Origin of the sequence: Vibrio sp. 10N.286.52.F8, assembly GCF_041468745.1 — a bacterium.
GTDB classification, from domain to species: Bacteria; Pseudomonadota; Gammaproteobacteria; order Enterobacterales; family Vibrionaceae; genus Vibrio; species Vibrio crassostreae_C.
In genome coordinates this window covers 175,042-232,712 of the sequence record NZ_JBFRJF010000003.1, presented here as the reverse complement: position 1 = coordinate 232,712, position 57,671 = coordinate 175,042, and the positions used below count along the sequence as shown (strand labels likewise).

At 44.7% G+C, this 57,671-nt stretch carries 46 protein-coding genes, 1 pseudogene and 1 riboswitch (1 of these 48 running past the window's edge); of the genes and pseudogenes, 20 read left to right on the top strand and 27 right to left on the bottom strand.

Features of this window, described 5'->3' with window-relative positions:
- The 3 genes from AB4133_RS01340 to AB4133_RS01330 all read left to right on the top strand — a co-directional run.
- A protein-coding gene (locus AB4133_RS01340) for a type I secretion system permease/ATPase (protein ID WP_372223808.1) crosses the window boundary here: on the top strand, positions 1–1,000 show its 3' portion. It extends 686 nt beyond the left edge of the window; only the last 1,000 of its 1,686 coding nucleotides appear in the window; its start codon lies beyond the left edge, outside the window; its stop codon occupies positions 998–1,000.
- Positions 993–2,333, top strand: coding sequence for an HlyD family type I secretion periplasmic adaptor subunit (locus tag AB4133_RS01335; RefSeq protein WP_372223807.1), 1,341 nt, complete (start codon positions 993–995; stop codon positions 2,331–2,333). Before AB4133_RS01340 ends, AB4133_RS01335 begins: the two co-directional genes overlap by 8 nt.
- A gap of 12 nt (positions 2,334–2,345) precedes the next feature.
- A riboswitch (cyclic di-GMP riboswitch) is annotated at positions 2,346–2,429 on the top strand.
- Between the two features lie 30 nt (positions 2,430–2,459).
- A complete protein-coding gene (locus tag AB4133_RS01330) occupies positions 2,460–5,330 on the top strand; it encodes a hypothetical protein (protein ID WP_372154921.1) in 2,871 nt (956 codons plus the stop codon).
- A gap of 163 nt (positions 5,331–5,493) precedes the next feature.
- Here AB4133_RS01330 and AB4133_RS01325 read toward each other — a convergent pair whose 3' ends face one another.
- The 4 genes from AB4133_RS01325 to AB4133_RS01310 all read right to left on the bottom strand — a co-directional run bounded on the left by AB4133_RS01325 (position 5,494) and on the right by AB4133_RS01310 (position 8,672).
- Positions 5,494–6,171 (bottom strand): ABC transporter permease, encoded by a 678-nt coding sequence (locus AB4133_RS01325; RefSeq protein ID WP_017062123.1) that lies wholly within the window; start codon positions 6,169–6,171, stop codon positions 5,494–5,496.
- Between the two features lie 2 nt (positions 6,172–6,173).
- A complete protein-coding gene (locus AB4133_RS01320) occupies positions 6,174–6,914 on the bottom strand; it encodes an ABC transporter permease (RefSeq protein ID WP_017062124.1) in 741 nt (246 codons plus the stop codon).
- Between the two features lie 79 nt (positions 6,915–6,993).
- Entirely contained in the window at positions 6,994–7,764 is a 771-nt protein-coding gene (locus AB4133_RS01315; protein WP_017062125.1) for an ABC transporter substrate-binding protein, read from the bottom strand.
- Positions 7,765–7,901: 137 nt separating this feature from the next.
- Positions 7,902–8,672: an ABC transporter ATP-binding protein gene (locus AB4133_RS01310; protein ID WP_004736532.1), complete on the bottom strand. Its 771-nt coding sequence runs from the start codon at positions 8,670–8,672 to the stop codon at positions 7,902–7,904.
- A 799-nt stretch (positions 8,673–9,471) separates the two neighbouring features.
- Here AB4133_RS01310 and AB4133_RS01305 point away from each other — a divergent pair.
- The 5 genes from AB4133_RS01305 to AB4133_RS01285 all read left to right on the top strand — a co-directional run bounded on the left by AB4133_RS01305 (position 9,472) and on the right by AB4133_RS01285 (position 16,416).
- A complete protein-coding gene (locus tag AB4133_RS01305) occupies positions 9,472–11,013 on the top strand; it encodes a DUF3360 family protein (protein WP_017062126.1) in 1,542 nt (513 codons plus the stop codon).
- 307 nt (positions 11,014–11,320) lie between these two features.
- Positions 11,321–13,597: a formate C-acetyltransferase gene (gene pflB, locus AB4133_RS01300; protein WP_102427865.1), complete on the top strand. Its 2,277-nt coding sequence runs from the start codon at positions 11,321–11,323 to the stop codon at positions 13,595–13,597.
- Between the two features lie 199 nt (positions 13,598–13,796).
- Positions 13,797–14,786 carry a lipid A deacylase LpxR family protein gene (locus AB4133_RS01295; RefSeq protein WP_102332498.1) on the top strand — a complete coding sequence of 330 codons (990 nt, stop codon included), beginning with the start codon at positions 13,797–13,799 and terminating at the stop codon, positions 14,784–14,786.
- Between the two features lie 164 nt (positions 14,787–14,950).
- Positions 14,951–15,691, top strand: coding sequence for a pyruvate formate lyase 1-activating protein (gene pflA, locus AB4133_RS01290; RefSeq protein WP_010437353.1), 741 nt, complete (start codon positions 14,951–14,953; stop codon positions 15,689–15,691).
- A gap of 224 nt (positions 15,692–15,915) precedes the next feature.
- Positions 15,916–16,416, top strand: coding sequence for a YfbU family protein (locus tag AB4133_RS01285; protein ID WP_017066932.1), 501 nt, complete (start codon positions 15,916–15,918; stop codon positions 16,414–16,416).
- Between the two features lie 108 nt (positions 16,417–16,524).
- Here the strand turns inward: AB4133_RS01285 and AB4133_RS01280 are convergent.
- Positions 16,525–16,665: pseudogene (locus AB4133_RS01280) on the bottom strand (MipA/OmpV family protein); the annotation flags it as partial.
- A 378-nt stretch (positions 16,666–17,043) separates the two neighbouring features.
- Between AB4133_RS01280 and AB4133_RS01275 the strand changes: the two are divergent.
- The 3 genes from AB4133_RS01275 to AB4133_RS01265 all read left to right on the top strand — a co-directional run bounded on the left by AB4133_RS01275 (position 17,044) and on the right by AB4133_RS01265 (position 21,951).
- A complete protein-coding gene (locus AB4133_RS01275; RefSeq protein ID WP_017062132.1) occupies positions 17,044–18,978 on the top strand; it encodes a PrkA family serine protein kinase in 1,935 nt (644 codons plus the stop codon).
- Between the two features lie 127 nt (positions 18,979–19,105).
- Positions 19,106–20,377: a YeaH/YhbH family protein gene (locus AB4133_RS01270; RefSeq protein ID WP_017062133.1), complete on the top strand. Its 1,272-nt coding sequence runs from the start codon at positions 19,106–19,108 to the stop codon at positions 20,375–20,377.
- Positions 20,378–20,388: 11 nt separating this feature from the next.
- Entirely contained in the window at positions 20,389–21,951 is a 1,563-nt protein-coding gene (locus tag AB4133_RS01265; RefSeq protein WP_017062134.1) for a SpoVR family protein, read from the top strand.
- 185 nt (positions 21,952–22,136) lie between these two features.
- On the opposite strand, the gene sohB is transcribed toward AB4133_RS01265, so the two are convergent.
- On the bottom strand, positions 22,137–23,198 hold the full coding sequence (gene sohB / locus AB4133_RS01260) for a protease SohB (protein ID WP_009849001.1): 1,062 nt from the start codon (positions 23,196–23,198) through the stop codon (positions 22,137–22,139).
- A 143-nt stretch (positions 23,199–23,341) separates the two neighbouring features.
- Between sohB and AB4133_RS01255 the strand changes: the two genes are divergently transcribed.
- The 4 genes from AB4133_RS01255 (at position 23,342) to AB4133_RS01240 (ending at position 29,624) form a co-directional block, all read left to right on the top strand.
- Positions 23,342–24,082 (top strand): YciK family oxidoreductase, encoded by a 741-nt coding sequence (locus tag AB4133_RS01255; RefSeq protein ID WP_017062135.1) that lies wholly within the window; start codon positions 23,342–23,344, stop codon positions 24,080–24,082.
- Positions 24,083–24,237: 155 nt separating this feature from the next.
- Positions 24,238–24,945, top strand: a complete 708-nt coding sequence (imuA, locus tag AB4133_RS01250; RefSeq protein WP_372223805.1) for a translesion DNA synthesis-associated protein ImuA — start codon at positions 24,238–24,240, stop codon at positions 24,943–24,945.
- Positions 24,946–24,948: 3 nt separating this feature from the next.
- The gene (locus AB4133_RS01245) at positions 24,949–26,418 is read left to right on the top strand and encodes a DNA polymerase Y family protein (protein WP_372223804.1); all 1,470 of its coding nucleotides are present in this window, start codon (positions 24,949–24,951) and stop codon (positions 26,416–26,418) included.
- 113 nt (positions 26,419–26,531) lie between these two features.
- The gene (locus AB4133_RS01240) at positions 26,532–29,624 is read left to right on the top strand and encodes an error-prone DNA polymerase (protein WP_372223802.1); all 3,093 of its coding nucleotides are present in this window, start codon (positions 26,532–26,534) and stop codon (positions 29,622–29,624) included.
- Positions 29,625–29,957: 333 nt separating this feature from the next.
- Here the strand turns inward: AB4133_RS01240 and AB4133_RS01235 are convergent, their stop codons facing one another.
- Entirely contained in the window at positions 29,958–30,899 is a 942-nt protein-coding gene (locus AB4133_RS01235; protein WP_136973550.1) for a chemotaxis protein CheV, read from the bottom strand.
- A gap of 168 nt (positions 30,900–31,067) precedes the next feature.
- Positions 31,068–32,285: an ROK family protein gene (locus tag AB4133_RS01230; protein ID WP_017062140.1), complete on the bottom strand. Its 1,218-nt coding sequence runs from the start codon at positions 32,283–32,285 to the stop codon at positions 31,068–31,070.
- 319 nt (positions 32,286–32,604) lie between these two features.
- On the opposite strand from AB4133_RS01230, the gene pyk reads away from it, so the two are divergent.
- Complete coding sequence (pyk, locus tag AB4133_RS01225) at positions 32,605–34,053, top strand: pyruvate kinase (RefSeq protein WP_017062141.1); 1,449 nt, start codon at positions 32,605–32,607, stop codon at positions 34,051–34,053.
- A gap of 159 nt (positions 34,054–34,212) precedes the next feature.
- On the opposite strand, the gene AB4133_RS01220 is transcribed toward pyk, so the two are convergent.
- Complete coding sequence (locus AB4133_RS01220; RefSeq protein ID WP_372126093.1) at positions 34,213–35,427, bottom strand: patatin family protein; 1,215 nt, start codon at positions 35,425–35,427, stop codon at positions 34,213–34,215.
- Positions 35,428–35,468: 41 nt separating this feature from the next.
- Positions 35,469–35,558, bottom strand: coding sequence for a YnhF family membrane protein (locus AB4133_RS01215; RefSeq protein ID WP_100214626.1), 90 nt, complete (start codon positions 35,556–35,558; stop codon positions 35,469–35,471).
- A 145-nt stretch (positions 35,559–35,703) separates the two neighbouring features.
- Between AB4133_RS01215 and AB4133_RS01210 the strand changes: the two genes are divergently transcribed.
- Positions 35,704–36,297 carry an outer membrane beta-barrel protein gene (locus AB4133_RS01210; protein WP_017067207.1) on the top strand — a complete coding sequence of 198 codons (594 nt, stop codon included), beginning with the start codon at positions 35,704–35,706 and terminating at the stop codon, positions 36,295–36,297.
- Positions 36,298–36,389: 92 nt separating this feature from the next.
- On the opposite strand, the gene AB4133_RS01205 is transcribed toward AB4133_RS01210, so the two are convergent.
- The 15 genes from AB4133_RS01205 to yceD all read right to left on the bottom strand — a co-directional run bounded on the left by AB4133_RS01205 (position 36,390) and on the right by yceD (position 49,495).
- Complete coding sequence (locus tag AB4133_RS01205) at positions 36,390–36,794, bottom strand: hypothetical protein (RefSeq protein WP_017062144.1); 405 nt, start codon at positions 36,792–36,794, stop codon at positions 36,390–36,392.
- Between the two features lie 229 nt (positions 36,795–37,023).
- Positions 37,024–38,454, bottom strand: coding sequence for a PTS glucose transporter subunit IIBC (gene ptsG / locus AB4133_RS01200; protein ID WP_017062145.1), 1,431 nt, complete (start codon positions 38,452–38,454; stop codon positions 37,024–37,026).
- 445 nt (positions 38,455–38,899) lie between these two features.
- The gene (locus tag AB4133_RS01195; protein WP_136978354.1) at positions 38,900–39,667 is read right to left on the bottom strand and encodes a TatD family hydrolase; all 768 of its coding nucleotides are present in this window, start codon (positions 39,665–39,667) and stop codon (positions 38,900–38,902) included.
- Positions 39,658–40,623, bottom strand: a complete 966-nt coding sequence (locus AB4133_RS01190) for a DNA polymerase III subunit delta' (protein ID WP_017062147.1) — start codon at positions 40,621–40,623, stop codon at positions 39,658–39,660. The genes AB4133_RS01195 and AB4133_RS01190 overlap by 10 nt, the downstream gene beginning before the upstream one ends.
- 6 nt (positions 40,624–40,629) lie before the next feature.
- The gene (gene tmk / locus AB4133_RS01185; RefSeq protein ID WP_372223800.1) at positions 40,630–41,262 is read right to left on the bottom strand and encodes a dTMP kinase; all 633 of its coding nucleotides are present in this window, start codon (positions 41,260–41,262) and stop codon (positions 40,630–40,632) included.
- A gap of 10 nt (positions 41,263–41,272) precedes the next feature.
- Positions 41,273–42,289: an endolytic transglycosylase MltG gene (gene mltG / locus AB4133_RS01180; RefSeq protein WP_017062149.1), complete on the bottom strand. Its 1,017-nt coding sequence runs from the start codon at positions 42,287–42,289 to the stop codon at positions 41,273–41,275.
- Positions 42,286–43,164, bottom strand: a complete 879-nt coding sequence (pabC, locus tag AB4133_RS01175) for an aminodeoxychorismate lyase (RefSeq protein WP_065583975.1) — start codon at positions 43,162–43,164, stop codon at positions 42,286–42,288. Before pabC ends, mltG begins: the two co-directional genes overlap by 4 nt.
- Positions 43,165–43,268: 104 nt before the next feature.
- Positions 43,269–44,513, bottom strand: a complete 1,245-nt coding sequence (fabF, locus tag AB4133_RS01170; protein ID WP_010437291.1) for a beta-ketoacyl-ACP synthase II — start codon at positions 44,511–44,513, stop codon at positions 43,269–43,271.
- Between the two features lie 93 nt (positions 44,514–44,606).
- On the bottom strand, positions 44,607–44,840 hold the full coding sequence (acpP, locus tag AB4133_RS01165) for an acyl carrier protein (protein WP_004737381.1): 234 nt from the start codon (positions 44,838–44,840) through the stop codon (positions 44,607–44,609).
- A 166-nt stretch (positions 44,841–45,006) separates the two neighbouring features.
- Positions 45,007–45,741: a 3-oxoacyl-ACP reductase FabG gene (gene fabG, locus AB4133_RS01160; RefSeq protein WP_029235138.1), complete on the bottom strand. Its 735-nt coding sequence runs from the start codon at positions 45,739–45,741 to the stop codon at positions 45,007–45,009.
- 25 nt (positions 45,742–45,766) lie between these two features.
- A complete protein-coding gene (fabD, locus tag AB4133_RS01155; RefSeq protein ID WP_017063479.1) occupies positions 45,767–46,690 on the bottom strand; it encodes an ACP S-malonyltransferase in 924 nt (307 codons plus the stop codon).
- A gap of 80 nt (positions 46,691–46,770) precedes the next feature.
- On the bottom strand, positions 46,771–47,721 hold the full coding sequence (locus AB4133_RS01150; protein ID WP_017054985.1) for a beta-ketoacyl-ACP synthase III: 951 nt from the start codon (positions 47,719–47,721) through the stop codon (positions 46,771–46,773).
- A 5-nt stretch (positions 47,722–47,726) separates the two neighbouring features.
- Positions 47,727–48,752 carry a phosphate acyltransferase PlsX gene (gene plsX / locus AB4133_RS01145; RefSeq protein WP_017062152.1) on the bottom strand — a complete coding sequence of 342 codons (1,026 nt, stop codon included), beginning with the start codon at positions 48,750–48,752 and terminating at the stop codon, positions 47,727–47,729.
- 9 nt (positions 48,753–48,761) lie between these two features.
- A complete protein-coding gene (gene rpmF / locus AB4133_RS01140) occupies positions 48,762–48,932 on the bottom strand; it encodes a 50S ribosomal protein L32 (protein ID WP_004737376.1) in 171 nt (56 codons plus the stop codon).
- A 35-nt stretch (positions 48,933–48,967) separates the two neighbouring features.
- Positions 48,968–49,495: a 23S rRNA accumulation protein YceD gene (gene yceD / locus AB4133_RS01135; RefSeq protein WP_017062153.1), complete on the bottom strand. Its 528-nt coding sequence runs from the start codon at positions 49,493–49,495 to the stop codon at positions 48,968–48,970.
- A 149-nt stretch (positions 49,496–49,644) separates the two neighbouring features.
- Here yceD and AB4133_RS01130 point away from each other — a divergent pair, with 149 nt between their 5' ends.
- Positions 49,645–50,226: a nucleoside triphosphate pyrophosphatase gene (locus AB4133_RS01130; protein ID WP_372223798.1), complete on the top strand. Its 582-nt coding sequence runs from the start codon at positions 49,645–49,647 to the stop codon at positions 50,224–50,226.
- Positions 50,227–50,492: 266 nt separating this feature from the next.
- Here the strand turns inward: AB4133_RS01130 and rluC are convergent, their stop codons facing one another.
- Positions 50,493–51,437, bottom strand: coding sequence for a 23S rRNA pseudouridine(955/2504/2580) synthase RluC (gene rluC / locus AB4133_RS01125; protein WP_017054981.1), 945 nt, complete (start codon positions 51,435–51,437; stop codon positions 50,493–50,495).
- Between the two features lie 618 nt (positions 51,438–52,055).
- On the opposite strand from rluC, the gene rne reads away from it, so the two are divergent.
- Together rne and AB4133_RS01115 are read left to right on the top strand one after the other, a co-directional pair.
- Complete coding sequence (gene rne / locus AB4133_RS01120) at positions 52,056–55,223, top strand: ribonuclease E (RefSeq protein WP_372223797.1); 3,168 nt, start codon at positions 52,056–52,058, stop codon at positions 55,221–55,223.
- A 258-nt stretch (positions 55,224–55,481) separates the two neighbouring features.
- On the top strand, positions 55,482–57,029 hold the full coding sequence (locus tag AB4133_RS01115) for a SulP family inorganic anion transporter (RefSeq protein WP_017062156.1): 1,548 nt from the start codon (positions 55,482–55,484) through the stop codon (positions 57,027–57,029).
- 112 nt (positions 57,030–57,141) lie between these two features.
- Here AB4133_RS01115 and AB4133_RS01110 read toward each other — a convergent pair whose 3' ends face one another.
- Positions 57,142–57,591: a low molecular weight protein-tyrosine-phosphatase gene (locus AB4133_RS01110; RefSeq protein WP_017062157.1), complete on the bottom strand. Its 450-nt coding sequence runs from the start codon at positions 57,589–57,591 to the stop codon at positions 57,142–57,144.
- Positions 57,592–57,671: the final 80 nt, after the last annotated feature.

Here is a 57,671-nt window from a genome sequence, read left to right as displayed (position 1 = left end):
CTGTTCACTGAGTGCATTTTCTCGTTACATACGTATGGTCCTTCAACTCATCATCATGGCTGTCGGAGCAAGCCTAGTCATTCAAAATGCCATGTCTGCTGGTGGTATGATTGCGGGTTCAATCCTAATGGCGAGAGCACTCCAGCCTATTGAGATGCTCTCTAGTGGTATTCAAGCATGGAAAACTGGTTTGGATGCAAACAAACGCTTAGCTAAGGAATTTGCTTCTCATACTAAACATACCGAGCGAACCGAGTTAGAAATCATTAAAGGTGATCTGGTCATCGACAACGTCACATGGTTCGCCTCTGAAAACCTTAACAAGCCGACTCTTAATGGTTTGAAGCTAAGACTGGAATCAGGAAATCGAGTCGCATTGATAGGCCCTAGCGGGTCAGGTAAGTCTTCCCTCTGCAAAATGATCACTAACGGCATATCGCCCTCAAAAGGTGGCATTTCTATCGATGGACTCAATGTTGAGTTGTGGAATCTGAATCAGTTCAAACACACCGTCGGTTATGTTCCTCAGCACATCGACTTTTTACATGGCACTGTAAAACAAAATATCGCCCGATTTGATTCCAACGTTACGGATAGCCAAATCGTCAGATCCGCTATTCAAGCCGGTGTGCATGACGCTGTTGTCGCCTTACCGAATGGATATGAAACGATTATCGGTTCTTTTGGTCATCAGTTATCTGGTGGACAAGCCCAGAAACTTGCCATCGCAAGAGCATTAGTTTTCTCACCTAAGCTACTCGTGCTTGATGAGCCCGATTCACATCTCGACAAAGAAGGCGAAGAGTTTCTTGTTTCGCTATTACAATTGGCGAAAGAGAAATCCATTTCTGTCGTGATGGTAACGCATAACCCAAGCTTACTCAGACATGTCGATTGGGTTGTTGAATTGAAAAACGGCCAGATAACACAAGCAGGCGAAGCGAGTAAAGTGGTTCGGTCGCTCTTCAATGTCGCTTCTCCGGAGGTGTCGAATGGCTAGTATTCATCATGACGACAAAGGTATTCACTTCGACGATGGTAGAAAACTGATCTTTTCTACATTCAAAATACAGGTGTTCATCTGGTTAGTTCTTGTGACTACTCTAGGAGGCTTTGCCGCTTGGGCATACCTAGCCCCGCTTTCTTCTGCTGCCATCGCGCCTGGCGTGATTATCGTAGAATCAAAGCGAAAACCCATTCAACATTTAGAGGGCGGGATTGTAGAAATCGTCCATGTTTCTGACGGCGATCATGTTCAAAAAGGCGAACTACTCATCACGTTAAGTCACACACAAGCTCAAGCATCGCTTCTAAGGCTAAGAGCTCAGTGGCAAAGTGATTTAGCGCGGCTGAACCGCTTACAATCAGAGTTAGCGAGCCATCAAGAAATTAAATTTGATATGAGATTACTCTCCCTCATGAGCGACCCAAACGTATCAAGCTTACTTGATACGCAGAGTAAGCTTTTCAGCAAAAGACAATCGTTAAAATCAGGTGAATCCGATGTGTTACAGCAAAAAGTCGAGCAATCAAAACTTGATCTGCAAGGCTTCCAACAACGATTCTTAGCCGGAAACCGAAGCCTGAAGTATTTAGAAGAACAGGTACAAATGCACCAAGATTTGCTTGTTTCCGGTAACACATCCAAATCTCGGTTATTGGATTTACAGCGAGAACGCTCTCAATTACAAGGTAACATTGCTGACCTCAAAGCTAGGATTGGCCACGCCAAACGCACCATCGCCGAAGCGAAATTAGAGCTGATTAACGCCGATTATACTTACGCCAAAACGCTCGGCGAAGAGATACAAGATTTAGAAAGAAAGCTGAATGAAACCAGAGAGGCTATGGTCAATGCTCAAGATATTCTTACCCGGGTTGAAATAAGAGCACCTCAAAGTGGTGTGGTGGTTGGACTTAATGTGGTCTCCGAAAATGCCATCGTTCCACCCGGTGAAACCTTGATGGAATTGGTTCCGCAAAATGACGAGTTGATTGTAGAAGCGTTAGTGAAGCCAGAAGACATCGAAGCCTTACGAATTGGCTTGGATACCCAAGTAAGACTGACTGCATACAGTTTCCGTAAAACACCACCGATTCGTGGAAAATTAGTCCATATTTCGGCTGACCGCATTAGCGATCAAGCTACAGGATCTTCTGCTTACTTAGCGAGAGTATCGTTAGATAAGTCTGAGCTAGAAGCATTAGAAAACATCTCATTGTATCCGGGCATGCCCGCAGAAGTGATGATATTACTTGAGCAACAAACACCGCTCGAGTATCTACTCAACCCACTCTCTGTGAGCGCCTATAAGGCAATGAGAGAAATTTAACCAAGCGCACAAAGAAGATAAAGCCAAACTCATCGTGAGGTGAGGACGGAAAGCTCCAGATCTCAGGGATGAAGCCGAGATGGCTGGGCTGCCTCTATGTATCGAATGATATGTGAGGAAAAAACGATGGCAGAAGTAACCAATACAGCAGCAGGACTGAAAAGTAATGGTAGCAATGATACCAATATACTAGTAGATGGTCCTAACCTCCCCACCCCAGAATCTAGAGATGTCAACAATGACCTTTCTAACCTCAGCGGCGATAACCTCGAAGTACGAGCCGGTAAAGGCGACGACATTGTGCATGCCGGCAGCGGCGATGACTTTATCGCTGCTGGACGTGGATCGGACACAATTAAAGCAGGTGCCGGAAACGATGTGGTTGAAGCTTGGAATCATTCGCTCAATGCTGGTGATGAAGCCGGCGTTAACCGCGATTTAAGCGCGGCACGCGATAAAGATTTAGAAGCGCTAGGAGAAGAGTGTGTTGACGACATTGTGGTTGCAGGTGCCGGTGATGATTATGTTGAAGGCGGTGCGAACAATGACATTATTTATGGTGACAGAGGCGCTGGTGCAGAATTTGGCGAAAACCTAATCAGCGATGGTGATTTTGAAGCTTTTGACCTTGGCAATACATGGGGAACAGCGCCAAGCGCCGGTGCATGGAACGCCGAGGTTGGCAGTATCGAGATTCAAGAACAACTGCATGGCGGTGTCCCAGCTGATGGTTACGGGACTGATATCGCCAGTGGTCACTTCCTAGAATTAGACTCGCATGGCGCGAATTCAAATTCAACCGTCTCCCAAACATTTACGGTCGATGACGACGGTATATATCAACTCGATTTTTCCTACGCTTTCCGTAATAAAGGAGGCGATAGCACCACCGCTCCTTTCACAGTCCAAATAATGGCGGGCACCGACGTTGTATTCGAGAAGTCTTTCCAAGACATTGACGGCGTCGATGATGATTGGGATCTGTTTAGCGAAGATGTCGATCTCTCTTCAGGAAATTACTCACTCAATTTTATTGCCGACGGCGCAGAAGACACCTTTGGGGCTCTGATTGATAATGTGTCATTGAAGCAGGTACTGCATAACGATGTGCTCATTGGTGATAACGGGCCAGACGCTGCAAATGAAGGCGCCGCTGGGAACGACTTGATTCGAGGCGGTAAAGGGAATGACGTAATTATCGGCGATAACTTTGAAGCGCTGTCGTTTAACGAAGGAACCGGCGAGTTTGAATTAGCGGAGCCAACGACATCCGTCGACCTATCAGCAAATTCAACCGCCTACAACGCTGATGGATCTGTCGGTACCGTTGATACAGGTAATGCAAGTTCTGGCGGTACAGGTTATGGGGTAGATGGCGCAGCAGAGGCTGGCGTGCTTGCTCAAATTGGCTTCAGCTACGACGGCGGTTCTGGTGAAGGTGCATCAGAGATGTTTTCTGTCAGCTTAGACGAACATACAATGATTGCTAAAGTCGGTATATCCAACCTCTACTTAAATGAAGGCGACAATGGCGTAGATGAGGCTGGCCATTGGGCAGCATATCGAGAAGGTATTCTGGTCGCTGAGGGCGATTTCATTGCGAGCGATTTAGCGGATGGCAATAACAACAGCGGTTATCTAAACATCGGTCCTGATGAGACTGGCTTTAAAGCCTTTGATGAACTTCAGTTTACTGCCGTTGGTCCTGCATTTGACAAAAACGGAGACGCTAATGCCGATTCAAGTGACTACTACGTCACTTCTGTTACCACCGATGGCCTAACGGGTGACGGAACCGATATATTGCGCGGTGGTCGTGGGGACGATGTCATTCTTGGTGGTGACAACGCCAAAGGTGGCATACCTGAACTCGATCCTGAGACGGGTTACTACGATGTAAGTAGCTTCAGAGGGACTATTGACGTCACTATGGAAGGCACCGAAGCGGGCTTCGAAAATTCGTTTGGTTACTTCACAAAAGACAGTGAAGGCAATGTAAACGCTGAAGTCATTTGGGGGAATGTGAAAGATCACCTTCCAAACTCTGAAGCTGGCAACAGCTTTAGTCTCGATTTGGGGCACTGTGATGATTGCGTTGATACGCTCGGGTTCTTCATTATCCCAGATGGCGGGAATGACGGTTTCGTCTCAGGCGAAAGTATCGCAATTGACTTAAACACTCAACAAGCGACCAGCTCTAACAATAGTGACCACCCCTTCTTGCTGGGCGTACAAGATTTAGTCGGTAGTAACGGCAACCTTACCTTAGATGTTAGCGGCATTAACAACTTCAATCCGGGTACAGAACTCGGAAATCAGTTCTGGAATGACAACCCTGGCGGTGATGGTGACTTCGATGATGTGGTAACCACCGTTGAAATCGACGACCAACCAGAGCAATTGTTTGGTGGTAAAGGCGATGATTGGCTTGATGGCGGAGACGGAATCGACCATATCAAAGGCGGTAAAGGCGATGACATCATCATTGGTGGTGGTGGTGCAGACGAAATCCGTGCTGGTAAAGGCAACGATACAGTAGCCTTTGATGCAGAGGATACTCTAATTCATGGTGGTAAAGGGTTCGATGTACTGGTCGCCAATGACCCTGGTGGTGTCGATATCGACATGTCGAAGGGGTCAAACATCAATGGGTTTGAAGCAGTCATAGGGGGAGACTCAGCTAATGACAAACTGACTATTTCTCTAGGTAAAACCTTCAATCAAAACCATGACCTTGATGGTAATAGAGCAAAGAACGACGACCAAGTTGCTGAATTCTTTGCTTTAGGAATTGAAGATATCGACGCAAGTCATCTTCAAGGATTCCAATACCAAACCGCAACATCAGTGACGCTAGACCAAGATATGCAAGATAAACTTGGACTCGATGGAACTGAAACGATTACCGCTTATAGCTTCACCAAAGGAGGCAAAGAAGTCATCATCTACACTGATGCATCCTTTGATGGTGATTTCATTGGCGTTAATGAAGTTTAATTGCTTTTTGAACTAGTAAATCAGAAACAAAGTTAAAGGACTTATTGCTTGTGTAATAAGTCCTTTTTGCTTCAAAGAGCTACTCAACTAATTCCTATACAAACCCTAAATAAGAACGGCGCTCAATGAGCGCCGTTTTGTTAACTGTGTGAATACCGTGCAATTAGCTAAGGGGTCTTAGATAAGCAAGGAAACGCTTCTCTGCGAATTTGAAAATCGCGATGATGATGAACGTTAGTGCCATGTAGAACAGACCTGCCGTTAGGAAAGACTCGAATGGGGCATAGTAACGAGAGTTAACCAAACGAGCTGCACCGGTTAGATCCATAATGGTTACGATACCAGCTACCGCAGAGCCGTGAAGCATGAAGATAACTTCGTTACTGTAAGCCGGTAATGCACGACGTAGAGCACTTGGTAAGATGATACGACGGTAAGTCTTAGGTGTGCTCATGCCGTAAGCTTTTGCTGCTTCCACTTCACCTTTCGGTAAGCCATTAATCGCACCGCGAATGATCTCAGCAGTATAAGCTGACGTGTTAAGAATGAATGCCACCAAAGCACAGAACCACGCGTTTTCCCATAATGTGTCTTTCACTGGGAAGAATTGGTCCATACCGTAGTAAATCAGGTACAGCTGAACCAGTAATGGCGTACCACGGAAGAAATAGATGAATGACCAAGCCGGAGCATTAATCAGCATATTTGGACTGTTACGAGCGATAGCTAGTGGTATGGCGACGAATAAGCCAATGATCAAAGCAACGCAAACCATCCAAGCCGTTGTCCATAAACCACCAAGGTAAATCGGCAGGCTTTCAATTATCAATGAAAAGTCCATAACTACCTCGCGTGGATACTGAATTTACGTTCAACCAGCTTAAGTAAGCCCGTTGAAACACTGGTGAAGAATAAGAAGATAATCGCCACAGTCATGTAGAAAGTGAATGGCATTTTGGTTGAACCCGCCGCCAGTGCACTAACACGTACCATGTCTTCTAGGCCAATAATCGAAACCAGCGCAGTGGTTTTAAGTAATACCAGCCAGTTATTCCCAAAACCCGGTAATGCGTGACGAATCATCTGCGGTAGCAGTATGCGGTGAAACGCCTTTACAGGGCTCATACCATAAGCTTTTGCCGCTTCCATTTCACCGCTGTCGACAGCCATGATGGCACCACGGAACGTTTCTGCCATATAGGCACCGAAAATAAAGCCTATGGTTAAGACACCAGCAACAAATGGGCTGACATCAATATAATCAGGTAAGTAAGCGGTCCATTCGTGGTTAGGATCACTGGATGCAAACCACTCGTTGAGCCACTCGTTGATGGAATACAAACTGTTGTTTAAAAGGATTTGTCCACCAAAGAAAATCAGCATCATCAGTACGAGATCTGGAATGCCTCGAATGACGGTTGTGTAGAGGGTTGCAATAGCACGAGCCCAGCGATAAGGCGCGAGTTTTGCTAAGGCACCTAGCATACCAAGAACCATAGCTAAAATTAGCGACAGCAAGGCAACTTCGATTGTGAGCACCGCCCCTTTCAGGATCGACGCTTCATATCCTTGTAAATCAAACATAATGGATTCCAACAGAACTGCGAAAAAGTTGGTAAGACAGGGAGAGGAGAACCTCTCCCTTAAGAATTGACGCTAAAGATTACTGACCGTATACGTCGTAGTTGAAGTATTTAGCCGCGATATCTTGGTAGATGCCTTTTTCACGTAGTGAAAGGATTGCCGCATCTAATTGCTTAGTCAGATCTTTGTCTTGCTTACGAACAGCAATACCCATACCTTCACCGAACCACTTAGGATCCGTTAGAGAGGGGCCAACAAACTCGTAGTCTTCACCACCAGCTTTGTTCAGCACGCCTTCTTCTAGAGCAGATGCATCACCTAGTACAGCAGCAACACGACCGTTTGCTAGATCAAGGTAAGCTTCGTCGAATGAACCGTAACGAACGATCTCTACTGTATCGCCGTAGTTGTCTGTTAGGTATTTATCGTGAGTTGTTGCACGTTGAACTGCAATCTTTTGACCGCTTAGATCATCAAAGTTAAGGCCTGCACCTTTCTTAGCGATGAACTTGTTTGGGATAAGTGCGTATTTACCAGTGAAGTCGATTTTTTTCTTACGCTCTTCCGTGATAGACATTGCCGCGATGATCGCATCATATTTACGAGCAAGTAGAGAAGGAATGATACCATCCCAGTCTTGTGCAACGATCTTACACTGCACCTGCATTTCAGTACAAAGTGCGTTAGCCATATCGACATCGAAGCCTTTCAGTGACCCGTCAGCTTCTGTCCAGCTAAATGGAGGGTAAGCACCTTCAATACCAAAGCGTACTGTTTTCCATTCTTTTGCTTGAGCTACGCCCGTTGCAGCAGTTGCAGCAAGTGCCGCGACTAATAACCACTTTTTCATATCCCTACTCCTGTGATTTAGGTTTTTATGTTTTGCTAGTTTTAATATTGTGTTTGTTGTTGCTTATTAACTTACTTGTTGTGTTTTATTGTTCACACCGTCGCTGTTTACCGTTGGCAACGGCGTTTCAATTCTGATTAGTAAATCGATGAGATAAATTGTTGTAAACGTTCAGATTCAGGTTCCGTAAACAGTTTAGCTGGATCGCCCTGTTCTTCCACTAGACCTTGGTGCAGGAACATCACATGGTTTGATACGTCACGAGCAAAAGCCATTTCATGTGTTACCACAAGCATGGTTCTTCCTTCTTCTGCTAGATCTCGCATTACACCGAGTACTTCCCCTACTAACTCAGGGTCAAGTGCTGATGTTGGCTCATCAAACAGCATCACTTCCGGATCAACCGCTAACGCTCGAGCAATTGCCGCTCGTTGTTGTTGTCCACCGGATAAATGACCTGGGTAGTAATCTTTGCGCTCATACAAGCCTACTTTTTTAAGTAGTAGTTCTGCATTTTCAATCGCTTGAGCTTTAGGTACACCTAATACGTGAACGGGTGCTTCGATAACATTTTCGAGAACGGTCAGGTGAGACCAAAGATTGAAGCCTTGAAAAACCATCGCTAAGCGTGAACGGATACGCTGTACTTGTTTTTCGTTGGCAGGAACAGATACGCCTTGGCGGTTGTTTTTCATTTGAATTAATTCGCCATTAACCCAAATCTCGCCTGCAGTTGGTGTCTCTAAAAGGTTGATACATCTAAGGAAAGTACTTTTACCCGACCCTGAAGATCCGATAATCGATACAACATCGCCTTTATGCGCAGAAAGTGAAATTCCCTTTAAAACTTCATTTTGACCAAACGTTTTGTGTAGATCCTTTATGTCCAGCGCTGGTACATCTTTCATGCGCTTTCTCTCCCAAGTTTGTGAAAATGCAAGGTACTCCGACCTTTTCATGCGATACAAACTAGCACCACACGAAACAACATGCAACAAATTATTAACCTGATAAATTGGAATAAATAGCGATTCACTCTGACTTATTATGCAAAAGGTAGCGTTTTCGCCTCAATTTAATGAATGAGTTCTATCAATAAGCTGCAATTACACCCCTTACATTGTTTAAATAAAGTTAATCAAAATGAGATTCACGTAGCTTGATGTCTCACAAGAAAAACAAGTTTTGTGAACTTAGATACGCCGAGATCTGCAAAATATAATCTGCACGCTCAACACTACATACACACCGTAAGGCACAATTATTTTAAGGTTATTACATTGTAAGCATTTCACTCGGAACAGTTGGGAAGCAAGTAATAGTGAAATAACTCAGTAAGAATTGAGTATTGAACTCGAGCCATGACGACAAAGGCTCGAAGAAGATAGGTAAACGTCAATTTGTGAAAACTAATTACACGATTCATCAATGGGAAGTTAATGAATCGCTGCGTTTTGTAGCTTTCTTTCACATATACTCATAAAGTGATCAAGATCAATCACCCTAAAGGGTAAGCTTGTTAGACTCCTCAGCAAAGAATAAGGCATTAAAAATGCCAAACATTTCTTTTAACTTAGCTGCATAAAGCACAGCAAAACCGTGCAACATAATGTTAATGAGTTATAACTAAGAAATAACGCAATTACGCAATTACGCGAACTTATAGAATTCAATTTTAGAATTACTAACAAAAAATATGAGGAATCTATGTCAGACGTTGTCAATAATGCGAACTCTGAAGTAGAAGAGAAAAGCTATAAAGAGCTACACCGTCCTGCTTCTGAATTTGAGAGCCGCTCAGATTATCTAGATCACGAACTTCAAATCATGAAGCCTCGCCGCTTCGGTTTAAACCTTCCAGGTCGTGACTTCCGCTTTGAACTTGAAGATCTTGTTCCTGCACTTGCTGGTACTATTGGTATCATTGCGATGTACTCTGCAGTAATGATGTCGTGGGCTGATGGCCTAACTCAAGCTTGGGATCACGTAAACCTAGGTAAAGACTTCGCAATTGAAGTCGCTCGTGTAGAAATGCTTATTCCTGCACTACTGTTTTGTATCCTTGCTTCTGGTTTCTTTAACCCTAAAGCAAACCTTGCCGGCAACCACGGCCCAATGATCCCTCTTATCGGTACCATCGCTCTCGCTGGTGCTCACCCTCTTGCATTGGCCATCCTGATCGGTGTGTTCGGTCTCATCCTAAGTTTCCTAAAAGGCGGATCTAAACTTGTTAACCTAACTTCTGAAGGTACAGCAGGTGGCTTGCTCATATTCTTAGGCTTAACCGGTACCATGAGCCAAATCAACTCAATTCAAGCATGGGCGGTTGGTCTTCAATCTTCTACTGTTGAAGCGGGTAGCATGGGTTACGTGGGTCTTATCGTTCTTGCTATTACTATTGCTATCTACGCTTTCTTAGCAAAAGTGAACAAGCGTTGGTTAGCTATTCCAGTTTGTGCGTTTACAGGCCTTGCTATTGCATTAGCATTAGGCGCTGGTTTCGATATCGTGTTCGAAACTGAAATGGGCATTCCAAACCTAAACCCAGTTTACTGGTGGGGTTCGACTTCTGAAGGTTGGATGCTTGGCTTGCCAAACGTTGAGCACTTCATCGCTTCGCTACCGTTCGCTATTCTTGCAGTAGCAATGTGGTCACCAGACTTCCTAGGTCACCGTATCTTCCAAGAGCTGAACTACCCTAAACGTTCTGAAAAAGTTCTGATGGACGTAGATGACACAATGACGATGTGTTCTGTTCGTCAAATGGTCGGTACTGCAGTAGGTGGTGGTAACATCACATCTTCTTGGGGTACTTACATGATCCCAGCAGCAATCGCGAAACGTCCAATCCCTGGCGGCGCTATCTTGCTTGGTTCTCTGTGTATTATTGTTGCGATTCTTGGTTTCCCGATGGACGTAGCAGTATGGCCACCAGTGATGCGTGTTGCGCTACTTGTAGGTGTATCTCTACCTCTACTTGAAGCAGGTATGCAAATGGTTAAGGATTCAAAAGATTCTCAAGCGGCTGGTATCTGTATCTTTGGTTCAGCGGTTGTTAACCCAGTATTAGCATGGGCACTAACTATGCTTCTTGATAATAATGGTCTAATTGGTGATAAAGAGCGTGCAAAGCGTCTATCATTTGTAGATAAGATTGTTATCCCTGTTGGCGTTTTAGTTATCTGTCTAGTGGCAATGCTTGCAGTTGGTATGCTAGAAGGTCAGTATGGTCTAAAAGCTTGGCTATAATAGTCCTTACTACACAAAAGTAGTATTAGGATTAAAAAAAAGTTTGGGTGGCAACCCCTGCCACTCAAATTTTTTCAACTTTTTTTGGCATTTATTGATTTAGTTTAAGGTTTGCAGAAATTTTTTAGCGTAGTCTTGAATACATAGAGTAAAGACAACATATAAAAGGTAGTGACAATATATATAACCATATGATGCTTATATGCTCATATATATTGTTATTAATAAGAGTGTACTACCCTTACGAGGGGCGCTGGCTCAACAGTGTTAATGTACGTATTTTTTCTACTAAAAAGGTAGGTATGTCATGGCAGAGCAATTTGCTAAAGCTTGGGAAGATTTTGCTGCAGGTGAGTGGCAAAGCGAAGTAAACGTTCGTGATTTCATTCAAAAGAACTACACGCCGTATGAAGGCGACGAGTCTTTCCTAGTTTCTGAGGGTACTGAAGCAACTAACAAGCTTTGGTCTTCGGTAATGGAAGGTATCAAACAGGAAAACGCAACTAAAGCACCTGTAGATTTCGATACTTCTGTTATCTCTACCATTACTGCTCACGATGCAGGTTACATTGAGAAAGATCTTGAGACTATCGTTGGTCTACAAACTGAGAAGCCACTAAAACGTGCAATCATCCCTAACGGTGGTGTGCGTATGGTTGAAGGTTCTTGTAAAGCATACGGTGAAACTCTTGACCCAATGGTTTCAAAAATCTACTCAGAATACCGCAAAACACACAATGCTGGCGTTTTCGATATCTACACTCCTGATATCCTAAAATGTCGTAAGTCTGGTGTTCTGACTGGTCTTCCTGATGCTTACGGCCGTGGTCGTATCATTGGTGACTACCGTCGTGTTGCACTTTACGGTATTGATTTCCTAATGAAAGACAAAGCGGCTCAATTCGCTTCTCTACAAGAGCGTTTCGAGAACGGCGAAGATCTTTCTGCAACAATGCAACTGCGTGAAGAGATCTCTGAGCAACATCGTGCTCTAGGTCAAATCAAGCAAATGGCTGAGAAATACGGTTTCGATATCTCTGAGCCAGCTCAAACAGCTCAAGAAGCTATCCAGTGGACTTACTTCGGCTACCTAGCTGCTGTTAAATCTCAAAACGGTGCTGCAATGTCTCTAGGTCGTACTTCGACTTTCCTAGACATCTACATCGAGCGTGATATCGCTGCTGGCAAGATCACTGAAGAACAAGCACAAGAAATGATCGACCACTTCGTAATGAAACTGCGTATGGTTCGTTTCCTACGTACTCCTGAGTACGATGAGCTGTTCTCTGGCGACCCAATCTGGGCAACAGAGTCTATGGGTGGTATGGGTATCGACGGTCGTACGCTAGTAACGCGTTCGAACTTCCGTTTCCTAAACTCTCTATACACTATGGGTCCTTCTCCAGAGCCAAACATCACTGTTCTTTGGTCTGAGCAACTACCTGACGGCTTCAAGCGTTTCTGTGCGAAGGTATCTATCGATACTTCTTCTATCCAGTACGAAAATGATGACCTAATGCGTCCTGACCTAGAGTCTGATGATTACGCTATCGCTTGTTGTGTATCTCCAATGATCGTTGGTAAGCAAATGCAGTTCTTCGGTGCTCGTGCTAACCTTGCGAAAACAATGCTTTACGCAATCAACGGCGGTGTGGACGAGAAACTTAAGATGCAAGTTGGTCCTGTTTCAGACAAGATCACTGACGAAGTTCTTAACTACGATGACGTAATGGGTCGCCTAGACACATTCATGGACTGGTTAGCGAAGCAATACGTGACTGCACTAAACAGCATTCACTACATGCACGACAAGTACAGCTACGAAGCGTCTCTAATGGCTCTTCATGACCGTGACGTTCGTCGTACTATGGCTTGTGGTATCGCTGGTCTATCTGTTGCAGCTGACTCACTATCTGCAATCAAGTTCGCGACTGTTAAACCAATCCGTGACGAAGATGGCATCGCAACTGACTTCGAAATCGAAGGCGATTACCCTAAATACGGTAACAACGACTCTCGTGTAGATGATATTGCTTGTGAACTAGTTTCTACGTTCATGAACAAGATCCGTAAGCTTAAGACTTACCGTAACTCTATCCCTACACAGTCAGTTCTTACTATCACGTCTAACGTTGTATACGGTAAGAAAACTGGTAACACTCCAGACGGTCGTCGTGCTGGCGCTCCTTTCGCTCCTGGTGCAAACCCAATGCACGGTCGTGATGAGAAAGGTGCTGTAGCATCACTAACGTCTGTAGGTAAACTACCATTTGCTGACGCACAAGATGGTATCTCTTACACGTTCTCTATCGTGCCAAACGCACTAGGTAAAGAACAAGACAGCCAACGTGCTAACCTTGCAGGCCTAATGGATGGTTACTTCCACCACGAAGCTGGCATTGAAGGTGGTCAACACCTTAACGTTAACGTTCTTAACCGCGAAACTCTTGAAGACGCAGTTAAGCACCCTGAGAAATACCCTCAGCTAACAATCCGTGTATCTGGTTACGCTGTTCGCTTTAACTCTCTAACTGCAGAGCAACAAGCTGACGTAATCGCACGTACATTTACTGAGTCTCTATAAGCTCACGCTCAATAGACAGTAAATAATATTAGCCTCGCCAATGTGCGGGGCTTTTTTATATCTGAAATAAATCGCACTACACTCACCTATCCCGCGAAATGTTAGGTTGAGCAAAAAAGCACCCTGCCATTCACTTTTTTCCACAAATTCTGTCAAATTACGGTAATATCGCGGTTCATAATTTAAGAGTAACTGCTCCATGAAATACCTGCGTTGTTTACCCCTGATTCTTCTCTCTTTCTCATCTTTAGCCTCTGAGCGTTCTACGTTAACTTTTGCTTTAGATAATGATGGTATTTTTGGTGTCGACCAAGACTATACCAACGGCTTATTTCTGGGTTACACATCATCAAGTATTACGCCATATAACTGGGTAAAACCATTGAGTCTTTCCTACTGGGGCGCAAGCTCTCTAGACAAGTGGGAAATCACCATTGGCCACAAGATGTATACGCCTTCTGACATTGAGTTAGAAACGCCATCGCCTAATGATCGCCCATACGCAGGTTACCTTCACACTGAATTCAATTACATCAGCTTAAACCCACAGCAAGCCCAGCGTTTTAATATCACGTTTGGTACTACGGGCGAACGTGCACTGTCTGAAGATGCTCAAAAGCTGGTTCACTCGATCACAAAATCAGATGAGCCGATGGGTTGGGAATACCAAGTTGATGATGAGTGGGCGGGAAGCGTTGGTTACCTAAGCCATTTCAACCTAATGCGTAATCAAGCTCTTGCGAATACTGACTACGAAATCTCTAACGTTTCTGAAATCAACGTCGGTAACTTTAGAAGTGATATCTCGACTGGTTTTATGTTCCGTTGGGGTACGGACTTAGGCGGTAACTTTGGTGCAGCTAACATCACCACAGAAAACCCATTCAAACCTGGCATGATCGGCGCATCAAACGCTGGTTGGTTTACCTATGCAGGCCTCGAAGGTCGCTACCGATTCAACGACCTGACTATCGAAGGCGATCGTTCTGAAATCGAAGATAATTGGCCGAATCCAGAACAATACGATGTGACTTTAGAGAACATTCAGGCTACTGCTGTGCTTGGTGTGGCTTGGTATAACCAATACGTTGGTGCATCTTTCGCGCTAACAGCAAAAACACCGGATTACGAAGAAGCGAAAGAGTCAGTGTACACCACTGGCGGTATCACAATGTTTGCTTTCTTCTAGCCACCAGTAAGGGCTTTCGTCCTTTACTTTTCAAGTTTAATAAAGGCAATCATCTTCACAGGTGGTTGCCTTTATTTTTAAAGGTCTCGTTACCATTTGACCCTATTTTATGTACCGATTTTGTAATAAAATAAACGGTATAAATTCCTCTACGAGAATAGCTCATGTCTACAACTGGTCGCATTCACTCATTCGAATCTTGTGGTACTGTCGATGGTCCTGGTATCCGCTTTATTGTGTTTCTTCAAGGCTGCTTAATGCGTTGTATGTACTGTCATAACCGTGATACATGGGATCTTCATGACGGAAAGGAAGTAACGGTCGAAGAGATCATCAACGAAGCAAAATCATACCGTCATTTCATGAAAGCTTCGGGCGGTGGTATCACCTGTTCTGGTGGTGAAGCGATGCTACAACCTGAGTTTGTTCGTGATTTTTTCCGCGCAGCTCAAGCTGAAGGCATCCACACTTGTCTTGATACTAATGGCTACATTCGTAAGCACACTGAAGTGGTTGACGAAGTACTAGAAGCCTCTGATCTAGTGATGCTCGATCTTAAGCACATGCGAGATGAGATTCACCACGATTTCATTGGTGTATCAAACAGACGTACTCTGGATTTTGCGCGCTACCTACACAAAATCGGTAAGAAGACGTGGATTCGTTATGTGATTGTCCCTGGCTACACGGACACGCCTGAAGATGCTCATCTGCTAGGTGAATTCATCAAAGACATGGATAACATCGAGAAAGTAGAGCTGCTTCCATACCATAAGCTGGGTGCACATAAGTGGGAAGCACTTGGTTTTGACTACCCTCTTGAAGGTACAAATCCGCCAAGCAAAGAGAAAATGGATGAGATTGTTGCTGTTCTTAGCCAGTATCATTCAAACGTAAAATACTAATACTGCAGACGATGCTCAACCTCTATTTTAAACGCCTCAATTTCGATTGGGGCGTTTTCTTTTCTAGCGCTAACAATCCTTTCACTTTTCTTTACAACTTTTGTTTATCAATTCAAAAAATCATATTAAATCCGTGTTGAGATCATGTTTCCACTCGTAGGAATGCTGTTACTCTTACTGCAACAAAAGAATACAACATTTAGTTTTTTAGTGAGGCTCCTCCCATGGAAATGACCAATGCTCAGCGTCTAATTCTATCAAATCAATACTACCTAATGTCTCAAATGGATCCTGAGAACTCCGCTAAATACCAACGTCTACAAACGATTGTAGAACGTGGTTACGAACTCCAAATGCGTGAGCTTAACAAAGAGTTTGGTTGTTTGACTGAAGCAGAATGTCGCGAAATTATCGACATCATGGAGATGTACCATGCAATGCAAGAGTCGAACAAAATGCTTGCAGAGCAAGAGCGTGCTGAAGTAGACCAACGTCGCCTGCAGTTCTTAGGTTTTGATATCGCTTCTGAAGCGCAGATCGTACACTACGTGCGTTTCCTTGTTGATTCTGAAGGTCTTTACCCTCAATTCGACAAAGCCGATCACCACTTCAATAGCCAGATGCCAATGCTAGAGAAGTACCGTCGCATGCTAACAACATGGCGCAACTGCCCTCGTCAGTACCACCTATGTGCGACAGAGCTATCTCAAATCTTTAGCGCTTAATTCGTTAATAGATCAGCGATAACTTTTAAAAAGTTTCAAGAAAAAGGGTTACTCATCATGAGTAACCCTTTTTTTAATGTTCGCACACAAAGAGAAAAACCAAAGCAACTAGAAAACGTAAGCAACACCAACGTTCGCGGCCATGTTGATACCACTTTCAAGTATTGGGCTATTCTCTATATCACCTTCAAGGTTGGTATAACGAACGCCACCAGTTACTCGAACATTTGGCGTAACATGCAGATAGCCACTATTTTGAACCCATTATTCTTCACTACATCTACCTATTTATTGAGCAATTTTTGATAACTTCGCGCATTATATGGTACTCCATTCCAAAAATCAATAGAGCCCAGTTATACATCTAATGCACATAAATCCATTGTGAGTATTGTTAAGCGACCTAAAATCTCAAAACAAACGGCCAGATCCCCTCGAATGTAAAATAATTTGATTCTACGCGCCTCAAGTTGCCTATTGCGCTCGCCACGTTTTTCACACGCAAAATTGTAAATAAATACATAATTGTTAAGCAAAATTGTGGAAGCGGTCTAACCTTAAAATGTAGGGAGAGCCTATTTTTCAATCGCTCGTCAGTTTTGACTGGTTAACAAGGGGAATGTGACTATGAGTATCTTTGACCACTATCAATCACGTTATGAAGCAGCCAAGGAAGAAGAGCTGACATTGCAGGAGTTCTTAGGGCTGTGTAAAGACGATAAAAGTGCTTACGCTAATGCTGCCGAGCGCTTATTACTAGCCATTGGCGAACCAGAGGTTATTGACACTGCTCAAGACCCTCAACTGAGTCGTATTTTCTCGAACCGTGTCATCTCACGCTACAGCGAATTTAAAGATTTCTACGGTATGGAAGATGCGATTGAACAGATTGTTTCTTACTTAAAACATGCTGCGCAAGGTTTAGAAGAACGTAAACAAATCCTTTACCTACTTGGCCCTGTGGGCGGTGGTAAATCTTCTCTCGCTGAAAAACTCAAAGCCCTGATGCAGAAACTACCAATCTATGTATTGTCTGCTGACGGTGAACGAAGCCCAGTAAACGATCACCCATTCTGTCTATTCGACGTTAACGAAGACGGCGACTTATTGAAGAACGAATATGGCATTGAGAAACGCTATCTTCGCTCAATTATGTCTCCGTGGGCAGCGAAACGTCTGCACGATTTTGGCGGTGATATTTCCAAATTCAAAGTCATCAAACTGCGCCCTTCTATTCTCGATCAAGTTGCGATCGCGAAAACGGAGCCAGGTGATGAAAACAACCAAGATATCTCGTCTCTGGTTGGTAAAGTTGATATTCGTAAACTTGAACACTTCTCTCAAGATGATCCTGATGCCTACAGCTACTCTGGTGCGCTTTGTAAAGCCAACCAAGGTGTGATGGAATTCGTGGAGATGTTCAAAGCGCCAATCAAAGTATTACACCCTCTACTTACGGCAACACAAGAAGGTAACTTCAACGGTACCGAAGGGCTTTCTGCACTGCCATTTGACGGTATGATTCTCGCTCACTCGAACGAATCTGAGTGGCAGACCTTCCGTAACAACAAAAACAACGAAGCATTCCTCGACCGTGTGTACATTGTAAAAGTCCCTTACTGTCTGCGTGTGTCTGAAGAAGTTAAGATCTACAAGAAACTGCTTGAGCACAGTGAGCTATCCCAAGCGCCTTGCTCACCAAGCACACTCGATCTGCTATCGCAATTCAGCATTCTTTCGAGACTAAAAGAGCCTGAAAACTCATCTCTATTCTCTAAGATGCGTGTTTACGATGGTGAGACTCTAAAAGACACCGATCCAAAAGCGAAGAGCTACCAAGAGTACCGAGATTATGCTGGCGTTGACGAAGGCATGTCTGGGCTATCAACGCGTTTCGCCTTTAAGATCCTGTCTCGTGTGTTTAACTTCGACCAAGCCGAAGTGGCCGCGAACCCAGTGCACCTGTTCTACGTTATTGAGCAGCAAATCGAACGGGAGCAGTTCCCTCAAGAGACCGCCGAGAAGTACCTAGAGTTCTTGAAAGGATACCTAGTGCCACGCTACGTAGAGTTCATCGGTAAAGAAATTCAAACCGCTTATCTAGAGTCTTACTCTGAGTACGGTCAGAATATCTTCGACCGCTATGTCACCTACGCAGATTTCTGGATTCAAGACCAAGAGTACCGCGACCCAGAAACAGGCCAACTATTTGACCGTGCTTCTCTGAATGGTGAACTAGAGAAAATCGAGAAGACAGCCGGTATCAGTAACCCTAAAGACTTCCGAAATGAGATTGTGAACTTTGTGCTTCGTGCCAAAGCCAACAATAACGGTCAAAACCCAGTGTGGACGAGCTACGAGAAACTGCGCACTGTGATTGAGAAGAAAATGTTCTCTAACACAGAAGAGCTACTTCCTGTTATTTCGTTCAATGCTAAGACCTCAACGGATGATCAGAAAAAACATGACGACTTCGTTGCTCGTATGATGGAAAAAGGCTACACCGAGAAGCAAGTGAGACTGCTATCTGAGTGGTACCTAAGAGTTCGTAAATCCTCATAACTAAACGGTATTGAGCTGCTCAACTGAGCAGCTCGTATAAACCAATAACTTTTATACCTTAGTAAATCAATAACTCTTATACCCGAATAAAAAGTAGGATCGCGACATCAGCTGAGAGGGAGTTCTTATGGCACAATTTATCGATCGGAGGCTCAATGGCAAAAATAAGAGTGCTGTGAATAGACAGCGTTTCTTACGACGCCATAAAGAGCAAATCAAAGAATCTGTGGCCGATGCAGTTAACCGACGCTCAATCACCAATACAGAAACAGGTGAAGACGTCACTATTCCCCATAAAGACATCAAAGAGCCGAACTTTCACCAAGGTCAAGGCGGCGTAAGAGAGCGCGTTCACCCAGGTAATGATCAGTTCATCACTGGCGATAAAATCGAACGCCCTAAAGGTGGTGGTCAAGGTGGTGGCTCAGGCCAAGGCGACGCAAGCCCTGATGGCGAAGGCCAAGATGAATTTACCTTCCAAATTTCAAAAGATGAGTATCTTGATATTCTCTTTGAAGATTTAGCTCTACCTAATCTAGAGAAAAATCAGGTCAACAAAATCACCGAATGGAAAACTCACCGCTCTGGTTACCAAAGCGCGGGGATTCCATCCAACATCGCTATCGTTCGTTCACTACAGCAATCTCTGGCTCGTAGAACCGCGATGACAGCAGGTAAAAAGCGCGAGCTTAACCTACTGATGGAACAGCTTGACCAAGTTAAAATGACGGAGCCGGCACAACCTTTCGAGGAAGGTCGCCTCAAAGAAGAGATTGCCGAGTTACGTAAAAAGATTGAAAGCGTGCCGTTCATTGACACCTTCGACTTACGTTTTAAAAACTACGAGAAGCGCCCTATTCCATCTAGCCAAGCCGTGATGTTCTGTCTAATGGATGTATCGGGCTCTATGGATCAGGCCACAAAAGATATTGCGAAGCGCTTTTATGTTCTTCTGTATCTGTTCTTAAATCGCACCTACGAAAACGTCGATGTTGTGTTTATTCGTCACCATACTCAGGCTAAAGAGGTCGACGAACATGAGTTTTTCTACTCACAAGAAACGGGTGGCACCATTGTTTCGAGCGCACTGAAACTGATGAAGGAAATTGTCGCAGACCGCTACCCTGCTAATGAGTGGAACATCTATGCAGCACAAGCCTCTGATGGCGATAACTGGGCTGATGACTCTCCTCGCTGTAAAGAGTTACTGGTCAATACGCTTCTGCCAACTTGCCAATATTACTCTTACATCGAAATAACACGCCGCTCTCATCAAACACTTTGGCACGAATACGAAAAACTCGAGAGTAGCTTTGACAACTTCGCCATGAAAAACATTAAAACGGTGGATGATATTTTTCCTGTGTTTAGAGAACTGTTCCAGAAAGAGACAGCGTAAGGGAGTTTGCCATGACAGCGAAATCAAACGTTGCAGAGAAAAACAAAGCTGCAAAAAAGAAAAACGACAAGATGCTGCCTGATGGTCCAGATTGGACGTTCAACCTCTTGGAGAAATACCACGTAGAAATCAAACGTGTTGCGCAGCATTACCGTTTAGATACTTACCCAAACCAGATTGAAGTGATTACTTCAGAACAGATGATGGATGCCTACTCGAGCATTGGTATGCCTATCAATTACAACCACTGGTCTTTTGGTAAGAAATTCATTCAAACCGAGCAAAACTACAAGCATGGCCAAATGGGCTTGGCATACGAAATCGTAATCAACTCCGATCCTTGTATCGCTTACCTGATGGAAGAGAACACGGTCACAATGCAGGCGCTGGTAATGGCTCACGCTTGTTATGGCCACAACTCTTTCTTTAAAGGCAACTACCTGTTCCAAACATGGACCGATGCCAGTTCCATCATCGATTACTTGTTGTTTGCTAAGAAGTACATCAGTGGTTGTGAAGAGAAATATGGTGTTGCTGAAGTCGAGCAGCTCCTTGATTCTTGTCACGCACTGATGAATTACGGCGTAGACCGATACAAACGCCCTGAGAAGATTTCCATTGCAGAAGAGACAGCAAGACAAGAAGAACGCGAAGCTTATCTGCAATCTCAAGTGAATGAGCTATGGCGAACCGTTCCTCAAAATAAAAGTAAGGAAGAAGAGACCAAGATCCGCTTTCCTAGCGAGCCTCAAGAAAACATTCTCTACTTTATCGAGAAGAACGCACCACTGCTTGAACCTTGGCAACGAGAGTGTGTTCGCATCGTTCGCAAAGTGAGCCAATACTTCTACCCTCAAAAACAAACTCAAGTGATGAACGAAGGCTGGGCAACCTTCTGGCATTACACCATTCTTAACCACCTTTACGACGAAGGCTTGGTGAGTGATAAGTTCATCTTAGAATTCCTACACAGCCATACCAGTGTCGTCGCACAACCCGCCTACAACAGCCCTTATTTCAGCGGAATAAACCCTTATGCGCTTGGCTTTGCGATGTTTAGAGACATCCGACGCATCTGTGAAGAGCCAACCGATGAAGATAGAGAGTGGTTCCCTGAGTTAGCCGGAAGTGATTGGTTAGAAGCGGTGCACTTTGCGATGCACAACTTCAAAGATGAAAGTTTCATCAGCCAATACCTTTCTCCAAAAATCATTCGAGACTTTAAGCTGTTCTCTGTACTCGACGACGACCGTAAAAATACCATTGAGGTGAGTGCTATTCATGATGATCCGGGCTATCGCCTGATTCGTGAGAAGCTTGCGGCGCAATACAACCTAAGTAACCTTGAACCAAACATTCAGGTGTTTAATGTCGATGTTCGTGGTGACCGCTCAATGACACTGCAATATGTGCCTCACGACCGCATCCCGCTTGATAAAGGCTACGACGAAGTGATGAAGCATCTCTATCGCTTGTGGGGCTTTGATGTGATTTTGGAAGAGCTCAAAGATACGGGTCATAGAGAGATTCTGACTACTTGTCCAAAACGTAATGATTATGGAGCCAAGATTTAATATCAATCACAGTAAGTCAGTGTTTGGTATAAAACTCCGCTCCCCCTACAACATAGTGGTCACCCGCTCGGAAGTGGAGCAATAAAAAAACGCATAAGTCTGATGACTTATGCGCTTTCTTTTTAAGGCTCAAACGTCTGTAAATGAACGTAAGGCACCAAGCCTAGAACTAGAACTCAATAAGCTTAAACAATCGGCTTTTGACCGCGTTCAATCAGCTTCATCAACACGCTGTCTGCAGATTTACCTGCCACGCCCGCTAGTTTGTCTGAAAGCTTTTTCTTCTGTACGTAGTGGATCGCTAGAACCGTTTTGTCCTTACATGCCGCTACGACTAAGTCATCAGAAGTGCTGATCTCATCCACCAGTCCAAGTTCATGTGCTTGTGTACCAAACCAGTGTTCACCCGTTGCTACTTTTTCAAGATCTAACGCAGGACGATGGTCACGGATGAAGTCTTTGAATAGGCCATGTGTCTCTTCTAGCTCTTCTTTAAACTTCTCACGTGCTTTATCGCTGTTCTCACCAAACATAGTAAGCGTGCGTTTGTACTCACCCGCCGTTAGCTGCTCGAACTCAATATCGTGCTTTTTAAGTAGTTTGTTGAAGTTTGGCAGTTGAGCGATAACACCAATAGAGCCAACAATAGCAAACGGTGCAGATACAATTTTGTCTGCGATACATGCCATCATGTAACCGCCGCTTGCCGCCACTTTGTCTACCGAGATAGTCAGAGGCAAACCTGCCGCTTTGATACGATCAAGTTGAGAAGACGCTAAACCATAGCCGTGAACCATGCCACCGCCAGACTCAAGTTTCAGCAATACTTCATCACCTTCACGAGCCACAGCCAGAACCGCCGTTACCTCTTCACGTAATGAAGCCACTTCTTTCGCATCAATGCTGCCGTTAAAATCAAGAACGAATAGATGTGGTTCACGCTTACTATCAAGCTCACCCTCTTTCGCTGCTTTCTTCACTTCTTTACCGCGTGATTTTACTTTCTCTTTTTCCGCTTTCTTTTCTGCTTTATCACGGGCTTTGATGAAAGCATCATCATGTAGATGGTGCTCTAGTTGTTCAATCGTCTGTTTATGATGTTCAGATAGGTTCGTGATTTCCAGCTCACCTTTAATCGCGCTTGATTTCCCACCCACAGATTTAGCAATCACTAAAATTGCGATGATGGCGATTACAACGGTCGCAATCTTGGCTAAAAACAAGCCGTAGTCCAACAAAAATTCCAATGTCATATCCCCTATTGTATGAATTAGTGTATTGTAACCATCTTGTCACGATTACCAAGAATTTCTCATCATTCCTGCGGTTATCTGTGTGATTAAACATCAATGGAATGACGAACATAATAAAAGAAAGAAGGATAAGCACAGTGGATTACCCAATCTCTACAGATGCCCTCAAAGATAAAGTAATTTTGGTTACAGGTGCCGGTGCTGGCATTGGTCGCCAAGCAGCACTAAGCTTCGCTCAACATGGTGCAACTGTCATTCTGTTAGGCCGCAATGTTAAAAACCTTGAATTCATTTACGATGAAATCGAAAGCGCTGGTTACCCACAACCTGCGATTATCCCATTGGATTTAAAAGGTGCGACAAAGCAGAACTACGTTGATATGGCTGAAACCATTCAATCACAGTTCGGTCGTTTAGACGGTCTACTTCATAATGCTGGCGTTCTTGGCACTCTGAGCCCGTTTGAGCAGATTGATGAAGAAACCTTTGATGATGTTATGCAGATCAATGTGAAGTCTGAGTTCTTGATGACTCAAGCTCTGCTACCTGCACTTAAAAAAGCAGAAGCAGGTCGTATCGTATTTACCTCTTCAACGGTTGGTCACTCTGGCCGTGCATTCTGGGGCACTTACGCAATTTCTAAGTTTGCTACCGAAGGTATGATGCAGATCCTAGCGGACGAGCTTGAAGACACGAACATCCGTGTTAACGCAATCAATCCAGGCGGCACTCAAACACGTATGCGTGCAAAAGCGTACCCAGGAGAAGATGCGAATAAGCTAAAAACGCCACTCGACATCATCCCACTGTACCTACACTTAATGAACCCAAGTGTGACAGACATTAATGGCCAATGTATCGATGCTCAACCTAAGTAACTGATATCATTAACCAACAGTAAAAAGTCGCTTCCATAGCGGCTTTTTTTGTATCTAAATCAACCATCTAATACTTACTGCCGCTAATTTTCATCATTTCTCTTTGCATCTTTTTCATTGTTAAATATACTGTATAGATATACAGGTATTTAATTATGCATGAACTAATAAAAAACTTACAAGACCGCCAGCTAATCTGGAAAGGGTTACAATCAACAACGCAAGGAATTACCACTTCAACAGGCTATCCTCAACTGGATAAACAGCTTGATGGCGGCTTCCCGACGCACGGCGTTATTGAAGTTGAATCACAACAAGGGATCGGCGAGCTTCGCCTCCTTACGCCCTATTTATCTCAACAAAACTCGCAAAAACTGGCCATATTCATTAATCCGCCAGGGAAGATCTGTGCCGAGTTTTTTAGCGGCCAAGGCATTGAATTAGAGAATATTCTTGTTATCCAGCCTCAACGCGATCTCGATGCGTTGTGGGCGGCTGAGCAGTGCCTCAAAAGCGGTGCTTGTCACTCTGTATTGCTATGGGGAGCCGATCTAGAAATACACCAAACCAAGCGCTTACAAGCAGCAAGCGAAACCGGTAAGTGCCTGCAGTTTCACTTTAAAGCCACCAGCCATAATCAACTATCCCTACCCGTTTCTTTAAGCATGAAGCTGTCTTCTCACGCCCAAGGATTGAAGGTAGAGGTAACAAAAAGAAAAGGCAGTTGGTCGTATGGCGGCTTTATTCTAGACATGACACACAACTGGCCGTTACTCACAGAGAACGTCATTCATGAAGACAATTTAGATCGTGCTTTGTCAGGTAACACTGTGCTGGCTTTTCCTATTGCGAAGCAAGGCTAGCGTATGTTGTGGCTTTATCTGCACTTTCCGTCCCTGCAGTTGGATACCTTGTTTAACTCTAATGAATTGGGTTCGAGCGAAGACTCACGCGAACAACCCATTATCATCGTGGATGAAAAAGATCACCGAGTACTGCAAGCAAACCCAGTTGCGTTGCAATCGGGAATTTCACTTGGTACGGGCTTAGGATCTGCGGCGGCGCTGTGTCACAACTTACACGTCCACCCTTACAGTATTGAACTGGAGAAAAGTAAGCTCAAAGAGATCGCTCAATGGGCGTATTTGGTCACTTCCGACATGGCGTTATTGCCACCTAATGGTTTGTTGATTAAAGCCTCTAACATGCTGTCACTTTACGACGGGCTAGATAACTACTGGCATGAGCTCAAAAGCCACTTAGAAACGCTCAATATCCAGTTCAGCTTCGCTACGGGTTATTCGCCGCTTTCTGCGATCCTTTTGGGTAAGCAAGCGATCAACCAAGCAACAAACAATATTGAGCAGATGAAAACTTGGGTCAATCAACAAGCATTGAATTCCAGTGAGCTACCGACCAAGCAAGTTGAACGCCTGAACCGTGTCGGTATCAACATCGTTGAAGATCTATTAAAGCTGCCTTTGCAAGAGGTCGCACGCCGCTTTGATATCGACTTGGTCAATTATGTCGGTCGCCTAAACGGCCAGTTCAAGCACCCAATTGATTTCTATCACCCACCAGAGAATTTCCAGCAATATTTGGAGCTGTTGTTTGATATTGAAAACATCCTATTTATCGAAAAGCCGTTGCTGAAATTACTGAATCAACTCGAGTGTTTTTTGAAGCTACGTGACAGAGTCGCGTTTGAGCTAACACTGACTCTGCACCTTAGAGATAAAGACGATCACCCGGTCTCTTTTTATTCGGCACAAGGTGATTACCTTGCAGAAAAATGGGCGAACCTTACTCATCTCACCTTAGAGTCACTCAAGCTCACAGCACCGGTTCAAGGGCTGACCCTCAGCTTGGTTCGTCATGGAGAACCCCAAATGGCCTACCATGATCTTTTTGATGGTAATACCGGAACACTTGCCGCGTTAGATTTGCTCTCATTACTGCAAGCAAAGCTTGGGCAGGCCTGTATTAAAACACCGAAAATACAGCACGACCCAAGGCCAGAAAAGGCCAATCAGTATTCGCTCCCAACACTGAGTAAATCTGTGGCAAAAAGGCAAACGCCCCCAGAGAGCGAGCAACAAACCATAGCTCTTAGCGTCGATCAACAACGACTCCGGCCCAGTATTTTACTGCCAGAGCCCGAAGCCTTAACCGAAAGCGTCACCTTATCTCAAGGCCCAGAGCGCATTGTGTCTGGCTGGTGGGACGGAGAGAAGGTCATTCGTGACTACTTTATTGCTCACAGCGAAAACGGTCGGTGGCTCTGGATATTTAAAACGCCAGATAAACAGTGGTTTTTGCACGGCTTATTTAGCTAGTCGGTAAGAACGTAAGTCAGCAAGAAACTTTGTTAGCTCCTCCGTTCTACTTATTCAATTTCAGCGTCCCTTTTCAATCATGTTCACTCGCAATGGTTAAGTGAGATTACGTTATGTCTCAGCAATACTCAGAGCTATTTTGCCAAAGCAATTACTCCTTCCTTGAGGGAGCCTCACACGCAGAGGAGCTTGTTTTACAGGCCGATTTCTTGCGTTACAAAGCACTCGCGGTTACTGATGAGTGCTCAGTCGCGGGCATCGTTAAGGTTCACTCTGCGATCAAGCAACATAAACTATCACTCAAGCAAATTGTCGGGAGCATGTTTTGGCTAAATGAAGAGTGCCAAGTGGTCTTGATATGCCCAAACAGACAAGCCTACGCCGAGCTGTGCCGTATTATTACCAACGCGAGACGTCGTAGCAGCAAGGGACATTATCAGCTCTCTGAGTGGGACATCATGTCAGCTAAGCACTGCTTTATTCTTTGGCTTCCTCAACAGAAAAATGAAGACGCACACTGGGGGCAATGGCTCTCCCAGCATCATTCAGGTCGGTTGTGGATCGGCTTACAAAGACACCTAAAGCAAACCGACCAGCAGTACACAGATTACTGCGTTGAGCTGTCACAACATCATCAACTGCCGATAACAGCTTGTGGTGGCGTGCTAATGCACAATGCTAACCGCTTACCCTTACAGCACTCACTCACTGCGATAAAGTACCAAAAGCCCATTACCGAAGTGGGCAGTCACTTACTCGCTAATGCCGAGCGCTGTTTACGGAGTATCAATAAGCTCTCTCATATCTTCAAAGCGGAGTGGCTAGAAGAGAGCAACCGCATCGCTGAGTTGTGTGAATTTGATTTAGATAGCTTACGATACGAATATCCCAGTGAACTGATTCCTCAAAGTGAGACACCCATGAGTTATCTGCGCATGTTGGTCGAAAAGGGAAAACGAACTCGCTTCCCACAAGGTGTACCTGACGACATCCAACAAATCATAGATAAAGAATTGGGATTAATTGACGAGCTTGACTACCCTTTCTTTTTTCTCACCATTCACGACATCGTGATGTTTGCCAAAAGCCAAGGCATTCTTTACCAAGGTCGAGGTTCAGCGGCCAATTCCGTGGTCTGTTACTGCTTAGAAATCACCTCTGTCGACCCAAGACAGATCTCGGTGCTGTTTGAGCGTTTCATCAGTAAAGAGCGCGATGAGCCGCCTGATATTGATGTCGATTTTGAACACGAACGTCGTGAAGAAGTCATCCAATACATCTATAAAAAATACGGTAGAGAACGGGCTGCACTTGCTGCAACAGTCATCTCTTATCGCTTCAAAAGTGCGGTGAGAGATGTGGGGAAAGCATTAGGGCTACAAGAAACTCAGCTCGACTACTTCATCAAGAACACCAATCGCAGGGACAAAAGCTTAGGTTGGCAGGCTCAGCTCACTCAATTAGGGCTACAACCTGATTCTTTGAAGGGGCAGCAGTTTATCCACTTGGTTAATGAGATTATCGGCTTCCCACGTCACTTATCTCAACATGTCGGTGGCTTTGTCATATCCTCAGGGCCTTTGTATGAGCTGGTTCCCGTCGAAAATGCAGCGATGCACGATCGAACCATTATCCAATGGGATAAGGATGATCTAGAAACCTTAGGCTTGCTGAAAGTTGATGTGCTCGCGTTGGGTATGCTCTCTGCGATTCGTAAATGTTTCGACCTGATCAAACGTATTCACGGGCGATCACTGACCATTGCTGAGATCACTCGCCTTAAGGACGATCCTCAGGTTTACGGCATGATTCAGCGAGCAGACACAGTCGGGATATTCCAAATTGAGTCACGCGCACAAATGAGCATGCTGCCAAGGCTTAAACCGAAGACTTATTACGACTTGGTGATTCAAATCGCTATCGTACGCCCAGGCCCTATTCAGGGTGATATGGTGCATCCGTTTCTCAAGCGTCGAGATGGCATTGAGCTAATCAGTTATCCATCTAAAGACGTGGAATCAGTACTGTCGCGCACCTTAGGTGTACCGATATTCCAAGAGCAAGTGATCAAACTCGCGATGGTCGCTGCAGGGTTCACAGGCGGAGAAGCAGATCAACTCAGACGGGCAATGGCCGCTTGGAAGAAAAATGGCAACGTCTTTAAGTTTAAAAACAAACTCATCGAAGGAATGCAAAAGCGCGGCTATGAGACAGAGTTTGCTGAGCAGATCTTTAAACAGATATGCGGCTTTGGCGAGTACGGTTTTCCTGAAAGCCACTCCGCTTCGTTTGCGGTGTTAGCGTATTGCTCCGCTTGGTTGAAATGCTACTACCCAGAGTGCTTCTACGCTTCTCTGTTGAATAGCCAACCGATGGGGTTTTATAGCCCTTCACAGTTGGTACAAGACGCACAACGACACAATGTGGTGATACTTCCGGTATGTGTGAACGCTTCTCAAAACGACCACACGGTTGCCCCTCATCAGAATGGTCTAGCGATTCGCTTAGGGCTGCGACAAATCAAAGGATTCAGCGAGCATGGAATTCAAAGCGTGCTCGCCAATCGTCCACCATCCGGTTATCGCCACCCTAGTCAGGTGAAACAGTTATCGATGAATAAGAAAGATATCGAGCTACTGGCATCGGCTAATGCGCTACATAACGTTTCTGGAGACCGCTTCCAGACTCGCTGGGCGATCATGGACTCGGCGTCGGATTTACCTCTGTTTAGCCAAGCCTATGACGATGCTGAGGCAGGACATGACGAACATGTACTGCACAAGCCCAATGAGATGCAAGATCTACTCGAAGACTTCACCAGTGTCGGAATTTCATTGAACAAGCACCCCATCACTTTGCTCGAAGAAGCAGGACGATTAGGTCGATTCACACACATGAAAGATTTAATACAGCAAAGACACAAATCTATGGTCACCGTTGTCGGATTAGTCACAGGTAAACAATCTCCCGGCACCGCGGCAGGTGTCACCTTTGTTACGCTGGAAGATAGCACTGGCAATATTAATGTCGTGGTATGGGGAGCAACCGCACGCGCTCAACAGCAAGCTTATCTCACAGCCAAGGCGTTAAAAGTACAAGGGATATTAGAAAAAGAAGGTGAAGTCGTGCATGTTATCGCGGGAAAACTTATCGATATTACCGATGAAATTGTTGGCTTGAAAACCAAATCTCGGGATTTTCATTAGCGAAGTACCAACTGTTCTCAATCGATCATTGGCTAAAGAAAAGAGAGAAAGAAAAACGAAAAAGGGAAGCATCCGCTTCCCTTCAATTCCAGTTGTTGAGTTATGACTCAACTTCAGCTTCCGTACGTCTTTTCTTAAATTCCCTATACAGTAATAAGCTCAAAGTCATGACGACTTTAGACGTTAACCATATCATTAAGAGGAACTACCTTAGATTGTGTGTGAAAAATCACGCTAGTAGTTGAGCATATTTCGTTAAGAAAAATATGCTGCGTGAATATTAGCAAGCGTTTTCTATAAGGTCACTCAAAACAAACCGTACAGCAGCATTAATTATAAAATCTGACGCATTCGCTCTTGAGTCACTTCAACCAAGAGGTCTGGCTGGAACTTAGAAATAAAGCGGTTACACCCTACTTTCTCAACCATAGCTTCATTAAAACTTCCACTTAATGAAGTATTTAGCGTGATGAATAGGTCATGCATTCTTGGGTCAGTACGTACTTCGTGTGTCAGCTTGTAGCCGTCCATTTCAGGCATTTCAGCATCGGTGATCATCAACAATATTTCTTGATTGATGTCTTTGCCTTCATCACACCAGCCTTTAAGTAAGGTCAGTGCTTCTAAGCCATCACAACACTCAATAATGTTCAAACCCAACTGCGACAAGGTGCCTTTGATCTGGTTACGCGCTGTTGAAGAGTCATCAACGATAAGCACATTGCGTCCTATCATCTCCTGAGCTAATTGTTCATCTAAAACGCCTTCAGAGATCGAGACATCGTAATCAATGATCTCAGCCAACACTTTCTCAACATCGATGATCTCGACGATCTTGTTCTGCTCTTCTTCTTGAATATGCGTGATAGCGGTTAGGTAATTTGCACGGCCTGTTGTCTTTGGCGGCGGCTGGATTTCTGTCCATGTCGTGTTCACGATATTACGAACTTGCCCAACCAAGAAACCTTGTACGGTTCGGTTGTATTCCGTAATAATCAGGTTGCTCTCTTGAGACTCCGCACGAGATGGCGGAAAGCCAATGGCACTGCGTAAATCGATAACAGGCACCGATTCACCACGTAAAGACGCAACACCCGTAATATGATGATGAGAGCCCGGTAAGCGAGTGAGTACTGGCACTTTGAGGACTTCTTTCACTTTAAATACGTTAATCGCAAATAGTTGACGACTATTTAAGCTGAATAACAAGAGTTCCAGACGGTTTTCACCGACCAGTTTGGTTCTCTGATCAACCGAATTTAAAACGCCAGACATACAACACCTTAGTGACAAATAATAACTGTGGCTACAATAGCCTACTTCAATAGGTTAAAGCAAAGCGCCAATGCACAGAATGCTTAAACTAAGTACAACAAATGATGTTATACAAAGCTTAAGTACATGGAAAGGTTCAAGGTAAGGCTACAAGACGAGAAAAAGGGGTTAACCTTCAATAACTTTCATTAACAGTTGGCCATCGTATAAGGCCTGCTTGATGAGCGCAGCACCTGGCATGGTTGCCTGCTTATAAAAACGAGATTCCACCAGCTCTAAGTCTTTATGGTAAACCGATAGACTCTGCTCTTCGATACACTTTTGAATCGCCGGGTATAACACGCTCTTCGCCTGATTGATAACACCACCCACCAAGATTTTCTCTGGGTTGAACAGGTTAATCACAATCGCAATCGCAGAACCTAGATAACGGCCTAACTGTTCAATCACTTCGACAGCCAGCGGATCCCCATTAGCAGCGGCAGCACAGATCTGTTCAATAGTGACGTCTTCAAACACCGTTAGCGTTGATTCTTCACCATTTACCAATCGCTCTTTGACTTGCTCACGGATTGCCTGAGAACTCGCCACCGTTTCTAAACAGCCTCGATTACCACAGTGGCAAAGCTTGCCTTCCTTGTCGATCTGGATATGCCCCAACTCACCGATGTTACCGTGACGTCCTTGCAGAACGCGACCATCAAGAATGATCCCGGCACCTAAACCGTGGTGAATCGAGATAAGAACAGAGTTGTCGTTGTCTTGTGAGTTACCAAACAGCTTTTCTGCTAATGCCCACGCTCGGGTATCATTGGCAATAAAAACTGGCAAACCGGTTTCTTTGTAGATCTCCGGCCCCAACGCTAAGTTTTCAACGTTATAGTGCGGCATCTGCAACACAATACCTTGCTCTGAATTCACCAGACCTGGCAGTGTGATAGCGATACTCGTCACCCTGTCGAGTTGCTCGGCATAGGTTTGGAAGAACTCATCGATTTCATGGAGAAGACGCGCAAGCACATCGTCTTGATCACGTTCATGGATATCAATCTTGGTATCGATAAGCACGTCGCCGCCCAATTCATGGAGCGCGATCGTCAAGTATCCGCGACCAAGACGCATCGACAAAAATTGCCAACCTTCGTTATTGGTTTGCAGACCGACAGCAGGACGCCCACGAGTCGTGGCTTCTTGAACCGTCGTTTCGTGAATAAGGTGAGCTTCAATGAGTTCACGGGTAATTTTAGTAATACTCGCCGGAGCCAACTCACTTTGCTTGGACAGATCGATACGAGAAATAGGACCTTTAAGGTCAATTAGTTTATATACACGACCAGCATTGACCTGTTTGATATGATCAATATGGCCCGGTTGAGCCATGTACATTTTACGCTCCAGAAATCATCAACGAGGTAATTTTTTTACTTTGCGAAGTAATTGTGAAGTCACTTGGTATATCGCCGTGACCAGTATCACGTATATACATGAATCTTTGTGTATCGAGTCAAATAGTTCGAGGAAAATTAACACCCACATCGATAATTTGCGACTTAATTTTCAGAATAAAACATCGCATTTGAGCCCTGAATTCAATAATTAAAGGCAAATCAAGAAATATCCTCCTAGCTCCCAATAAATTATCAATTAATGCATATACTTAATTCAGTCTTTTAAAAGATTACTTGGCCTCACTCTAGGAGTATTCATGACAGCCGAATTAAGAAAAACGAAAATCGTCACAACGCTAGGCCCTTCTACTGATAAAGGTAACGTGCTTGAAGAGATCATCAAAGCCGGTGCCAATATTGTTCGTATGAACTTCTCTCACGGCACCAGCGACGACCATATACAACGCGCAGAAAAAGTCAGAGCAATAGCAAAAAGACACGGTACTCAAATCGCCATTCTCGGAGACTTACAAGGTCCCAAGATTCGTGTGTCGACATTCAAAGATGGCAAAATCCAACTTGCCGTAGGCGACCTGTTCACTCTCGATAGCAGCCTAGGTTTAGGTGAAGGCAATCAAGAAGCCGTTGGCCTTGATTACAAAGAACTGCCTAACGACGTATCCGCCGGCGATATACTGTTGCTTGACGATGGTCGTGTTCAACTCAAAGTAACCAAAGTGGAAGGCTGTCGCGTTCATACCGAAGTCATCATTGGCGGCCCACTCTCAAATAACAAAGGCATCAACAAAAAAGGGGGTGGCCTTTCCGCAGAAGCGCTAACAGAAAAAGACAAGCGCGACATCGTCACCGCCGCACAAATCAAAGTGGATTACCTAGCGGTGTCTTTCCCTCGTAATGGTGAAGACATGCACTATGCTCGTCAGCTTGCACGAGAAGCCGGCTTAGAAGCTCACCTCGTCGCAAAAGTGGAGCGAGCAGAGACAGTAGCTACAGTTGAGAACATGGATGACATCATAATGGCCTCAGATGTGGTCATGGTGGCTCGTGGTGACCTCGGAGTGGAAATTGGCGACCCTGAGTTAGTCGGAGTACAAAAACAGCTTATACGCCGTGCCAGAGCGCTTAACCGAACTGTCATCACCGCAACTCAGATGATGGAATCAATGATTTCTGCGCCAATGCCAACCCGTGCCGAAGTTATGGATGTTGCCAACGCCGTACTCGATGGCACCGATGCTGTGATGCTGTCTGGTGAAACTGCAGCTGGTGACTACCCAGTCGAGACCGTAAAATCGATGGCTGAAGTCTGTATTGGTGCGGAAAAAATGGCAGGCATTAATAACCAATCCAATTACCGTATTGACCGCACCTTTGTTACTGCCGAAGAAACCGTTTCGATGGCGACCATCTACTCTGCAAACCATATGGAAGGCATTAAAGGCGTTGTCACTCTCACCGAGTCAGGCCGCACCGCACTGATGATGTCTCGCCTGAGTGCCGACATGCCGATCTACGCGCTGTCTCGTAACGAAGGAACGCTTAATCGCTGTACCTTATACCGAGGTGTGACACCAATCTACTTCGAGACAGAAGCCGAAGACAGCTTTGACATTGCACTATCTACACTCACTTGCTTGAAAGAGAAAGGACACCTTAAGTTTGGTGACCTAGTGATCGTCACTCAAGGCGACATTATGGATGTAGCAGGGTCAACCAACTGTATGAGAATCTTGCCTGTCACCTAATATTTGACCTTAAGGCGAAACGATTCGCCTAATCTCAAAAACTTAAAAGGGTTATCGAACCAAGTTCAATAACCCTTTTTCATTTCAGAACACGACTCACTAAAATCTGCTTAAACAGCATAACGAGCTCACAGCATGCTAGCTCATCAACTTCGGGAATTAGTTACCCGCAGCAATGGTGGCTAACTGTGGCATATGCGAGTTGCGAGCGTTTTCCGTTGAGGTATAGGTCTCCACAAATCGGTAACCGGCTTCTAAACCCAATTCGTAATCATGCAGTAAATCATCTTTATGACTCATTAATGAGCTCGATTTAAGCGTTTGACTAGGTGCTATCTGAACCACAAACGCGTCGTCTGGTGGCGAATTCAAAAAATCCTGAGTCAATGAGTAGGTCTGATAATGCACCATCAGCATGTCAGCCAAGCCTGAATCAAACTTATCGCCAATCAAATGACTTAAGCGATAAATATCATCTGCACCAAATAGCCAGCGACCACCGTTCAGCAGGTCTAAATGCCCACGGTCACGCTTCTGCTCTTTTGAGCGCATAATTTGTTGTTGGAAGAAAGAGGTCCAATCGGTTTTCCACTGCTCCACTTTCTGTTGCCAATGACCTTGAACACTGTCGAAAGATTCGCGAAACCACTCCAGTTCTTCGGCAGAGATTGGTTTAGGCGCTTTGACTGAAGATCCCTTAACTGGTGCTTCAACCAATTGGGTATTACCTTCCTCAACCACTGGCTCAGTACGAATCACTACAATAGAACGGGCTTGTCTTCGCCACGCTTCCTGAACTGGGATACACGCCGATACACCACCGTCCACATAAGCACTGTCACCAATAAAGACTTCATCATTGTACAAACGAGGAATGGCGCAGGTCGCAATCATCACCTTGTACCAATCTTCACCCAATAATGGGAAGTAGTGGTCTCGTAAGTCTTTGGAATCCGTTACAGCCGCATAGAAGTGGCGATCGCCTAGCGTTTGCCGCCCTAAATCCAGATCGAGCTTATATGGGTAAGCCATAATTTGTTCTAGTGCCCATTCTAATCCTAGGTTCTTTCTGTGTCGTATATAGGAAAAGAGATTGAAGAACTCTGGTGAGGTTGTGAGGTCGAGAACAAAAGAACGGCCAAGGCCTTTATCACGGCACAGATAAGCGCATAAGTTGAGAGCACCTGCTGAGGTACCAAAAAATTCGTCGAAGGGGTCAAAATTTGAGAGAAGAAAGGCATCCAGCACTCCAGAAGTAAAAATACTTCTCTGTCCGCCACCTTGAGCGACCAGTGCTGTTTTTCCAGCAATAAACTTAGCGTAGTAATCCAAGTCTATTGCTGTATCAATATTGGTTATAATCCCACTATTCATTATTCCCTGAGTATAAAAACTCAGCCTCGCAATCGATGGTATTAACTACCAATCGCAATAAAGCCAAATGAAAGAATGATCATGTAGATAAACACGGTAATTTGTAGGGCATTTTTCAGATTATGGTCCATAGACACCTCTGGCTTATTATTAATTTGTCGAGTCTCTATTTAAGTACTATCAGGTGTGTGAAGTATCTTCAAGAATCGTCGAAATTAGTCGCACAATATTGATGTAACCATCACAATTAGTATGTGTATGGATAAGGATATACTCATGAATAACAAAGCAAATATGATGGCACTGATTACGCTTCTCTCCGTTTCAAGCGCGTATGCTTCGCCGGAGATCATCATTACACCTATGGTAGGTTATACCGGCGGTGGCAGTGTCGAAGACCAGGACGGTAAAACCTATGACATGAAAGGCTCTGAAAATTACACCTTTGCCATTGAAACGCCACTTGAAAAAGGACGCATCGGCTTCTTCTACTCCAATCAGAGCTCGGAATTAGAAACGCTTAACCTAAGCTCCTCCATCCAATACCTACACCTTCAAAGCAGCATCTACTACCCTGCTTCGCCTGTGTTGTCGGGTTATCTAGGGCTAGGCCTGGGTGCTTCTTACGTCGATGTAGACTGGGCAAAAGATAAGTATGGATTCTCAACTTCTATCTTTGGTGGCTTAGAGTACAAATTTAGTGACCGACTAGCGTTGAACACACAAGTACGTTGGTTAGGCACGGTTGTCGACAACGATACCTCCGGTGTTTGTAATATCCCAAATAACGGGCAAGAGTGCATCATTCGCTTTGATACCGACTGGATGAACCAATTCCAAGCCAATGTCGGACTGAGTTTTACTTTCTAAGCGGCTCAATGAAGCAAAAATATAAGATCGGCCCAAACTAAAAAACCAGCTAAATGCTGGTTTTTTCATTATTAAAACGGTTTTAGTTCAGGTTAGAACTTATAGGTAACACCTAAAGCGCCGCCCACTTGCAACTCAACACCTTTATACATATCGAGTTCAGGGTGAACTTGAGCGTAAGCATTCCAACCTTCGTAGAAATTCACTTTCACGCCTAACGGCAAGCGTAAGCCAAAGTCGTCATTCCATTCAGCCCAAGCACCAGCACCGACGTACCAGCTCAACGGAGCTTCAGTCTCGAACTGACCACGCTTCAAAATGTAATCAAAGGCAGCGCCGTCATTGCCAATCGTAGCACGGTATTTCTGATCAAATTCCACAACGACACTCAGGTCTTGGTCAATGGCGAGTCCAACTTCCAAAGCTGGAGCTTCAGAAGCTTGAGCAAACGAGGCTCCGCTGCAGCACATAAGGCCGATCAAGTAACGATGTTTCATAATATTCTCAGACTGTACTTAAAAAACGGAAGTCTACTGGAATCTCAGCAAAAGGTGTCATCGCTAGGTAAAAGATAAAAGACACGAAAAATTTAAGAGCAACCATCAACTGATCGAGTTGAATGATAAGTATCTGAGTTAATGGAGATTAAGCACAATAGATCTTTCATAGAGCAGAAAACAAAAAAGGAGGCCTTTCGGCCTCCTTTCAATTTATTGAATCAGAGAATTAACCGTTGTTACGGATCCACTCATCCATGTCTGTCTTAAGGTTGTCAGACTTAGTACCGAAGATAGCTTGTACGCCACCCGCTACTACTACAACACCTGCAGCGCCTAGTTTCTTCAGCTTGTCTTGGTCAACAAGAGCTGTATCAGCTACTGCAACACGTAGACGAGTAATACAAGCGTCAAGACCAGTGATGTTCGCTTTGCCACCGAATGCAGCAACTAGCTCACCAGCAAGTTCAGAACCAGTCGCAACTGACTCTTCTTCAGTCTCGTCTTCACGGCCTGGAGTTTTAAGGTCTAGAGCTTTAATCACAGTGCGGAATACGATGTAGTAAATTGCAGCGTAAGCAATACCACATACAACCATTAGGCCCATCTTAGACGCGTTGCCAGATAGAACTAGGAAGTCGATTAGACCGTGTGAGAAAGATGTACCGTGTACAAAACCTAGAGTGTTCGCAAGAACGTATGCAGAACCAGCTAGTAGAGCGTGGATTGCGTACAGTACTGGAGCAACGAATAGGAAAGAGAATTCGATTGGTTCAGTGATACCCGTTAGGAATGAAGTCAACGCAGCAGAAGCCATGATGCCCATTACTTTAGCGCGGTTTTCAGGCTTAGCTGAGTGTGCAATCGCGATTGCAGCAGCAGGTAGACCGAACATCTTGAACATGTAACCACCAGCTAGCTGACCGAAGCCATTGCCCGCTGCACGAGATGCGTCATCAGCAACTAAGTAACAAGTAAGAACACCGTTTTGAGTTTCGCCAGCAGCGTTTACACAAGTACCAGCTTCAAAGAAGAAAGGTACGTTCCAAACGTGGTGAAGACCAAATGGAATTAGAGAACGCTCAACGATACCGTAGATACCAAACGCCACTTGTGGGTTTTGGTGAGCAGCCCAATCAGAGAACGCAGAGATAGCGCCGCCAACTGGTGGCCATACTACAGATAGTAGGATTGCTAGACCAATCGCAGAGAAACCTGTGATGATTGGCACAGCACGCTTACCAGCGAAGAAGCCAAGGTACTCTGGTAGTTGAATACGGAAGAAACGGTTGAATGCCCAAGCAGCAACACCACCGACTAGGATACCACCTAGTACACCAGTATCGATTTTATCAACGCCCATTACACCAGCCATTACGCCAAGTGTAGCAGTCATGATGCCATAACCAACGATAGCAGCTAGACCCGCTACACCATCGTTGTTAGTAAAGCCAAGTGCAACACCTACTGCGAACAGTAGTGCCATTTGACCGAATACTGAACCACCAGCTTGTTCCATTAAGTTTGAAACGATTTCTGGAATGAAAGGAAGATCTGCTGCACCGACACCTAGCAAAATACCCGCAACTGGTAAAACTGATACTGGAAGCATCAGAGACTTACCAACTTTCTGCAGGCTAGCAAAAAGGTTCTTAAACATGTTTATGCTCCTGATAAAGATAAAATAATTATATTGGGTTCTAACGGCACACCCCCGTAGCCTATATGTTAGCACCCTGCGAAAATGTAACCATGTATTGCATTATATTTTCTGCCGCTAAATATATATTGATGGGGAACTAACTTTCTAGTCACTTACGAAATTTAGTTCCAAAACACGTCTTGGATCACATGTCAAATCTAGAAATGCAATGCTTTACAAGTGTTTAATGCATTGAAATATATAAGTATTTTTCAAGAGCCCTATTATTTTACTGGGTAAATAAAATAGGAGCGAATGTTATTTTTAGTAACAAAATTACAAATGTTATAATTAGCGCTCTCAAGTTCAACATAATTCGTAAACATTAAAAAAAAACGTATTTTTGGTGATCAAAAACACAAAAAGGGAGCTTTTGCTCCCTTTTATTTGTTTAGTTAGTTTTTTATCGCAAAAAAAGTTTTCGGTAATTTTTGGTTGTTTGTTCAGCAACCTCTTTCATTGACAGCCCTTTCAGCTGCGCGATATAAGCCGCCACTTCGACTACATATGCAGGCTGATTCTGTTTACCTCGATATGGAATCGGAGCCAAGTATGGCGAATCCGTCTCGATCAGCAACCTGTCTAGGGGTAGGTTTTTCACAACATCTTTAAGTTCTGTGGCTTGTTTAAAGGTCACAATACCTGAGATCGAGATATAAAAACCTAACTCCATTGCCGCTTCGGCGAACGCTTGATCTTCAGTAAAGCAATGAATCACACCACCGCACTTCTCTGCTCCACCATCGCGTAAAATAGCTAACGTATCTTCACGCGCGTTACGCGTGTGGATGATCAAAGGTTTATTAAGCTCAACAGCCAACTCAACGTGCTGCTTGAACCTGATCTGTTGTAGTTCTGCCGTCTCTGGTTGGTAGTGATAATCTAAACCTGTCTCTCCAATCGCCACAACCTTAGGGTTGCTCGCGTATTCACGCATTGTCTCTAGGCTGAAATCACTTTCAACATCGAGAGGGTGAACGCCACAAGAGGCTTTAACGTTATCAAACGGCGAGATCATCTCGAGCATATTTTCAAACGAATCGAGTGTCACACCGACAGAAAGCAATTGGTCTACATTAGCAGCCTTCGCCTTGTTAACCACATCTTCTACGCTGGTGTGTAAATCTTGGTAATCCAGTTTGTCTAAATGACAGTGGGAATCTACGAACATGTTTCCTCGCAAGTGGCTATCAGCCAATTCATTATGAGTAGCTCCGTATTGAGCCCAGGGTGTTGCTTTAACTGCTCAATCAATGTCAGCAGTTTATTCGATGCTGCATAAGCACTTTGATAAGACATCGCCTCACACAGTGCTTTCGCACTCGGAGTGAAAGCCTGATTCGCCAAACCAAAATGCAGCTTCTGTACATCTGACAATAGATGCCAAAGCCAGCCAAGTTGAATCAAAGGGTCTTTGCTAAGCTCTGTAGAGAACTTTAGCATGTCAGGTTGAGTGCCTTTTATCACATTCACAAAGCCATCGAGCGCTTTTGTTGAAGCTTCAACGCCACCTTGCTCAAACATCGCTTTTGCTTTTAAAGGCGCGTTGTCATTGAGTGCTAAAATATACTGCGGTACCGCTTTGCCCACTTCACCATCTAACCACGCTGATGCTGTCTCTAACTGCGGACTAACCACATTGAATTGCTGACAACGGCTAATAATAGTCGGCATTAAGCGATTACTGTTACGAGTAGACAGAATGAAGATGCACTTGCTTGATGGCTCTTCCAGAGTTTTCAATAGTGCGTTGGAAGCCGATTCGTTCATTGCTTCAGCAGGGTTAAGCAAAATAACGCGCAAACCACCTAACTGAGAAGACTCTTGAGCCCAGCGGTTACTGGCACGCACTTGATCAACCGTGATCGACTTACCTTCTTTCTCGGGTGAGATCACATGAAAATCAGGATGACTGCCCGACTTCATTAACTCACAGCTGTGGCAAAACCCGCACGACTCGCTTTCATAGTTCGTGCACATCAATGCGTCGGTAAGTTGGCTAATCAAAGCATCAACGCCGAGCCCTTCCGGTGCATTAACAATCACAGAGTTAGGAAAACGCTCCGCATCGAGACTTTTTTTCCACTCACTCCATACCGGTGTGAGCCAAGAATACACTTCAGCCATGACTACCTACTGTTTGTCGAGCCAAGCAGTTAGCGCGAGTTTAATATCAGCGGCTACTTGCTCAATTTCTTGCTGCGCGTTAATCACAAGTACAGAATCATCTTGTTCTGCAATTTCTAGATAGCGCTCACGCGTGCGGTCGAAAAATGAGATGTCCATCTTTTCAATTCTATCAAGCTCACCACGGCCTCTAGCACGCTCTAGCCCTACTCTAGGGTCTAGGTCCAAATATAGCGTTAGATCGGGTTTAAAGCCGCCTAGCGTGGTTGCTTTCAGTGATTCCATAGTCGTGCGCGCGATCTGGCGACCACCACCTTGGTATGCCTGTGAAGACATATCATGACGATCACCCAATACCCATTGACCATTGGCGAGTGCCGGCTTGATGACGTTCTCGACTAATTGAACACGTGCTGCATACATCAACAGCAATTCAGTCATGTCTTGAAGCTTCTCGCCTTCGTGCTCTTCTTTAACCAATGAACGCATCTTTTCAGCTAAGACAGTACCACCCGGCTCGCGAGTATTAACAATATCTTCAACACCCGATGCTTTTAATGTCTCAACGATGGCATTGATTGCTGTGCTTTTGCCAGCGCCTTCAAGGCCTTCAACCACGATAAATTTCGACTGATTCATAATTATTTCTTTATCTGTTTTTTCTTAATTGCTTTAAGTAAGCTCGCACTGCACGGTTATGCTCAGTCAAACTCTTTGAAAATACGTGCCCACCTGTTCCACTCGCAACGAAATACAAGTAGTTGCTCTTCTCTGGATTCAACGCCGCGTTGATAGACGCTTTGCCTGCCATAGCGATAGGTGTCGGTGGCAAGCCACTCATTGTATAGGTGTTGTAAGGCGTTGGCGTGCGTAAGTCTTTCTTACGGATGTTGCCATCGTAGCTGTCACCCATGCCATAGATAACCGTTGGGTCAGTTTGCAAACGCATACGCTTGTTTAGACGGTTAACAAACACAGAAGAAACACGCTCACGTTCTGACGCAACAGCGGTCTCTTTCTCAATGATAGATGCAAGAATTAACGCTTCGTATGGCGATTTAAGAGGCAGCTTATCCGCTCGATTTTCCCACTCTTCATTCACCACGCTCATTAGGTCTCGATGCGCGCGCTTCAACAAATCTAAATCAGTGGTGCCGTAGGTGTAGTGATACGTTTCTGCTAAGAAGAGACCTTCTAGCTTTTCGTTTTCAATACCCAACTTTTCAGCGATCTCTTTTTCAGAAACGCCATCCAATGTCTGTTGAATGAATTCGTTGTCTTTTAGCTGAACAAGCCATTCGTCAAAACGACTGCCTTCAACAAAGGTAATAGTAAACTGGTGTTCTTTCCCTTCTACAAGCACCTGTAGCGCTTGCTCTAAGGTTAAACCCGGTTCAAGCAGGAAAGTACCCGCTTTTACGTCTACAAGCTCAGGATGTAACTTACGGATTAATTTCTCGTAAGGAGAAGCCTCAAACAGCCCCTCGTTAATCAACTGGGCTAGAACGCGGTTAAAGCTGCTACCTGAAGCAACAGTCACGACTTGTGGTTTTTCTAATTGAATAACTTGTTTCAGGTTATCTTGCGCTTGGTTGTAAACATAAAAACCAGCAGCACCGGCTGCAATTAAGCACAAGATAATAAAAATAAATAACTTTTTGATCACGAGTTTAGTTGTCCTTGAAGGCTACGAGTAACGGTTCCAATGTTAAATTGGGTATCACTAATACGGGTAACTGGGGCAACCCCTAAAATGGAGTTTGTCATGAAAACCTCATCAGCTTGCATGAGTTGAGATAAGCAGTAGTCACTAATTGTAACGGAAAGTTCAGCCTGATTCAGCGCGGTTAACACTTGCTTACGCATAACCCCCGCGACACCACTTTGAGTGAGTTGAGGTGTGTATATCGACTGACCTTTGCGCCAGAACAGATTGGCCATGGTGGTTTCAATCACATTGCCCGATATATCAAGAACCACACCATCCACTTCATTAGCTTGATCCATTTCATCTTTCATCAAAATCTGCTCAAGGCGATTATTGTGCTTATGGCCAGCCAGTAGTGGGCTCAAACCTAGCGCTTGATGGCAGATACCGAGTTCAACACCGGAGTCTTGCCACGCTGAATAATGGCTTGGGTAATCAAAGGTACTGATGGTGATTGTCGGCTTGGCGATATTCTTGGTACTGTAGCCACGCCCACCCGCTCCACGACTAACGTGCAGCTTGATCCCTGCTTTTTGATTATGAGGCTTGTTGGCGTTATGGAGCTTCTTTGAACCATCAAGGCTCTTTGTGCCATGAAGAGCGTTATGTTGGATGTGTTGAAGCGCAGTATCGAGCCAAAGACTAACAACATCCCAATCAAGAGCAGAAATGCGTAGTGCTTTAAGGCACTCGTCGACACGGTGCTGATGATCGTGAAGATGTTGTATCTCACCATCACTCACGAGCATTGTCGTAAAACAGCCGTCTCCGTACTGAAACGAGCGATCCAAAATATCGATAGTTTGCTGGCTTTCTCCATCAACCCAAAACATGTTTTTCCCCATAAAAAGAAACGGCTCAATGCTAAAGCATCAAGCCGTTTAAAAACAAGTCTAATTGTGACTATCTACGAGTGTTTACGTCTTTAATAAGATGATTAAATCTTTTTGAAGATCAAACAGCCGTTTGTACCACCGAAACCGAATGAGTTACATGCAGCATATTCCATGTTGCTAACTTCACGCGCAGTGTGAGGTACTAAGTCAATATCTAAGCCTTCTTCAGGATCATCTAGGTTGATTGTTGGTGGAACAATTTGGTCAACCAGAGACATAGCCGTGATGATAGCTTCAGCAGAACCAGCAGCACCTAGAAGGTGGCCTGTCATTGATTTCGTAGAAGAAACCAATACTTGCTTGCTGCCTGCTTCGCCAAGAGCACGCTTGATGCCCTTAACTTCCGCTACGTCACCTGCAGGAGTCGAAGTACCGTGTGCGTTTACATAACCGATTTGTTCACCAGTAATGCCAGCATCACGCATAGCCGCTTCCATTGCTAGTGCGCCACCTGAGCCATCTTCACTTGGAGATGTCATGTGGTAAGCGTCACCCGACATACCGAAGCCAACTAGCTCACAGTAAATCTTAGCGCCACGAGCTTTCGCATGTTCGTACTCTTCAAGAACCATCATACCTGCACCGTCGCCAAGAACGAAGCCATCACGGCCTTTGTCCCATGGACGAGAAGCTTTTTGAGGCTCATCGTTACGAGTAGAAAGTGCTTTAGCCGCACCAAAACCGCCCATACCTAGTGGAGTTGATGCTTTTTCAGCACCACCCGCTAGCATTGCGTCTGCATCGCCGTATGCAATCATACGAGCCGCGTGACCAATGTTATGTAGGCCAGTCGTACATGCAGTAGAAATCGCGATGTTTGGACCGCGTAGGCCACGCATGATAGACATGTGACCAGCAATCATATTCACGATCGTCGACGGTACGAAGAACGGGCTGATCTTACGAGGGCCTTTTTCAGTTAGAGCTTGGTGACCGGCTTCGATCAAACCAAGACCACCAATACCAGAACCGATAGCAACACCCACACGTGGAGCGTTTTCTTCAGTAATAGTTAGGGCTGAATCATCTAAAGCTTGAATACCTGCTGCGACGCCGTACTGGATGAACAAGTCCATCTTACGAGCATCTTTTTTAGTCATATACTCTTCGCAGTTAAAGTCTTTAACTAGACCTGCAAAACGAGTTGAGAAATTGGTTGCATCAAAATGATCGATATTAACGATACCACTTTGACCAGCTAGCAGGGCTTTCCAAGAAGATTCTACAGTGTTGCCTACCGGTGACAACATACCCATGCCAGTGACAACTACACGACGCTTGGACACGATTTTACACTCCGGGGATTGAGGTGATTTAAGATGAGGATAGATGAGTTAGATAAAACACAGGCGGTCGAGGTGACCGCCTGGGAGAGATTATTACTGAGCGCTAGTTACGTAATCGATAGCTGCTTGAACAGTAGTAATTTTCTCAGCTTCTTCATCTGGGATTTCAGTGTCAAATTCTTCTTCTAGAGCCATTACTAGCTCTACTGTGTCTAGAGAATCTGCACCTAGGTCATCAACGAAAGAAGCTTCGTTTTTAACTTCAGCTTCGTCTACACCTAGCTGTTCAACAATGATTTTCTTTACGCGTTCTTCGAGGTTGCTCATTTTTTCTTTTCCTTTACAGAGTTCGCTTTATGCGATGTTTTCCGTAGTTTATTCAATCTATTGAAAGTTGCAAGGTCAACTTTTCTGGTCAAACCACAATTTTCACGATTTTAACCGAAATTACGTATGATCTTGACTTAAATCATGCACAAATGTTGCACATAATTTACACCATGTACATACCGCCATTGACGTGAAGTGTTTCACCTGTGATATAAGCTGCCGCAGGTGACGCCAAAAATACCACAGCTTCAGCGATTTCGCGAGGGTCACCTAGTCGACCTGCTGGTACATTCGCCAAAGTTGCTGCACGTTGGTCATCATTTAGCGCTTTAGTCATGTCAGTTTCGATGAAACCAGGAGCTACAGTGTTCACTGTAACGCCACGAGACGCAACTTCACGAGCCATTGATTTAGTAAAACCAATTACGCCTGCTTTTGCAGCTGCGTAGTTAGCTTGACCAGCGTTACCCATTGTACCTACTACAGAACCAACGTTTACTATACGACCTTGACGCTTCTTCATCATGCCACGCAATACAGCTTTAGACATGCGGAAGATAGGAGTTAGGTTAGTATCGATGATGTCATTCCATTCGTCGTCTTTCATACGCATCAGTAGGTTATCACGAGTGATACCTGCGTTGTTAACTAGAATGTCAATCGCACCGAATTCATCGTTGATGGTTTTCAGTGTAGCAGCAATTGAGTCAGTATCCGTTACATTAAGAGCAAGACCTTTACCGTTCTCACCAAGGTACTCGCTGATTGCAGCTGCGCCGCCTTCAGATGTCGCAGTACCGATAACTTTAGCACCACGCTCAACTAAAAGTTCAGCGATTGCACGACCGATGCCACGGCTTGCGCCTGTAACTAGTGCAACTTTGCCTTCTAAATTCATCATAACTTCTCTATTAAGTGGTTATTTACTTAGCAGCTTCTAGTGATGCAGTATCATTAACTGCAGCAGCTGTCATAGTTTTTACGATTCGTTTTGTTAGACCAGTAAGAACTTTACCAGGGCCTAATTCAAGTAGCTTCTCAACGCCTTGCTCATTCATCGCTTGTACACCTTCAGTCCAACGAACTGGGCTGTATAGCTGACGAACAAGTGCGTCTTTAATTTTTGCAGGGTCTGTTTCAGCAATAACATCAACGTTATTGATAACAGGCAATGCTGGCGTGTTGAACTCTAGAGCTTCTAGAGCCACTGCTAGCTTATCTGCTGCTGGCTTCATCAGTGCACAGTGAGACGGCACAGAAACAGGTAACGGAAGTGCACGCTTAGCGCCCGCTTCTTTACAAAGTGCACCAGCACGCTCTACTGCAGCTTTGTTACCCGCGATAACAACTTGGCCAGGAGAGTTAAAGTTAACTGGAGACACAACTTCGTCTTGCGCAGCTTCTTCACACGCTTTAGCAATCGCTTCATCGTCTAGACCGATGATTGCGTACATTGCACCAACACCTGCAGGAACCGCTTCTTGCATCAGTTGACCACGTAGTTCAACCAGCTTGATCGCTTCTTTAAAGTCGATAACGCCGGCACATACAAGAGCAGAATATTCACCTAGGCTGTGACCTGCTAGATTTACAGGTTGCTCTAGGCCAAGCTCTTGCCATACACGCCAAATTGCAACAGACGCTGTTAATAGAGCCGGTTGAGTGCGAAAAGTTTCATTTAGATTTTCTACAGGACCATCTTGAACCAATGCCCATAGATCGTAACCAAGTGCTTCTGAAGCTTCAGCAAATGTCTTTTTAACAACATCATACTGTTCGCCTAGGTCAGCAAGCATACCGATAGCTTGAGAGCCTTGGCCTGGGAATACGATAGCAAATTTGCTCATTGTAATTTTCCTTTAAGCAAAGCAAAAAATTGAATAAGGCACATAAGTTATGTGCCTTGTTTGTTGATTATCGCTTAGGGTTAGAATTTAACTAACGCAGAACCCCAAGTGAAGCCGCCGCCAAATGCTTCAAGTAGAAGCGTTTGACCACGTTTAATTCGCCCGTCGCGAACAGCCTCATCTAGGGCCGTTGGTACGGTAGCTGCTGACGTGTTGCCGTGCTTATCAAGAGTAATCACTACTTGATCAAGCGACATCGTCAGCTTTTTAGCGGTTGCCGAGATAATACGGTAGTTCGCTTGGTGTGGAACTAACCAATCAAGCTCTGACTTATCCATATTGTTCGCCGCTAAGGTGTCTTTAACTAGCTTAGAAAGCTGAGTTACCGCCACTTTAAATACTTCGTTGCCCGCCATGTGCAGCCATTTGTCTGCATCACCGCCGCGCTCTGGTACTTCTAGGCTTAGAAGCTCACCGTATTTACCATCAGAGTAAATATGAGTAGACAAAATACCTGGCTCTTCGCTTGCGCCTACAACCACCGCGCCTGCTGCATCACCAAATAGGATGATAGTAGAGCGGTCAGTCGGATCACAGGTTTTTGACAGTGCATCAGCACCAATTACCAAAACGTTCTTACACATGCCAGTCTTGATGTGTTGATCAGCAACAGACAGTGCGTAGACAAAACCAGAACACGCTGCAGCCAAATCAAACGCAGGGCAGCCTTTGATACCAAGCTTGCCTTGTACCTGACATGCCGAAGACGGGAATGTGTGGCTACTGCTGGTTGTCGCAACGATGATTAAATCAATCTCTTCTTTGTCGATACCTGCCATTTCAATGGCATTTTCAGCAGCGTAAAACGCCATATCAGCAACGGTTTCGTTTTCCGCTGAAATACGACGCTCTTTAATACCCGTTCTAGCAACGATCCACTCATCGCTAGTCTCTACCATTTTCTCTAAGTCTGCGTTAGTACGCACCTGAGATGGCAAGTAGCTGCCAGTACCTAAAATTTTGCTATACATGAAGACTAATAATGCCTCTCGAGTAAAACCGCTTCCAAACGATCGCTAATGCGGCTGGGGACTTGTCGTTTGACCTCGTGTACTGCTTCACCAATCGCGTTGACGACTGCAGACACATCAGCACTTCCATGACTTTTAATGACAATGCCGCGCAATCCTAACAAACTTGCGCCGTTATACTGGTCGGGGTTCAAGGTTTTTAATTCAGTAAATAGCTCAGAAAACAGCATTCTGGCTATCCAACCCTTTATTGTTGAAGCCATCATGCGCGTTTTTAGCTTATCAATAAAGAGCTGAGCCGTACCTTCGCACGTTTTTAAGCAGACATTGCCCACAAAACCATCACATACGACGACATCAGCAGCATCTTGAAGTAATTGATTACCTTCAATATAGCCTATGAAGTTCACAGACTGGGTATTAGACAACATTTCAGCGCATCGTTTTACAAGGTCATTGCCTTTAATTTCTTCTGCACCGATATTCAAGATAGCGACACGTGGTGCGCGACCTAAATGTTGTTCTGCTAATGCACTGCCCATGACAGCAAACTGAAAGAGTGAATCTGCGTCACTAGAAACGTTCGCCCCTAAATCAAGCATCCATGTGCGATTTCCGGATGCAGTAGGCAAAGCTGAAACCAATGCAGGCCTATCAATACCGGGAAGAAGCTTGAGTCTGAAACGGGATAAAGCCATCAGTGCGCCAGTGTTACCACCACTCACACAAGCATCAGCCTGTGATTCGGCAACCAGATCGATAGCGGCACGCATAGAGCTACCCTGACTATTACGTAAGGCTAGTGAAGGTTTTTCAGAATTGGAAATGACTCGATCACAATGCTGGATACTCAAACGAGAATCAGGCATTCGACCTAATGAAGATAATTGAGATGTGATCGCGTTTCGATCACCTATTAGAATGACTTTTAGCTCTGGGAAATACGACAGTGCCTGCACGGCGGCAGGCACTGTTACACGAGGACCGAAGTCCCCGCCCATTGCATCAAGCGCAACGGTTAGATTTTGCAAAGGTCAACCTTACTTGTTGATAACCTTTTTGCCGCGGTAGAAACCTTCGGCAGTCACGTTGTGACGTAGGTGAGTTTCACCTGAAGTTGCGTCTACAGAAAGTGCAGCTGTAGTTAGCGCATCGTGTGAACGACGCATGCCACGCATTGAACGTGATTTCTTGCTCTTTTGTACGGCCATTGACCCTACTCCTATGTAAATTCTTAAAGAAGCAATTACTTCTTTAAGCTTTTTAAAACATCAAATGGATTCGGCTTTTTGTCTTCCTCAATTTCTTCAGGAAGTTCACCAAACACCAAGTTATTTGAGTTAACGCTACATTTCGCATCGTCGTGCATTGCTATTTGTGGCAATCCAAGGATGAACTCGTCTTCAACTAATTGAATCAGGTCTAACTCACCGTACTCGTTCAGATCTACCAAATCGTACTCTTCCGGTGCTTCCTCTTCACTTTTCTCACTGTAAACAGGAGTATAAGTAAATTGGACATCGCACTCATGTGCGAAAACCTCATTACAACGTTGACACTCTAAATCGACTTCGACGTTAGCTTTACCAGAGATAACGACTAATCGTTGTTCATCAAGCCCAAATGACATTGAGACTTGCGCGTCACGTTTTACGCCTTCAGTTGCTTCAGTTAAACGCTTCAAAAGACTGACCTGGATGATACCATCCATATCGAGTCGTTTTTGAGCCGTTCTTGCCGGATCAACTGTACGCGGTATTTTTTCCTTTTGCATAGGGCGCGAATCTTATCTTCCAAATCGTGTTTAGTCAAAGGAAATGGCAAAAAAAATGTACTTTCCTGCCTTTCCTATTCAGAGCATTATGAATAGCAGGACAAGTTACGTTATCCTGAGATAAATGCTTCCTTGAATTGTAAATTAAAATGAGAAATTACCAACTAGTTTTAGCCTCTACATCACCATTTAGGCAAGAGATCCTCAAAAAACTACAGTTAAGCTTCATTACAGCCAAGCCAGACTGCGATGAAACGCCGCTTCCAGAAGAGACACCACAACAGTTAGTGATGCGTCTTGCTGAGACCAAAGCTAAGTCTTGTGTTGTGGAGCAACCTAGCTTAGTCATCGGTTCTGATCAGGTTTGTGTGATTGATGGAGAGATCATAGGTAAGCCTCACGCTCGAGAAAAAGCGATCGAGCAGTTATCTCGTCAAAGCGGCAAGAGCATTACTTTTTATACTGGGCTTTCGGTTTGGAACAACGAAACCAATGAAGCTGACACACGTCTCGACACCTTTGTAGTGCATTTCCGCGATTTAACTAAGCAACAGATCATTAGTTATGTTGAAAAAGAGCAGCCTTATTACTGCGCAGGTAGCTTTATGTGTGAAGGGTTAGGCATCGCGTTGTTTAAACAGATGGAAGGGAAAGACCCAAATACTTTGATCGGCTTACCGCTGATCGATCTAGTCGATATGTTAGAAGCGCAAGGAATGGGTGTACTATAACGGATACGCTCTCTTTGTTAGAGATTCCCTACTCCTTCCTTCGTCAGTCTAGGGAATGGCGGAACACGCAATTTTATCTAACCAACTAATGATATAGAGCGTGATTTTAAAAAGTCGTCATCCTCAAGAGCGAGGAACGAGCGACTTGGGGATCTTCTACAACAGATGAAAACAAAAAAGGTTGACGATATTCGTCAACCTTTCTCATTTATGGATACTGAAGAACAAATTTAGAGGCACTCTATACCTTCGTATCTCGTATCTTCTTAAAGCTTACGTAAACCAGTTAGGGCTTTCTCTAGCCTTCTTTCCATTGGCGCCGAGATATCCATCTTCTCTTCACTACCTGGGTGTGTGAACTTGATGTTTGCTGCATGTAGGAACAGACGATCAAGACCAACCTTACCCGTGTAAGCGTCAAAACGACGATCACCGTAGCGATCATCCCAAGCAATTGGGTGACCAGTATACTGAGCGTGCACACGAATTTGGTGTGTTCGGCCTGTAATTGGGCTTGCTTGAATCAACGTCGCCTCTTGGAATTTTTCTAAAACCTTAAAACGGGTTTCAGAAGCTTTACCATTCGGGTTAACTCGAACAATGCTGTTCACTTCATTTTTCAACAAAGGTGCGTTGACGACTTTGCAGCTGTTCTTCCATTCGCCCATAACTAAAGCGAAGTAGTATTTTTGAACCGTTTTTTCACGGAACTGTGCTTGAAGGTGTCTTAGCGCCGAGCGCTTCTTAGCAACAAGCAAAATGCCAGACGTATCTCTATCGATACGGTGCACTAATTCAAGAAAACGAGCATCAGGGCGAAGAGCACGTAATGCTTCAATCGCGCCAAATTTTAATCCGCTACCACCATGAACAGCAGTGCCAGACGGTTTGTTAAGAATTAGCATGTGATCATCTTCATAAATGATGCACTGTTCTAATTCTGAAACCTTGTTGAGTTTCGTGCTCGGCACGTTCTCTTCTGTTTTCTCTTCAATAGTAACCGGAGGGATACGAACTAAATCGCCAGCTTTTAGTTTGTACTCAGCCTTGATGCGTTTTTTATTTACGCGGACTTCGCCTTTACGCACGATTCGGTAAATCATGCTTTTCGGGATGTTTTTTAATTGGTTGCGTAAGAAGTTATCAATACGCTGACCAGCCATATCTTCGTCAATGTCGACGAATTGGACTTGGGTTCTAATTTCGCTCATTGCGCTATTATATCACTGTCACTTTTGATAATTGAGATTTTCTTAGCCCTATTCCGAACTTATTTATCCCTAATCCTTACCGATCTATCCCAAAATGGTCATTGAAGTTCTATATTTCTTTGATTCTTCGAACAAAAAAGCATCAAGATTCCTGCAAATTAAAATATCAATTGATAAATTATTTATAGACAGTGAGTTAGAGCTATCAAAACCCAAACAAAAACTGTTTTTTTTACAGCATTCCGACAAAGCAGATTGCTGTGTTTACCGACCGCTGCTATAGTTCACAGCTGCTATCAATGGTTTGACTATTATTTAAACAGCTAACCATTCATAAGCAAGTAAATGAGTAGATAACTCAGATTAGACAGTGCTGCAATCGGCGTAAGACACGGTCAACTGAGTTCCTTATCGCTCTACTCACGTACACTCATGTTGAGTATTCACCGCCACATCGCGGATCATAGGCTAAATCCCTATGATGACTGACGTGCCCCAGAGCATCCCTCTCCAGCCGGGAGGCTGCACCGATAAAGCCATGGGATCTGGCACCATGAGAAACGAAATAAAGCGATAAGAACAATGATGAAAATAAGAAAAGACAATGAGAACTTCTAAATGAAAAGAATGTTAATTAACGCAACTCAAAAAGAAGAGTTGCGTGTCGCTTTGGTTGATGGCCAACGACTGTTCGATCTAGATATCGAAAGTCCAGGTCACGAGTCAAAGAAAGCGAATATCTACAAAGGACGTATTACCCGTATTGAACCAAGCCTAGAAGCGGCATTCGTTGATTACGGCGCAGAACGTCACGGTTTCCTCCCTCTTAAAGAAATTGCCCGCGAATACTTCCCTGAAGGTTATACATACCAAGGCCGTCCTAGCATTAAAGAAGTGCTAAAAGAAGGCCAAGAAGTAATCGTACAAGTAGAGAAAGAAGAACGTGGTAGCAAAGGTGCTGCACTGACAACTTTCATCTCTTTGGCTGGTAGTTACTTAGTTCTTATGCCTAATAACCCTCGTGCTGGCGGTATTTCTCGTCGTATCGAAGGTGATGAACGCACTCAACTGAAAGCAGCATTAAGCACTCTTGAGCTTCCTCAAGGTATGGGCTTAATCGTGCGTACAGCGGGTGTTGGCAAAAGCGCAGAAGAGCTAGAGTGGGACCTGAATGTTCTATTGAACCATTGGGGCGCTATCAAGCAAGCTTCTGATTCAAATGCAGCTCCTTTCCTAATTCACCAAGAGAGTAACGTTATTGTTCGCGCAATTCGTGACTACCTACGTCGTGATATTGGCGAGATTCTAATCGACAGCAATACTATTTTTGAACGTGCACAAGCGCACATTCAATTAATACGCCCAGATTTCATGAATCGCGTTAAGAAATACGATGGTGAAGTGCCACTATTCAGCCATTACCAGATTGAAAGCCAGATCGAATCTGCTTTCCAACGTGAAGTTCGTCTTCCATCTGGTGGTTCTATCGTAATCGACCCAACAGAAGCACTGACTTCTATCGATATCAACTCTGCTCGTGCAACAAAGGGCGGCGATATTGAAGAAACAGCACTTAACACTAACCTAGAAGCTGCCGATGAAATTGCACGTCAATTACGTCTACGTGACCTAGGTGGTCTTGTTGTAATCGACTTTATCGATATGACCCCGGTTCGCCACCAACGCGAAGTAGAAAGCCGTCTACGTGATGCCGTTCGTTTAGATCGCGCACGTGTTCAGATTGGTCGTATTTCTCGCTTTGGTCTTCTAGAGATGTCTCGTCAACGTTTGAGCCCATCACTAGCAGAAGCAAGCCACCACATTTGTCCTCGTTGTACAGGTACTGGTGTTGTTCGTGATAACGAATCTCTAGCACTTTCTGTTCTACGTTTGATTGAAGAAGAAGCTCTAAAAGACAACACAGCACAAGTACTTGCTGTTGTGCCTGTTCCAATCGCTTCTTACCTTCTGAACGAAAAACGTCGCTCAGTAAACCACATCGAGAAGAACCAAGAAGTTAAGATCACTGTTGTTCCTAACTCAGACATGGAAACGCCGCATTTTGAGGTTATCCGTGTTCGTGAAGGTGAAGAGTTCGATCTACTATCTTACTTGCTGCCTAACAAGCTAGAAGCTCTAAAAGAAGCGGAAAGCAAAGAGCCTGCTGAACAGACTATTCGTCCTAAGAAGATCGAAGAACCTGCTCTGAAAGGCTTCGCAGCTCCTGCTCAATCAGCACCAACTCCTGCTCCAGCACCTAAAGCTGTAGAAGAGAAGAAAGCTGAACCAGCAGCGACTCAAGAACCAGGCCTAATTGGTCGTTTCTTCAAAGCTATCGGTAGCTTCTTATTTGGCTCTTCAACTCAAGAAGAGAAAAAAGAAGAAGAGAAGAAAGAAGAAGAAAAACCTAAAAACAATCGTAACAACGGCAACCGTCAACGCCGTGATCGTAACGATAACCGTCGTCGTAACCAACGTGGTGAGCGTGGCGAACAGCGTAACGACCGTGGTGAACGTGGTGACAATCGTAACGAAAACCGTGACAACAAACGCCGCCGTAAGCCAGCTCGTGATGAGAAGCCTGAAGAGCAAAAAGAAGCAGCTCCACAGCAAACTCGTCAGCCTCGCAAGCCTAAGCAAGACCGTCGCAACAAGCCACGTGATGAGCAGAAGCAACGCGAAGAGCAAGCACCATCTAAATTAGCAGAAGAAGGTCTACAGCTAGCAGCAGAAGCACAAGCTGGTAAACCGGAAGCGCCTAAGGCTAAACCTGAAGCGAAAGCAGCTAAGATTAAAGAGCGTCGTCAGCGTCGTAAACTGAACAAGCAAGTTCGTGTTAAAGACCAACAAGCTCAAGCTGAAGATAACGCTTCAAAAGAGCAGGTTGCTGCTAAAGAACTATCTGTTTCAAAAGAACAGTCAGTAGCTCAAGAGCAAAAAGTTGCGGAACAAGTAGAAGCAACTCAAGCGAATGCAGAGCAAACTGAACAGGAAGAGCCGAAACAACGTCGTAACCGTCGTTCTCCACGTCACCTACGTGCAAGTGGTCAACGTCGTCGTCGCGGTCGTGATCGTCGCCCTAACCCATTCCGCCTACGTAAAGGTGGTGTAGCTTCTCCAGAGATGGCTATGGGTAAAGTGATGCCTCGCTTCATTCCAAAACCTCACCACAAGCAGGCAAAGCCTGAAGTGGCTGAAGTTCAAGTAGCAGCTGAAGCTCAAACATCTGTTCAAGAGCAGAATGTTGCTCTAGAGACGGCACCACAAAGCAACGTATCAATGACTGGCGGCTTCGCATGTCCAGAGCTTGCAATGGGTAAAGTTATCATCCGTCGTGAAGATGCTGCTGTTGAAGCTCAAGTAGCTGAGACTCCTGCTGTAGTTGAAGCTCCTGCAGTCGTTGAAGAAGCACCAGTGGTTGTTGAAACCGCGAAAGTTGAAGCTCCAGTGATTGCAGAAGCGACGAAAGTTGAAGCGCCTGTTGTAGCAGAAGCTGTGCAAGCAGAAGCAACACCAGTTGTTGAAGCTGAAGCGCCTAAAACTGAAAGTGCAAAAGTTGAAGAAGCACCTGTTGTTAAAGCAGAAGCTCCTAAAGCGGCACCAAAGGCAGCTGTTGCTAAGAAGCAAGCCGGTTCACCAATGACTAAAGCTCCTGGTCCTCAAGAGATCAAAGAGATTGAAGTGATTGCAGCTCCGTTCCGCACTGAACGTTTTGTATCGAAAGGTGCAGGCAGTCAGGCAGCGTCGAACAAAGCTGGCGCGGCGATGACTAAGCCAAACTACTAGTGATTACTGATAGGTAATCGCGAGTAAATAGAATCAAAGGCTGCTTATTAAAGCAGCCTTTTTCATATCTACTAATCGAATAAAAATTAACAGATATATTACTCAAAGTTAGGTTCAACCTTGAACTTAATCACATTTTTGGGTAGCATTCGCGCACTTATCTTTTCGACACTTCGCTATTGCCGCTCTTTTCCATCACTGTTTGGCTACGCAATACACCCGTGTCGGTAAATCCATCTTAAGCATAGCTGAGCAAACATGTTCGAATTCCCACAATTTTCAAAGCACTCTGTAAAGAATGACGTGCTTTCAGGTCTTACAGTAGCCCTGGCTCTGGTACCTGAAGCTGTAGCATTCGCCTTTGTTGCTGGCGTTGACCCAATGGTTGGTCTTTATGCAGCATTCATCGTAGGTTTAATCACTTCTGTCTTTGGCGGCCGTCCAGGTATGATTTCTGGCGCAACCGGCGCAATGGCCGTTGTAATGGTGAGCCTAGTGGCAACCCATGGTGTTCAATACCTATTCGCAGCCGTTATGCTGGCTGGCCTTCTGCAAATTGCAGCAGGTGTATTTAAACTAGGTAAATTTATCCGTATCGTTCCACACCCAGTAATGATTGGTTTCGTGAACGGTTTGGCCATTGTTATCTTCCTAGCTCAGCTTGGTCAATTTAAAGCGCCAGACGTAACAGGTGCGTTGACTTGGCTACCAAGCGGTCAAATGACACTAATGCTAGGTCTAGTAGCCCTTACAATGGCTATCATCCACTTCCTACCTAAGCTAACAACAGCTGTACCATCTTCATTGGTTGCTATTGTTACAGTAACGGCTTTGGTTGTGGGTCTTGACCTTGAAACTCGCACTGTTGTCGACTTCCTGCGTACAATGTCTGGTGACGAAGCTGCTACGCTAGCGGGCTCTCTACCAACATTCTCTATTCCTGCTGTTCCGTTTTCTTTAGATACACTACAGATCATCCTGCCTTACGCAATTATCCTTGCGGCTATCGGCCTGATTGAATCTCTGCTGACACTGACAGTACTAGACGAAATGACAAACACTCGTGGTCAATCTAACCGTGAATGTGTTGGTCAAGGTATGGCTAACGTAACGTGTTCTGTATTCGGTGCGATGGGTGGTTGTGCGATGATCGGTCAATCGATGATCAACGTAAACTCAGGTGGTCGTGGTCGTCTTTCAGGTATCGTCGCCGCAGTTGCACTACTGATGTTCATCCTGTTCGGTTCTGCACTGATTGAAATGATTCCTCTAGCAGCACTTGTGGGCGTAATGTTCATGGTTGTTATCGGCACATTTGAATGGGCAACCTTCAAGCTTGCGCGTCGCGTTCCTAAACAAGACTTCTTCGTTATCGTTCTTGTTACCGTAGTAACAGTACTGACTGATCTTGCTGTGGCAGTAGGTGTTGGTGTTGTCGCTTCTGCGCTAATGTTTGCTTGGCAACATGCTAAACACATCTACGCAGATACATCAGTAAACGCTGAAGGCTCAAAAGAGTACAAAGTTAACGGCCCAATCTTCTTTGGTTCAACGGCTAACTTCCTAGAGTTGTTTGACGCATACAACGATCCACAAGATGTAATCGTTGATTTCGCAAACTCACGCGTGACTGACCACTCTGCAATTGAAGCGATCGACACGATTGCTGACCGTTACGCGGCGCTAGGTAAAACACTTCACCTTCGCCACCTAAGCCAAGACTGTGTTGCTATGCTGCACAAAGCAGGTAGCTTAGTTGAAGCGAACGTTGCAGAAGACCCAATCTACAAAGTAATGTCTAAGTAATCTTAGCTGTAGCTTTAAGTTAGATTTAGAGAGGCCGACATTCAATGTCGGCCTTTTATACCTATCGGTCAGCCCTTACGCTGATAACAAAACGACGTACATTGTTCCTACACTACATCGAACGCAGTATCGCTTCGCTAGACTCTTCGATTAAATCCAACACCAATTCAAAACCATTTCCCTCACCATAATACGGATCGGGGATCTCTTGATATTGTGACTCTCCAAAGCTCAAAAATAATGCGAGCTTGTATTGGAGGTGAACTGGGCATTGGCTCATTAAGTCGTCTAAATTCGCCCTATCGGCCGCGAGTATCAGGTCAAATTCTTCGAAGTCATTATCTACCACTTTACGAGAAGTAATCCCCTTAAAGCCGTAGCCTCGCTTCTCTCCTGCAGATTTGGATCGCGAGTCTGGCGGGTTGCCTTGATGAAAACCAATCGTCCCCGCAGAGTCGACCACAACATCAATATCCAGCTGTTGCGCTTTCTTCCTTAGCACCGCTTCACCTGTTGGCGAGCGGCAAATATTCCCCATACAAACTACGAGTATCTTTTTCATCCCTAATCACCTGTTCTTCCGATGGTTTTTGCTATCGTTAAGTTAGGCTATGATAGACGCAATCACAACTTAAAAGGATT

Coding starts and splice junctions, on each gene's coding strand:
- AB4133_RS01335 (WP_372223807.1), top strand. CDS start 993: ATGGCTAGTATTCATCATGACGACAAAGGTATTCACTTCGACGATGGT.
- AB4133_RS01330 (WP_372154921.1), top strand. CDS start 2,460: ATGGCAGAAGTAACCAATACAGCAGCAGGACTGAAAAGTAATGGTAGC.
- AB4133_RS01325 (WP_017062123.1), bottom strand. CDS start 6,171: ATGGACTTTTCATTGATAATTGAAAGCCTGCCGATTTACCTTGGTGGT.
- AB4133_RS01320 (WP_017062124.1), bottom strand. CDS start 6,914: ATGTTTGATTTACAAGGATATGAAGCGTCGATCCTGAAAGGGGCGGTG.
- AB4133_RS01315 (WP_017062125.1), bottom strand. CDS start 7,764: ATGAAAAAGTGGTTATTAGTCGCGGCACTTGCTGCAACTGCTGCAACG.
- AB4133_RS01310 (WP_004736532.1), bottom strand. CDS start 8,672: ATGAAAGATGTACCAGCGCTGGACATAAAGGATCTACACAAAACGTTT.
- AB4133_RS01305 (WP_017062126.1), top strand. CDS start 9,472: ATGTCAGACGTTGTCAATAATGCGAACTCTGAAGTAGAAGAGAAAAGC.
- pflB (WP_102427865.1), top strand. CDS start 11,321: ATGGCAGAGCAATTTGCTAAAGCTTGGGAAGATTTTGCTGCAGGTGAG.
- AB4133_RS01295 (WP_102332498.1), top strand. CDS start 13,797: ATGAAATACCTGCGTTGTTTACCCCTGATTCTTCTCTCTTTCTCATCT.
- pflA (WP_010437353.1), top strand. CDS start 14,951: ATGTCTACAACTGGTCGCATTCACTCATTCGAATCTTGTGGTACTGTC.
- AB4133_RS01285 (WP_017066932.1), top strand. CDS start 15,916: ATGGAAATGACCAATGCTCAGCGTCTAATTCTATCAAATCAATACTAC.
- AB4133_RS01275 (WP_017062132.1), top strand. CDS start 17,044: ATGAGTATCTTTGACCACTATCAATCACGTTATGAAGCAGCCAAGGAA.
- AB4133_RS01270 (WP_017062133.1), top strand. CDS start 19,106: ATGGCACAATTTATCGATCGGAGGCTCAATGGCAAAAATAAGAGTGCT.
- AB4133_RS01265 (WP_017062134.1), top strand. CDS start 20,389: ATGACAGCGAAATCAAACGTTGCAGAGAAAAACAAAGCTGCAAAAAAG.
- imuA (WP_372223805.1), top strand. CDS start 24,238: ATGCATGAACTAATAAAAAACTTACAAGACCGCCAGCTAATCTGGAAA.
- AB4133_RS01245 (WP_372223804.1), top strand. CDS start 24,949: ATGTTGTGGCTTTATCTGCACTTTCCGTCCCTGCAGTTGGATACCTTG.
- AB4133_RS01240 (WP_372223802.1), top strand. CDS start 26,532: ATGTCTCAGCAATACTCAGAGCTATTTTGCCAAAGCAATTACTCCTTC.
- AB4133_RS01235 (WP_136973550.1), bottom strand. CDS start 30,899: ATGTCTGGCGTTTTAAATTCGGTTGATCAGAGAACCAAACTGGTCGGT.
- AB4133_RS01230 (WP_017062140.1), bottom strand. CDS start 32,285: ATGTACATGGCTCAACCGGGCCATATTGATCATATCAAACAGGTCAAT.
- pyk (WP_017062141.1), top strand. CDS start 32,605: ATGACAGCCGAATTAAGAAAAACGAAAATCGTCACAACGCTAGGCCCT.
- AB4133_RS01220 (WP_372126093.1), bottom strand. CDS start 35,427: ATGAATAGTGGGATTATAACCAATATTGATACAGCAATAGACTTGGAT.
- AB4133_RS01215 (WP_100214626.1), bottom strand. CDS start 35,558: ATGGACCATAATCTGAAAAATGCCCTACAAATTACCGTGTTTATCTAC.
- AB4133_RS01210 (WP_017067207.1), top strand. CDS start 35,704: ATGAATAACAAAGCAAATATGATGGCACTGATTACGCTTCTCTCCGTT.
- AB4133_RS01205 (WP_017062144.1), bottom strand. CDS start 36,794: ATGAAACATCGTTACTTGATCGGCCTTATGTGCTGCAGCGGAGCCTCG.
- ptsG (WP_017062145.1), bottom strand. CDS start 38,454: ATGTTTAAGAACCTTTTTGCTAGCCTGCAGAAAGTTGGTAAGTCTCTG.
- AB4133_RS01195 (WP_136978354.1), bottom strand. CDS start 39,667: ATGTTCGTAGATTCCCACTGTCATTTAGACAAACTGGATTACCAAGAT.
- AB4133_RS01190 (WP_017062147.1), bottom strand. CDS start 40,623: ATGGCTGAAGTGTATTCTTGGCTCACACCGGTATGGAGTGAGTGGAAA.
- tmk (WP_372223800.1), bottom strand. CDS start 41,262: ATGAATCAGTCGAAATTTATCGTGGTTGAAGGCCTTGAAGGCGCTGGC.
- pabC (WP_065583975.1), bottom strand. CDS start 43,164: ATGTTTTGGGTTGATGGAGAAAGCCAGCAAACTATCGATATTTTGGAT.
- acpP (WP_004737381.1), bottom strand. CDS start 44,840: ATGAGCAACCTCGAAGAACGCGTAAAGAAAATCATTGTTGAACAGCTA.
- fabG (WP_029235138.1), bottom strand. CDS start 45,741: ATGAATTTAGAAGGCAAAGTTGCACTAGTTACAGGCGCAAGCCGTGGC.
- fabD (WP_017063479.1), bottom strand. CDS start 46,690: ATGAGCAAATTTGCTATCGTATTCCCAGGCCAAGGCTCTCAAGCTATC.
- AB4133_RS01150 (WP_017054985.1), bottom strand. CDS start 47,721: ATGTATAGCAAAATTTTAGGTACTGGCAGCTACTTGCCATCTCAGGTG.
- rpmF (WP_004737376.1), bottom strand. CDS start 48,932: ATGGCCGTACAAAAGAGCAAGAAATCACGTTCAATGCGTGGCATGCGT.
- yceD (WP_017062153.1), bottom strand. CDS start 49,495: ATGCAAAAGGAAAAAATACCGCGTACAGTTGATCCGGCAAGAACGGCT.
- AB4133_RS01130 (WP_372223798.1), top strand. CDS start 49,645: ATGAGAAATTACCAACTAGTTTTAGCCTCTACATCACCATTTAGGCAA.
- rluC (WP_017054981.1), bottom strand. CDS start 51,437: ATGAGCGAAATTAGAACCCAAGTCCAATTCGTCGACATTGACGAAGAT.
- rne (WP_372223797.1), top strand. CDS start 52,056: ATGAAAAGAATGTTAATTAACGCAACTCAAAAAGAAGAGTTGCGTGTC.
- AB4133_RS01115 (WP_017062156.1), top strand. CDS start 55,482: ATGTTCGAATTCCCACAATTTTCAAAGCACTCTGTAAAGAATGACGTG.
- AB4133_RS01110 (WP_017062157.1), bottom strand. CDS start 57,591: ATGAAAAAGATACTCGTAGTTTGTATGGGGAATATTTGCCGCTCGCCA.